At 63.2% G+C, this 49,010-nt stretch carries 42 protein-coding genes, 1 tRNA gene and 1 pseudogene (1 of these 44 only partly in view); 29 read left to right on the top strand and 15 right to left on the bottom strand.

What is annotated here, in order from left to right; all coding sequences use genetic code 11:
* The first annotated feature begins 435 nt into the window (after positions 1 to 435).
* Both RMO89_RS15175 and RMO89_RS15170 read left to right on the top strand, forming a co-directional pair.
* Positions 436 to 1,314: a hypothetical protein gene (locus RMO89_RS15175; protein ID WP_310534141.1), complete on the top strand. Its 879-nt coding sequence runs from the start codon at positions 436 to 438 to the stop codon at positions 1,312 to 1,314.
* Between the two features lie 66 nt (positions 1,315 to 1,380).
* The gene (locus RMO89_RS15170; protein ID WP_310534140.1) at positions 1,381 to 2,691 is read left to right on the top strand and encodes a homoserine dehydrogenase; all 1,311 of its coding nucleotides are present in this window, start codon (positions 1,381 to 1,383) and stop codon (positions 2,689 to 2,691) included.
* 7 nt (positions 2,692 to 2,698) lie between these two features.
* Here RMO89_RS15170 and RMO89_RS15165 read toward each other — a convergent pair whose 3' ends face one another.
* A complete protein-coding gene (locus RMO89_RS15165) occupies positions 2,699 to 3,160 on the bottom strand; it encodes a hypothetical protein (RefSeq protein WP_310534139.1) in 462 nt (153 codons plus the stop codon).
* 83 nt (positions 3,161 to 3,243) lie between these two features.
* Between RMO89_RS15165 and glpX the strand changes: the two genes are divergently transcribed.
* A complete protein-coding gene (gene glpX / locus RMO89_RS15160) occupies positions 3,244 to 4,221 on the top strand; it encodes a class II fructose-bisphosphatase (RefSeq protein ID WP_310534138.1) in 978 nt (325 codons plus the stop codon).
* 41 nt (positions 4,222 to 4,262) lie between these two features.
* Here the strand turns inward: glpX and RMO89_RS15155 are convergent, their stop codons facing one another.
* Positions 4,263 to 4,904, bottom strand: a complete 642-nt coding sequence (locus tag RMO89_RS15155; RefSeq protein ID WP_310534137.1) for a helix-turn-helix domain-containing protein — start codon at positions 4,902 to 4,904, stop codon at positions 4,263 to 4,265.
* A gap of 178 nt (positions 4,905 to 5,082) precedes the next feature.
* On the opposite strand from RMO89_RS15155, the gene RMO89_RS15150 reads away from it, so the two are divergent.
* On the top strand, positions 5,083 to 7,836 hold the full coding sequence (locus RMO89_RS15150; RefSeq protein ID WP_310534136.1) for a TonB-dependent receptor domain-containing protein: 2,754 nt from the start codon (positions 5,083 to 5,085) through the stop codon (positions 7,834 to 7,836).
* A gap of 69 nt (positions 7,837 to 7,905) precedes the next feature.
* Here RMO89_RS15150 and RMO89_RS15145 read toward each other — a convergent pair whose 3' ends face one another.
* Genes RMO89_RS15145 through ftsE form a run of 5 tightly spaced genes read right to left on the bottom strand, consistent with a single transcriptional unit; the run spans position 7,906 to position 12,071 of the window.
* A complete protein-coding gene (locus RMO89_RS15145) occupies positions 7,906 to 9,165 on the bottom strand; it encodes a divalent metal cation transporter (RefSeq protein WP_310534134.1) in 1,260 nt (419 codons plus the stop codon).
* 13 nt (positions 9,166 to 9,178) lie between these two features.
* On the bottom strand, positions 9,179 to 9,883 hold the full coding sequence (locus RMO89_RS15140) for a lysophospholipid acyltransferase family protein (RefSeq protein ID WP_310534133.1): 705 nt from the start codon (positions 9,881 to 9,883) through the stop codon (positions 9,179 to 9,181).
* Positions 9,880 to 10,416, bottom strand: coding sequence for a YdcF family protein (locus RMO89_RS15135; protein ID WP_310534132.1), 537 nt, complete (start codon positions 10,414 to 10,416; stop codon positions 9,880 to 9,882). Before RMO89_RS15135 ends, RMO89_RS15140 begins: the two co-directional genes overlap by 4 nt.
* 12 nt (positions 10,417 to 10,428) lie before the next feature.
* Positions 10,429 to 11,346 (bottom strand): cell division protein, encoded by a 918-nt coding sequence (locus RMO89_RS15130; RefSeq protein ID WP_310534130.1) that lies wholly within the window; start codon positions 11,344 to 11,346, stop codon positions 10,429 to 10,431.
* On the bottom strand, positions 11,343 to 12,071 hold the full coding sequence (ftsE, locus tag RMO89_RS15125) for a cell division ATP-binding protein FtsE (RefSeq protein ID WP_310534129.1): 729 nt from the start codon (positions 12,069 to 12,071) through the stop codon (positions 11,343 to 11,345). Before ftsE ends, RMO89_RS15130 begins: the two co-directional genes overlap by 4 nt.
* Positions 12,072 to 12,268: 197 nt before the next feature.
* Between ftsE and RMO89_RS15120 the strand changes: the two genes are divergently transcribed.
* Together RMO89_RS15120 and RMO89_RS15115 are read left to right on the top strand one after the other, a co-directional pair.
* The gene (locus RMO89_RS15120; RefSeq protein WP_310534128.1) at positions 12,269 to 13,132 is read left to right on the top strand and encodes an MJ0042-type zinc finger domain-containing protein; all 864 of its coding nucleotides are present in this window, start codon (positions 12,269 to 12,271) and stop codon (positions 13,130 to 13,132) included.
* 121 nt (positions 13,133 to 13,253) lie between these two features.
* A tRNA-Leu gene (locus RMO89_RS15115) sits at positions 13,254 to 13,340 on the top strand.
* A gap of 198 nt (positions 13,341 to 13,538) precedes the next feature.
* Here RMO89_RS15115 and RMO89_RS15110 read toward each other — a convergent pair.
* The gene (locus tag RMO89_RS15110) at positions 13,539 to 15,161 is read right to left on the bottom strand and encodes a recombinase family protein (protein WP_310534145.1); all 1,623 of its coding nucleotides are present in this window, start codon (positions 15,159 to 15,161) and stop codon (positions 13,539 to 13,541) included.
* On the opposite strand from RMO89_RS15110, the gene RMO89_RS15105 reads away from it, so the two are divergent.
* The 13 genes from RMO89_RS15105 (at position 15,090) to RMO89_RS15045 (ending at position 26,895) form a co-directional block, all read left to right on the top strand.
* Positions 15,090 to 15,347: a hypothetical protein gene (locus tag RMO89_RS15105; protein ID WP_310534127.1), complete on the top strand. Its 258-nt coding sequence runs from the start codon at positions 15,090 to 15,092 to the stop codon at positions 15,345 to 15,347. The genes RMO89_RS15110 and RMO89_RS15105 overlap by 72 nt on opposite strands.
* Positions 15,348 to 15,689: 342 nt before the next feature.
* A complete protein-coding gene (locus RMO89_RS15100) occupies positions 15,690 to 16,913 on the top strand; it encodes a CoA transferase (protein WP_310534126.1) in 1,224 nt (407 codons plus the stop codon).
* A 6-nt stretch (positions 16,914 to 16,919) separates the two neighbouring features.
* A complete protein-coding gene (locus RMO89_RS15095; RefSeq protein WP_310534125.1) occupies positions 16,920 to 17,318 on the top strand; it encodes a DUF6157 family protein in 399 nt (132 codons plus the stop codon).
* 24 nt (positions 17,319 to 17,342) lie between these two features.
* Positions 17,343 to 17,999 carry a GntR family transcriptional regulator gene (locus tag RMO89_RS15090; protein WP_310534124.1) on the top strand — a complete coding sequence of 219 codons (657 nt, stop codon included), beginning with the start codon at positions 17,343 to 17,345 and terminating at the stop codon, positions 17,997 to 17,999.
* Complete coding sequence (locus tag RMO89_RS15085) at positions 17,996 to 18,577, top strand: cysteine hydrolase (protein ID WP_310534123.1); 582 nt, start codon at positions 17,996 to 17,998, stop codon at positions 18,575 to 18,577. The genes RMO89_RS15090 and RMO89_RS15085 overlap by 4 nt, the downstream gene beginning before the upstream one ends.
* A gap of 11 nt (positions 18,578 to 18,588) precedes the next feature.
* Positions 18,589 to 18,921, top strand: a complete 333-nt coding sequence (locus tag RMO89_RS15080; RefSeq protein ID WP_310534121.1) for a TfoX/Sxy family protein — start codon at positions 18,589 to 18,591, stop codon at positions 18,919 to 18,921.
* A gap of 136 nt (positions 18,922 to 19,057) precedes the next feature.
* On the top strand, positions 19,058 to 20,260 hold the full coding sequence (locus RMO89_RS15075) for a MaoC family dehydratase N-terminal domain-containing protein (RefSeq protein ID WP_310534119.1): 1,203 nt from the start codon (positions 19,058 to 19,060) through the stop codon (positions 20,258 to 20,260).
* 20 nt (positions 20,261 to 20,280) lie between these two features.
* Positions 20,281 to 21,393 carry a CoA transferase gene (locus RMO89_RS15070; protein WP_310534118.1) on the top strand — a complete coding sequence of 371 codons (1,113 nt, stop codon included), beginning with the start codon at positions 20,281 to 20,283 and terminating at the stop codon, positions 21,391 to 21,393.
* Between the two features lie 118 nt (positions 21,394 to 21,511).
* Complete coding sequence (locus tag RMO89_RS15065) at positions 21,512 to 22,645, top strand: CoA transferase (protein WP_310534117.1); 1,134 nt, start codon at positions 21,512 to 21,514, stop codon at positions 22,643 to 22,645.
* 95 nt (positions 22,646 to 22,740) lie between these two features.
* A complete protein-coding gene (locus tag RMO89_RS15060; protein WP_310534115.1) occupies positions 22,741 to 23,619 on the top strand; it encodes an NAD(P)-dependent oxidoreductase in 879 nt (292 codons plus the stop codon).
* Positions 23,616 to 24,584: an SMP-30/gluconolactonase/LRE family protein gene (locus RMO89_RS15055; protein WP_310534113.1), complete on the top strand. Its 969-nt coding sequence runs from the start codon at positions 23,616 to 23,618 to the stop codon at positions 24,582 to 24,584. Before RMO89_RS15060 ends, RMO89_RS15055 begins: the two co-directional genes overlap by 4 nt.
* Entirely contained in the window at positions 24,581 to 25,423 is an 843-nt protein-coding gene (locus RMO89_RS15050) for a MaoC family dehydratase N-terminal domain-containing protein (protein WP_310534112.1), read from the top strand. The genes RMO89_RS15055 and RMO89_RS15050 overlap by 4 nt, the downstream gene beginning before the upstream one ends.
* Positions 25,420 to 26,895 (top strand): aldehyde dehydrogenase, encoded by a 1,476-nt coding sequence (locus RMO89_RS15045; protein WP_310534111.1) that lies wholly within the window; start codon positions 25,420 to 25,422, stop codon positions 26,893 to 26,895. Before RMO89_RS15050 ends, RMO89_RS15045 begins: the two co-directional genes overlap by 4 nt.
* 610 nt (positions 26,896 to 27,505) lie before the next feature.
* Here the strand turns inward: RMO89_RS15045 and RMO89_RS15040 are convergent.
* On the bottom strand, positions 27,506 to 28,315 hold the full coding sequence (locus RMO89_RS15040; RefSeq protein WP_310534110.1) for an IclR family transcriptional regulator: 810 nt from the start codon (positions 28,313 to 28,315) through the stop codon (positions 27,506 to 27,508).
* A gap of 114 nt (positions 28,316 to 28,429) precedes the next feature.
* Between RMO89_RS15040 and RMO89_RS15035 the strand changes: the two genes are divergently transcribed.
* Both RMO89_RS15035 and RMO89_RS15030 read left to right on the top strand, forming a co-directional pair.
* On the top strand, positions 28,430 to 28,744 hold the full coding sequence (locus RMO89_RS15035) for an L-rhamnose mutarotase (RefSeq protein WP_310534109.1): 315 nt from the start codon (positions 28,430 to 28,432) through the stop codon (positions 28,742 to 28,744).
* A 229-nt stretch (positions 28,745 to 28,973) separates the two neighbouring features.
* Positions 28,974 to 32,048, top strand: a complete 3,075-nt coding sequence (locus RMO89_RS15030; protein WP_310534108.1) for a TonB-dependent receptor — start codon at positions 28,974 to 28,976, stop codon at positions 32,046 to 32,048.
* A gap of 108 nt (positions 32,049 to 32,156) precedes the next feature.
* On the opposite strand, the gene RMO89_RS15025 is transcribed toward RMO89_RS15030, so the two are convergent.
* Genes RMO89_RS15025 through RMO89_RS15015 form a run of 3 tightly spaced genes read right to left on the bottom strand, consistent with a single transcriptional unit; the run spans position 32,157 to position 36,569 of the window.
* On the bottom strand, positions 32,157 to 34,061 hold the full coding sequence (locus tag RMO89_RS15025) for a hypothetical protein (protein WP_310534107.1): 1,905 nt from the start codon (positions 34,059 to 34,061) through the stop codon (positions 32,157 to 32,159).
* A 16-nt stretch (positions 34,062 to 34,077) separates the two neighbouring features.
* Entirely contained in the window at positions 34,078 to 35,514 is a 1,437-nt protein-coding gene (locus RMO89_RS15020; RefSeq protein ID WP_310534106.1) for a glycosyl hydrolase family 28 protein, read from the bottom strand.
* Positions 35,511 to 36,569 carry a PKD domain-containing protein gene (locus RMO89_RS15015; protein WP_310534105.1) on the bottom strand — a complete coding sequence of 353 codons (1,059 nt, stop codon included), beginning with the start codon at positions 36,567 to 36,569 and terminating at the stop codon, positions 35,511 to 35,513. The genes RMO89_RS15020 and RMO89_RS15015 overlap by 4 nt, the downstream gene beginning before the upstream one ends.
* Positions 36,570 to 36,758: 189 nt before the next feature.
* Between RMO89_RS15015 and RMO89_RS15010 the strand changes: the two genes are divergently transcribed.
* From RMO89_RS15010 to RMO89_RS14985, 6 genes are read left to right on the top strand one after another with little or no spacing between them, the layout of a single operon-like run.
* Positions 36,759 to 38,120 carry an oligogalacturonate lyase family protein gene (locus RMO89_RS15010; protein WP_310534104.1) on the top strand — a complete coding sequence of 454 codons (1,362 nt, stop codon included), beginning with the start codon at positions 36,759 to 36,761 and terminating at the stop codon, positions 38,118 to 38,120.
* A 1-nt stretch (position 38,121) separates the two neighbouring features.
* Positions 38,122 to 40,803, top strand: coding sequence for a Tat pathway signal sequence domain protein (locus RMO89_RS15005; RefSeq protein WP_310534103.1), 2,682 nt, complete (start codon positions 38,122 to 38,124; stop codon positions 40,801 to 40,803).
* Between the two features lie 56 nt (positions 40,804 to 40,859).
* A complete protein-coding gene (locus tag RMO89_RS15000) occupies positions 40,860 to 41,939 on the top strand; it encodes a glycoside hydrolase family 88 protein (RefSeq protein ID WP_310534143.1) in 1,080 nt (359 codons plus the stop codon).
* 11 nt (positions 41,940 to 41,950) lie between these two features.
* Entirely contained in the window at positions 41,951 to 43,444 is a 1,494-nt protein-coding gene (locus RMO89_RS14995) for an MFS transporter (protein ID WP_310534101.1), read from the top strand.
* Positions 43,445 to 44,242 carry a rhamnogalacturonan acetylesterase gene (locus tag RMO89_RS14990; protein WP_310534098.1) on the top strand — a complete coding sequence of 266 codons (798 nt, stop codon included), beginning with the start codon at positions 43,445 to 43,447 and terminating at the stop codon, positions 44,240 to 44,242.
* Entirely contained in the window at positions 44,233 to 45,207 is a 975-nt protein-coding gene (locus tag RMO89_RS14985) for an alpha/beta hydrolase (RefSeq protein WP_310534096.1), read from the top strand. The genes RMO89_RS14990 and RMO89_RS14985 overlap by 10 nt, the downstream gene beginning before the upstream one ends.
* 33 nt (positions 45,208 to 45,240) lie before the next feature.
* Here RMO89_RS14985 and RMO89_RS14980 read toward each other — a convergent pair whose 3' ends face one another.
* From RMO89_RS14980 to RMO89_RS14970, 3 genes are all read right to left on the bottom strand, one after another.
* On the bottom strand, positions 45,241 to 46,422 hold the full coding sequence (locus RMO89_RS14980; RefSeq protein WP_310534095.1) for a sulfatase: 1,182 nt from the start codon (positions 46,420 to 46,422) through the stop codon (positions 45,241 to 45,243).
* On the bottom strand, positions 46,423 to 46,653 hold the full coding sequence (locus tag RMO89_RS14975) for a hypothetical protein (protein ID WP_310534093.1): 231 nt from the start codon (positions 46,651 to 46,653) through the stop codon (positions 46,423 to 46,425).
* A gap of 1,028 nt (positions 46,654 to 47,681) precedes the next feature.
* A complete protein-coding gene (locus RMO89_RS14970) occupies positions 47,682 to 47,846 on the bottom strand; it encodes a hypothetical protein (RefSeq protein ID WP_310534090.1) in 165 nt (54 codons plus the stop codon).
* Positions 47,847 to 47,918: 72 nt separating this feature from the next.
* On the opposite strand from RMO89_RS14970, the pseudogene RMO89_RS14965 reads away from it, so the two are divergent.
* Positions 47,919 to 48,215 (top strand): annotated as a pseudogene (locus RMO89_RS14965) (trigger factor); the annotation flags it as partial.
* 193 nt (positions 48,216 to 48,408) lie between these two features.
* A protein-coding gene (locus RMO89_RS14960) for a nucleoside hydrolase-like domain-containing protein (RefSeq protein WP_310534088.1) crosses the window boundary here: on the top strand, positions 48,409 to 49,010 show its start. It continues 853 nt past the right edge of the window; 602 of the gene's 1,455 nt are visible here — the first part of the coding sequence; the start codon lies at positions 48,409 to 48,411; the stop codon falls past the right edge of the window.

The raw sequence follows: 49,010 nt of genomic DNA, 5'->3' as shown, positions 1-49,010 counted from the left end.
GAGGACATGCAGAAGGGCGACAACGATGAAAGCGGTGATCCGATTACCGGATACCTGTTGGTCAGCGTAAGCCATTCAGACGCATCACTCCAAAATTACTGTCCCAGGACATCTGAAGCCAGACACCCCTCTCCTCCCCAGCAGGCCCGCAAAGAGCGGACACACCGGGGCCGAATCGTTAATTTCCGCCCTGCCGGTCATTACGGTACCCCAGTCGGGTCCCGAAGCCCCGACGGGCGAACCTTGTGGCCTTGTTGTTTTCTTAGGCCAACGTTTCCGCGAGCTTTAACGCCGAGTCCAAGGGTGCGCAACGCCTTAATCCATCCTGTTTATGTGTTAACCCATGATTCACGGAAGTTAAGGGCAAAACTAATGGGCCGGTGCCGCAAACCGCCGGAATCGCGTAGGTCCGTCGAATCGGCTGGAGGTATTACAATGATGACGAAGCACGGAACGCGTACCGGGTTGGCCCTCGCCGGCGCTTTTTGCCTGGGATTTTGCACAGCCTTTCCTGCCGAATCCCGCGCCGCCGAATCACCGCAGCCCATCGCGTCCACGGCTGGTCTTTCTGCGCCGAGCTATGCCGACATCGCCGACCTGGCCGATCACGCCCAGCTGGTACTGCGTGCGAAAGTGAAGAAGGTGGCCGTGCTCAAGCCCGAGCAGGGCGCCGCATCCCGTCCGGGCATGGCGCGCATCTATGTCGAGGCGGTGACCGAGAACCTGCTCACCGGTCCAGCGGCAGTGGGGGAAGCGTTGCGGTATCTCGCGGACGTCAGGCTTGATGCCAAGGGCAAGGTGCCCAAACTGGCGAAGCAATCGGTGCTGCTGTTCGCGGGCCATGTGAAGGACCGGCCGGGCGAGATTCGCCTCGTCGCGCCTGATGCTCAGATCCTGTGGGACCCCGCGACTGACGCAACATTGCGGCAGGTCCTGCGCGAGCTTTACGGTCCTGATGCCCCGCGCCGCGTGACCGGCGTGCAGGAAGCGATCCACGTCCCTGGCACTCTGGCTGGCGAGGGTGAGACGCAGATCTTCCTCAAGACCGATGATGGCGAGCCTGCTTCGATAACCGTGCTGCACCATGCCGGCGCGCCGACGCACTGGGGCGTCTCGTTTTCCGAGATCGTCGCGACGACCGGGCTGCCGCCCAAGCGCGACACGCTGGTATGGTATCGCCTTGCCTGCTTCCTGCCGCGCAGCCTGCCGCCGGGTGCCAACCTTTCGGCCACGGACACTGACAAGACGGCGGCAGTAAGTGACTACGTCAAGGTGTTATCTGACCTCGGATCCTGCCCCCGCATTCGCAGGTAATATAGCGGGGCTAGAAATCGCGTCCGCTCTGCCCTAGGGCGCGGGCCGAAAAGGCAGGGATTACTCATGGCAGAGCCGCTTCGCATCGCATTGGCAGGACTTGGCACGGTTGGCGCGGGCGTCATTCGTCTGGTTGAGGCCAATGCCGCCCTGATTGCCCGCCGCGCCGGACGGCCGATCCAGATCGTCGCCATTTCCGCCCGTGACCGGTCAAAGCGGCGCAGCGTCGATATCACGCCCTATACCTGGGAAGACGACATGGTCATCCTCGGCGAGCGTGCCGATGTCGACGTGGTGGTCGAACTGGTGGGCGGGTCCGACGGCTCGGCCCTCGCCTGCGCACGCACGACGATCGAAGCCGGCAAGGCGCTGGTCACCGCCAACAAGGCAATGATCGCCCACCACGGCCTCGAACTCGCCAGCAAGGCCGAGGCGGCCAAGGTGCCGCTCAAGTTCGAAGCAGCGGTCGCCGGCGGCATCCCGGTGATCAAGGGCCTGCGCGAAGGCGCGGCAGCGAACGAATTTGAGCGGGTCTACGGCATCCTCAACGGCACCTGCAATTACATCCTCTCAACCATGGAAGATACCGGCCGCGATTTCGCCGATGTCCTCGCCGAGGCTCAAGCCAAGGGCTACGCCGAGGCCGATCCCGCCTTTGACATCGAGGGCACCGACGCGGCGCACAAGCTGTCGATCCTCGCCGCCATCGCCTTTGGCACGGCGGTGGACTTCCGCTCGGTCGAGACCACCGGCATCACCCGCATACTTGCCGCCGACATCGCGCAGGCCCGGACGCTGGGCTATGTTATCCGCCTGATCGGCATGTCCGAGACCGATACCAACGGAGACGGCGTCGAGCGCCTGTTCCAGCGCGTCCAGCCGCACCTCGTGCCGTTTGATCATCCGCTGGCCCATGTTGACGGCGCGACCAATGCGGTTGTCGCCGAGGGCAACTTCTCTGGCCGGCTGCTGTTCCAGGGCGCCGGCGCTGGCGATGGGCCGACGGCCAGCGCGGTCGTGGCCGACCTTATTGATATTGCCCGCGGTGAGGCTGGACCGGCCTTCTCGGTCCCGGTCGAGGAACTGCTGAAGATGGAGGCGGCCCACACCGGCCACCGCCGCAGCCGCTCCTACGTGCGCTTCCTCGTCGCCGACCGTCCCGGCGTGCTGGCCGAGATCACCGCCGCCATGCGCGATGCCGGGGTGTCGATCGAAAGCCTGATCCAGACCGGCCGCGCCGACAGCGGCGGCGAAGTTCTGGTGTCGCTGGTCACCCACGAAGGGCCGGAAAGCGCAGTCAGCGAAGCGCTGCGTTTGCTCGAAGGATCAGCCAGCCTGACCCAGCCGCCGCTCGTGATGCACCTGCTGGGTTCTTAGCCGAGCCTCAGCGGTCGCGGATTTCACCCTTGGCGACCTTTTCCGCATCCGAACCCTTGGGCGGCAGCGGGATCGCCTTGACGTCGATATAATAGATCGGCGGCGGCGCCGAACCAAAACCAATGCAGCCCTTGTTGCCGGTCTTCTTGCATGAAGGCGGGCCGACATCGGGCGCGCGCGGCAAGCCATCGTCGGTGCGCTCTTCCTCGTCCGGCACGCGCACGTCCGAGCCATCGTCCTTGCCGCAGACCTGAATTTCGCCGTTCGGGCCGAGTCCCGAGCAGGCGCGCCTTTTGCGCGTGGCGGTGACCGAAAGGTTCATCGGCCCGGTGGGTTCGGCGTTAGCATCGGCACTGCTCTCAGCCGCCTGATCCTGAGGCGCATCGGCCTGCTGCGCCAGTGCCGGCTGAGTCCAGAGGGACAGCGCGAAAGCGAGGAGTGCCAGCCGCCAGTTCAACATTCTCGACAAACGATCTTCCCCGCTTTAAGCGCCGCGCCCAACACTTTCGTACAAAACCGCATTCCCCTTCATCATTTGAACACGGACTGAACATGACCGCAACTCCCGCAAGCACCGTTCTCGACCGCGTCCTCGTCCTCGAAATGGTGCGCGTCACCGAAGCCGCCGCGATTGCCGCCAGCAAGCTCATTGGCCGCGGTGACGAGAAGGCGGCCGATCATGCCGCTGTCGAAGCCATGCGACTGGCCTTTGACGACCTCGCCATCGACGGAACGGTGGTGATCGGCGAAGGCGAGCGCGACGAAGCGCCGATGCTGTTCATCGGCGAAAAGGTTGGCGGCGCGCAGGGCACCGGTCCGAAGATCGACATCGCGCTCGATCCGCTGGAAGGTACGACCATCACTGCCAAAGCCGGCCCGAACGCACTCGCTGTTCTCGCCTGCGCCGAAGAGGGCAACCTGCTGAACGCGCCGGACGTCTACATGGACAAGCTGGCGGTCGGACCGGGCTATCCCGAAGGCATCATCAGCCTCGCCAAGAGCCCGACCGAGAACGTCAAGGCCGTGGCCGCCGCCAAGGGCGTAGAGCCGAGCGAAATCATCGTCTGCGTGCTTGACCGTCCGCGCCACACCGACCTGATCGCCGAGCTGCGCGGCCTCGGCTGCGGCGTCGTGCTGATCGGCGATGGCGACGTTGCCGGCGTGATCGCGGTGACCAACGAAGACACCACGATCGACCTCTACATGGGTTCGGGCGGCGCGCCGGAAGGCGTGCTGGCCGCAGCCGCGCTGCGCTGCGTTGGCGGGCAGTTCAACGGCCGCCTGCTGTTCCGCAACGAGGATGAGCGCGCCCGCGCCCGCAAGTGGGGCATCGACGATCTGAACAAGATCTACACCCGCGACGAACTGGCCAAGGGCGACTGCATCTTTGCCGCTACGGGCGTGACCGACGGTTCGCTGCTCGACGGGGTGAAGCGCCGCAAGGACGGCACCATGACGACGCACACGGTCGTGATGCGCGCCAGCACCGGCACTGTGCGCTGGGTGAAGGCCGAACACCGCAAGGTGTAATGGCCGCAAAGTGTAATAGCCGGCACCTCAGCGCCCAGGCATCACCATTCGCTGCGCCCGCGGAACAGGACCGCGACGACTTGCCGGGCCAGCTTTTCGTGCTGCTCGGGATTGCCGTAGTCTTCAGCGTACTGGTCGATCATGCTGCCCAGCATAGCGATGAAGAACCGGGCGATGGCCTGCGGGTCCTTCGCCGTGAAGCCTTCGATGTGGCCGTATTCGGCGATCTCGCCGGTGACTTCCTCGATCATCGGTTCGCGCATGAACCGGTCCAGTTCGCGGGCAATCCGGCCAGCTTCACCTGTGGTGCCGTGGATCAATCGTGACGTGGCGAGAATGTCGGGATGGTTTCCCACCGCCAGAATCTTGCAGGCAAGACTGACAAGTCGCTCTTCAAGGGTGTCTCCGACCGTCCAGCCGTCGCGGGTATTCTCGATCGCCCAGGTGCTCATCCGGTCGTTCACCGTGGCGCGGAGCAGGGCCGACTTGTCATTGTGCCGCAGATAGAGCGTCGTCTTGGTGATGCCGGCGCGCTCAGCAATCTGTTCCATCGTCGCCGATTCATAGCCAGATTCAAGAAAGACGTCCCACGCCGCATCAATCACGCGCCGGTCGATCTGCGCGGCATCGGCCTTGCTGGGACGCCCACGACGCAGGCGGACAATAGTATCGACATCTGACATGGCGCCGATCTGCATGAGACGTGCTGGTTCCGCAATGCGATAATGACGCTCTGGCGATGCAGTCATAATAAATAGACGAATGCGTCGACTTATCTTGACTGGCATGACCAGTCGTAGCATCCATGAGTCTGTCAGGACGGCGCAAGATCGCTCTGGCAACCAAAATGGGAGGGACCTCATGAAGGCAATAACGACATTTCGCGCTGGAGTTGCTCGCGCCAGCCTCGCACTGGCGCTCACGCTTCCGGTGGCTGCACAGGCGCAGAACGCCAATGAAGACGACAAGTCGGGTGATCCCGAAATTGTTGTCACCGGCACCAACATCCGCGGGCAGGCCCCGGTCGGATCGAATTCGATCTCGCTTGGCGAGAGCAAGCTTGAGGAAATCGGGGCACAGTCTTCGAACGAACTCCTCGCCTCGATCCCGCAGGTGACCAACTACTTCAATCGCGTTCCGATCGCCGACCTTGGCATCGCGGTGAACCAGATCCAGATTTCGCGGCCGAACATCCGCAACCTGTCATCGCCGAATGCTGCCAGTTCGCCGACGCTGATCCTCGTCGATGGTCACCGCGTTGCCTCGGCAGGCGTCAACCAGGCCTCGGTCGATCCCGACCTGATCCCGACCGGAGCTATCGCCCGGGTGGATGTGGTCACTGAAGGCGGTTCGGCCATCTATGGCGCCGATGCGGTCGCCGGCGTGATCAACTTCGTCACGCACAAGCGCTATGACGGCATCAAGGTTGGCGGTCACTATGGCTTTGCCGACAATTACCAGCAGTGGGACGGCTCGATCACCGCGGGCAAGACCTGGGACGCCGGTTCGGCGTGGATCGCCTATTCCTATACCAAGAGCGATCCCCTTTACGGACGCGACCGCGACTATATCCGCAATGTCGACTGGAGCGTCGCCAGCCTGCCGGGCCGTGACTTGAACTGCGCCCAGCCCAACCTGGCGGTGAACACGGTGATCAACGCCACCGGCGGCGTGTTCTCTTCAAACTCTTACGCATTCCCGGGCCTTGTCGCCGGCACCGCAAACCGCTGCGACCTGAGCGAAGATGCGACCATCGTGCCTCAGGCCGAACGCCACGGGGTGACCGGCGGGCTGACCTGGGACTTCGGCGATCGCACCTCGATCGACGTGCGTGCCTACTGGAGCCAGCGCAAGACGCATGCCTCCTCGATCCTGAATGCCTCGGTAAACATCAACGGCAACAACCCGACCGTAGCAAGCTCGCTACCGGCTGGCGTGGCGCTTGGACCGGGCATCCTGTTCGGCTTCCTGCCGGTGACGACTGTTGCGGCGGTGAACTTCAGCTTCGAGCCGCTGCTCGGCAAGGACAGCCAGCGTTCCGACACGCTGATCCGCCAATGGGGCGGCAATGCCGAACTGAAGCATGACCTGACCGACGACTGGCAGCTGCGCGGCCTGCTCAACTGGAGCCAGAGCGACAGCCGTTTTGAATTGACCGGCGTCAGCAGCGCCCGCCTGAATGCGGCCGGCGCGCCTGCTGCAGCGGCGACTGCGGCCAATAGCTTCAACCCGTTCAACCTCGCTTCGAACAGCCCTGCACTGATCAAGGACATCACGGACAGCATGCTGGCCGGGCAGGCAATCGATCGCCTGCTCAACGCGCGCCTTATCGCTGAAGGCAAGCTGCTCGAACTGCCCGGCGGCGACGTGCGCGTGGCCATGGGCTACGAGTTCATGAACGACAAGCTGCAGAAGCGGTTCGGCAATGACATCCGCATTGGCACACTCGGCAGCCTTGCCTACACGCCTTACAGCCGCGACGTGCATTCGCTGTTCGGGGAAATGGTGCTGCCGCTGATCAGCGACGGCAACGGCGGTTCGATGCTGACCCTGTCGGCACAGGGCCGTTACGACCACTACAGCGACTTCGGATCGACCTTCAATCCGAAGATCGGCGCCACGTTCAAGCCGGCGAGCTGGCTGACGATCCGTGGCAACTGGGGCACGTCGTTCACCGCGCCAACTCCGCTTGACCAGCTGGGCTCGCTGTCCGGATCGATCAGCTTCTTCCCATTCGTTCCCTTCGTGAAGCCGGGAACCTCGACGCTGGCGGGCACCAACAACACGATCGCCTTCCAGGGATCACAACCGAACCTGAAGCCGCAGGAAGCCGATACCTGGTCAATCGGTGTCGATATCGAACCGATGGACGGCCTGCGCGTCAGCGCCAACTACTACAACGTGAAGTTCACCAACATCCTCGGCACGCCGACGCCGGGCACCGATATCTTCATCAACTTCCCGAGCAGCGTTGCCTATGATGTCAACGGACTGACCAACAGCCAGATCAGCAGCTTCTTCGGAACGCTGGCCCCTGCCCTGCAGTCGCAGCTCACCGCCGCAATCGCCTCTGCCGGCGGTGGCCGTATCGTCGAACTGGTGGACTTCCGCGTCGGCAACTTCGGCGTGCTGAAGGTCGAAGGCATCGACTTTGCGCTGAACTATCAGCACAAGACGGATTGGGGCGGCTTTGACATGGGCATGAACTTCAATGCCCCGCTCAAGCGCACGCAGCAGGCCAGCCCGATTGCACCCGAAGCAAATCAGTTGGTGCGCGATACCTCCAAGCTGCAGTTCCAGCTGACGACCGGCCTCGACATCGGCAAGTTCCGCGCCCAGGCTACCTGGAACCACAGCGCGGGTTATCCGATCGCGCTGACCACCGCGCTCACGCCGCAGTCGGAAGTGGACTCGTTCAACACGCTCAACCTGTTCTTCAAATATGACGTCCCCGGTGACGGCATGTTCAAGGACCTGAGCTTCACGCTGAACATCAACAACGTGACCGATGCCGAACCGCCTGTCCTGCGCCGCAATGGCCAGGCCGAAAACGGCTTCGCGAATGGCTTCACGCTGGGCCGCATGTTCATCCTCGGCGCTTCGAAGAAGTTCTGATCCCGCTTCCGCGTCAGCGGATACATTCGGCCCGGACCGCGCCTCCCAAGCGGTCCGGGCCGAACTGTGTCAGCTCAGCAGGAAGATCGCCGCCACGCCGCCCATCACGGCGGTCGATAGCCAGCCGCCAAAGGCCAGCTTGCGGGATATGACCAGCTCGCCCATGACTTTCGGATTGCGGGCGATCAGCATGGTGACCACCATCAGCGGCGGGGCCAGCAAGCCATTCACCACCGCTGCCCAGTAGAGCGCCTTCATCGGATCGATGCCGGTCAGGTTGAGCGCGACCCCGCCCAGCGTGGCCAGCGTGATGACCCCGTAAAAGGCCTTGGCCTCGCGCGGGCGGCGGTCGAGCCCCTCGGTCCAGCCGAAGGTCTCGCTGACCGCATAGGCGGCGCTGCCGGCAAGGATCGGCACGGCAAGCAGGCCGGTGCCGATGATGCCGATGGCGAAGAGGGCAAAGGCGAGATTGCCGGCGATCGGCCGCAGCGCCTCGGCCGCCTGCGCCGCGCTGGCCACGTCGCGCACACCGTGGGCGTGGAGCGTTGCCGCCGTGGCGACGACGATGAAAATGGCGACGAGGTGCGAGAATCCCATGCCGACCAGCGTATCGGTGCGGATGCGGTTGATTTCGGGTCCGGCCTCTGTCGGGCTGACCATCAGCGGCTTCACGTGGCGGCGGTGCTGCTCCTCGACCTCCTGCCCGGCCTGCCAGAAAAACAGGTAGGGGCTGATCGTCGTGCCGAAGATCGCCACCAGCGCCATCGAATGTTCGCGGTCAAAGGTGAAGCTTGGCACCAGCATGCCCTTCAGCGCCTCGCCCACTGGCACGCCCGAGACGAAGACCACCCCGACATAGGCGAACAACGACAGGGTCGCCCATTTGAGGGCACGGGCATAAACGGTGTAGCTCAGGAATATCTCGAGCAGGACGCAGACAACGCCGAAGACCACAACATAGGCCATGATCGGCCCCGGTAGCAGCAATGCCAGCGCCGCAGCCATGGCGCCAAGGTCCGCACCAAGGTTGATGACATTGGCGACCAGCAGCATCAGGACCACGGCCTGCAGCAGCGTGCGTGGGTAATGTTCGCGCAGGTTCTGGGCAATGCCCATGCCGGTCGTCGCGCCGATGCGCGCGCAGATCGCCTGGATCGAGGCGAGCAGCGGGAAGCCAAAAACCAGTGTCCAGCCCATCGAATAGCCGAACTGCGCGCCGACCTGACTATAAGTGCCGACGCCCGAGGGATCGTCATCCGCTGCCCCGGTAACAAGCCCCGGACCAAGCGCCGCGAGCAGGTCTGGCTTTTGGCTAGCGGGGTCTGTCATTGGTGTGGCCTTGTCACGTGCGGGGACTGGAATTCAGGACATTGATGGCCACGCGCACGCGCTCCTCAATCCCGTCACGCGGCAGGCCGGGCGGGATTTCCGGTCCGAATTGCACCCTGATGGTGCCTCTGCGCTTAATCCAGCGGTGATAGACGTGGCCGCTCTGCACCGCCATCGGAATGACCGGCAGGCCGACCAGCTTGTAGACCCCGGCAAAGCCCGAACGCAGCGGCGGACATTCGCCCGGTGCCACGCGGGTGCCTTCGGGAAATATTACCAAGGGCCGGCCTTCTTTGCCAAAGGCCCGCGCCTGTTGCAGCATGGCGCGCAAAGCCTTGGCGCCCTGATCGCGCTCGACCCGGACCATACCGTAAGCTGCGCCTACCTTGCCCCACAAGGGGATGTCGAGCAGTTCGGACTTGGCGAAGGGAACCGGCCGGTGCAGCAGGTTGGGCAGGTCGATCGCCTCGAAAAAGCTCTCGTGCTTGCCGGCGACGATCACCTTGCCGCTGGGCACAGTGCCCTCGATCACGATCTTCACGCCGATCAGATAACGCGTGCACCAGCGGTGCCACTTGGCCCATGCCGCGCCCAGCCCGGCCATGTGCCGCCGCGCCATGAAACTGGCGGGGATCGATGCAAGGGCCAGCAGGAAGGAACCGAGATAGAAGGCGAGGTAGAAGGCGATGCTGCGCACCACCGCAATCAGCAGTTTCATTTTCCAACCACGCTCAATGCCATCCGCGCCAGCAGCTTGTGATATTCAAGCAGCATGGTTTCAAAGCTCGGCTGCGAGGGCACAGCATCGCGCACGATTTCAAGGTCATTGGGCGCCACCCGCGCCAGTTCCAGCGCCGCGCGCCGCATGTGCCAGTCCGACGTGACCAGCCGCACCGAACGGATACGGTTGGCAGCGATCCAGAATGCCGCCTCGCTGGCATTGCTGACCGTATCGACCGACTTGAAATCGAGCACCACGCAGCAGGCCATGGTGCCGCCACTGACCTTGTATTCCGCGGCGAATTCGCGCGGCTTCACGCTCTTGTCGACGCCGGCAACGAATAACCGTTTGGACGTGCCCTTGCCCAACATGTCGAGCGCGCGGGGAATACGCCCCTCACCGCCAGTCAGGACGACGATGGCGTCGGTACGGGCATTGCCGGCCGGCCCCGGCGGCATGAATGCGAACCAGAGAAATCCGAGGACATAGGCAAGCAGGACGCTCGCAGAGAGGCGGCTGAGACGATTCATCGATGGTTGCGGTTATAGCATCCTTGCCAGCGAACGCAGCACGGTAAGCCTTGCCGTGATCGTGGCAAGGGCAACGCCGGCCACGGGGACCAGTGCGAGGAGCAACCATTCGAGCCAGCCGAGCGAGCCGCCGCTGATCATTCCGGCCCCCAGATTGGCGAACTGCTGCCCCAGCAGCATCACCACAATGACCGCCGCAGCAAAGCCCGCGACCCCGCCCTCGGTCGCGGCAACGGCGGTGGAGCGCTGGTATATCCGCGCGATCTGGCTGTCGGTTCCGCCGAGCAGGTGGACAATCTCGATTGTCTCGCGGTTCGATCCCAGCGCCGAGCGGGTCGCCAGCAGCACCGCCGATGTCGTGGCGAGGCCGAGCAACAGGACCAGCGCCAGCGCCAGCAATTGCAGCGATGAGAGCGCGCCGAACACCGGTTTCAGCCAGGTCGACTGGGCATCGACCCGGGCAGAGGGAACCTTGCCGCGCAACGCAGCGCGCAGGTCTTCGAGCCGGTTGCGCGTCACCGGGCCGGACAGCCGGGCATCGATCAGCGCGGGAACGGGGATATCCGCCTCGGCGGTTTCCTCGCCCAGCCACGGTTCGACCAGCGCATCGACTTCCTGCTGCGGCACGGCGGCAACTTTCGTGACACCGGGCAGCGCGGAAAGCAGCGCTACCGCCTGCTTCACCTGGCCGTCGCGCACTTCGGGCCGGCCTTCGACGATCTGGATCGTCACGCCGCCGGACAATTCATTTTCCGCCACCGAGGCCAGCTTGCGCAGCGCGAGGCCGCCCGCAGCGGCGATCACCGTAAGCATGACCATGATTGCGATGACCCATGGAATCGGCCCGGAAAGCCGCGACTGTGGCACCAGATCCCCGGTGCCGCCCGCCTTGCGGCTGCCAATCGGCAAAAGTTTCAGCGGACGCTTCATGCCGGCATCGCCGGGCGGCGCGGCGGGTACTTGAGCGCGCCGGTCGGGTCGGACAGCCGCCCCTTGTCCAGCCGCATGATCAGGCTTTCTGGCACTTTGCGCAGCAGGTGGACATCGTGCGTTGCCACCACCACGGTCGTCCCCAGCCGGTTGAGCGCTTCGAACAGGCGCAGCAGTTTCACCGCCATGTCGGGATCGACGTTGCCGGTCGGTTCGTCAGCAACGAGCAATTGCGGCCGGCCGATCACCGCCCGGGCGATAGCAACGCGTTGCTGCTCCCCGACCGAAAGCGTGGCGGGGCGGGCCTGCATCCTGTCGGCCAGGCCAACCCATTCGAGCATGTCGGCCACCGGCCGCGTCAGATCGCTCTCGCTGAAACCGGCGACACGCAAGGGCAGGGCGACATTGTCGAACGCTGACAAGTGCGGCACCAGCCGGAAGTCCTGAAACACCACGCCCAGTCGCCGCCGCAGAGCCGGCAGCTTCTCACGCGGCAGGGTGATCGCATCGGTGCCGAAGATGCGGATTCCTCCGCGCGACGGGCGCTGCGAGAGGTACAGCAGCTTGAGCAAGGAGGTCTTGCCCGCGCCGCTCGCGCCGGTGAGGAAGTAGAACGATCCCGGGTACAGCGTGAACGAAATGTCGGTCAGCACCTCGCGCTCGGTGCCATAGCGCAGCCCGACATTGTCGAACTGGACAATTTCGCCGCTGCCAGCCTGATTCATCGAACTGCCTGGTTCATCGATCTGCGGTCCTGGTCACGCTGGCCTGAATATCCCGATTGGAGGTTGCACAGCGGTCCATAGCCGCGATCCCATGTGGAAAAAAGGGCGTCCGTCCATGTCTTTGCCCCATAAAGCCGTGGACAGGGCCTTGTCTGGCCCCTTGTCTGGCGCGCCCACCGCGCTTAACCGTTGGATTCATGATCATCGCCTGCCCTGCCTGTACCACCCGCTACGTCGTTCCCGACGCAGCGATCGGCGTCGAAGGCCGGACCGTGCGCTGCGCCAAGTGCCGCCATTCATGGTTCCAGGATGGCCCGCAGGTTTCCGCGCCGCCCGCCGCGCCTGCTCCGATACCTGCGCCGGCACCGGCATTCGCACCAGCACCGGCACAGGCCCCCGTTCCTGCACCGCCTGTCTCTGAGCCGGAAGCGCCTGCCCAGCCCGCCGTAGCATCGCCAGTAACGGCAGTTGCGCCGCTGGCCGAGCCCGAGCCGGCCCCGCCGGTTCAGGACGAGCCTGAGGACGCCGGCGAACCGCCGATCCCCGAAACACAGTCGACCTATTACGACGATACCGCAGGCACCTATCAGCAGGACTATTCCAGCTTCGAGCATGAGCCGCCGTTCCGCCCGCGCCGCAACCCGCTCAAGATGTACACCATGGCTGCCGCCGTCTTCGCTACTGTTGCCACCGCCGCGATCGGCGCGGTCTACTGGTTCGGCCTGCCGGACTGGGTGCCCTTCGGCAACCAGACCTTCGCCGAGGGCCAGGCCGACCTGCAGCTCGATTTCCCGCCGAACCGCCTCGACCGCCGCACGCTGCCCAACGGCGTCGAATATTTCGGCGCCAGCGGCAAGGTGACCAATATCGGCAAGCAGCGTCGCACAGTGCCGCCGGTGCTGATCGTCCTGCGCGATTCGCGCGAACGTATCGTCTATTCCTGGGTCGTCATCGCGCCCAAACGCCAGCTCAATCCCGGCGAAAGCGTGACGATCAACGAAGCCGTCACCGGCGTCCCGCGCTCAGCCAAATACGCCGATGTCGGCTGGAAACCGGGCTGATCGCGATCGGGCCCGGCTACATCAAGATCACCGCTTGCCCCCCGCCCCCCCTTTTGCTAGTGGCGCGCTCCTACCCCCCCGGGGCGCCCGAATCCCAGCGATACGGCACTTCGATGATTTAGCGGTCATGGCGGAATTGGTAGACGCGCAACGTTGAGGTCGTTGTGGGCGAAAGCCCGTGGAAGTTCGAGTCTTCTTGACCGCACCAATCAGTCCTAAATATCTTCCCCTGAAGGGGCTCCCAGCGAATCTGTCCTTAGAATGGCGCAGTTCTGCGGCAATGAGACTATCCGCTAATGTCAGGTGCAGTCAGAGACTCCCGCATTCGCCCCAACAAATCGCCGCAGAATGCCCCGCGTCTCTGGCGCCAAAATCCTGACTGCAGTCGAGATTGGGGAGATTGGCCTCAGGCGAACCCGAGGAGCGCGCGCTGGTCAGCCCAGGCGAGCGGCAGGTCGATGTCCTGCAGGGTGCGAGCAGTCAACGAGGTCGGCTGCCGCCCCTCCACGATGGCCGTGACGATATCAGGTGCAAGGCAGCCGAGCGCAGCGAGCTTTCCAAGCCGGGTCCGACACCGCCCGTGCCGGGATGCGATGGCCGCGATGGATTGATCAGAGCTGGCAAGGAGGAGCTGCCTGGCCTGATGCGCTTCGGCCACCAGCGCGACCAGCTTGGAGTCCCGCGTGGCCTCGGCGATCGAGATGACCTGCGGTCCCGGGATGACCAGGCGTAGCTGGTGGCCTCGACGAACCTTTGTCGCCGGCAAGGTCAGCATGATGGATCGGGTTGTCATCTCGGTCGTCGGTTCAATTTTCAGAGCTGCAAAGAGGCCCATTTTATCGACGGTAAGATCAACTCCGGCCTCGTGGAGATTGATGCGGCTGATCATTTCGGCGAGTAGCTCAGCGCGGGCGTGCGCTGGTCCGCTACGCAAGGAGGCAGCGGAAAGATCTGCCTCGGCCAGCGCTCGTTGGATGATCTCGGCTGGGCTGCCGTCGGCAAGATCGCAGATGAGCTGCTTATCCAACAGCAGGTCGGACAGTCGTTCGCAGACCAGCCGCTCGAGATCATGCGCCGACACTCGCCATGCCGGCGCATCGTCAAGTTGATCGCTGCGGGTGACATAGTAGCGATACCGCCTGCCCACCTTGGTCGAATGGCTCGGAGTCATCGCCCTGCCCTCCCCATCGAACACCAGACCAACCAGCAGGCTCGGCTGCTGGCTCTTGAGGCGGCGGGATGTTCCGCAGGCCTTGTCCCTGAGCTTGGCCTGTACAGAATTCCACAGTTCGGTATCGATAATGGCAGGATGCTCGCCCGCGAAGTATTCACCCTTGTGAACCATCTGCCCAAGGTAGATGCGGTTCGACAGCAGGTGATAGAGCGTGCCCCGCCGGAAAATGCAGCCGCCGCGGTTGCCGGTGCTGGTCCGGTGCTGGATCTTGGTGCGATGACCCTGCCGGTTGATATCATCGGCCAGTTCAACCACTGAGCCCAGTTCAAGATAGCGCTGGTAAATATGGCGGACGAGATCGGCCTCCTTGCTGTTCACCACCAGCTTGCGGGCATCAACATCGTAACCAAGCGGAACTGGCCCGCCCATCCAAATGCCTTTGCGTTTTGAGGCCGCAATCTTGTCACGGATGCGCTCACCAGTGACCTCGCGCTCGAACTGGGCGAACGAGAGGAGCATGTTGAGGGTAAGCCTGCCCATGCTGGTCGTGGTGTTGAAAGACTGGGTGATCGACACAAAGCTCGCCCCTGCCTTGTCGAGCACTTCGACAATCTTGGCGAAGTCGGCGAGGCTGCGGGTCAATCGGTCGATCTTGTAAACGAGGATGATGTCGACCTTGCCCGCAGCAACATCGTCCATCAGGCGTTTCATGCCAGGACGCTGCATGTTGCCTCCTGAGAACCCGCCATCGTCGTACCGCTCAGGCACAACCATCCAGCCTTCATGGCGCTGGCTAAGGGCGTATGCAGCACAGGCCTCGTACTGGGCATCGAGACTGTTGAACTCCTGCTCCAGTCCATCCTCGTCAGTGTCGGATATGGTCCCACCATCCCTGGTGGTCGCTTAACGAGCATGACTTTTGGCCCGGTCAATGCCGAAGGTGGCGAACGACGTCTGAACGTCCTTTTTACCCGCGCGCGAATTCGTTGCGAAATATTCGCCTCGTTCGACCCCGTTGACATCGATGTTAGGGATCGCTGACAAAGCGGTTGTTCGACCGCCCAGCGCTGCTCACTGAAACCCGCATTTCGTTAACCCCAGGTCGCTTTGGACGAGGCGACTTGCGTTGGGACTTTCCTGCCGTTAGGCGTCGCTTCTTGAAACGTCAGGTTACGCCGAGACCAGACATCCGTGGAGCCACCTTACCTCTCTTCCTGATGTCGGGGACGCCGGACTTTTGCGATTGCCCGGACTCAATGTGCCCATCGTTGTAAGCGGGCATTGAAATTGATGTCAGCCGTGCGGCACCGCGAGATGCTTTTCGAGAACAGCGGGTCATAAGAATGCTTGAGCAGATAATGCATTATCTCTAAGATCCGATCCATGACTTACAAGCCTCTAAGCGGAAAACGTGTCATTGAGCTTGGCACCATGATTGCGGCGCCGTTTGCCACGCACATCCTCAGCCAGCTTGGCGCCAAAGTGATCAAGGTCGAGCCACCCAGCGGGGATACCACGCGGGCGCTGGTGCGCGGCGGGCCGAGCGGGACGATCGTCGCCTACAGCCATTCCAAGCAGGCGATCTGCCTCGACCTGACAACCGACGGCGGCAAGGACATTTTCCGCAAGCTGGTCGCCAGTGCCGATGTCGTGATTCACAACCTCGCGCCGTCCGCCGCGCGCAAGCTGGCGGTCACGGCGGACGATTGCATGGCGGTGAACCCCGGCATCGTCCACGTCCATATCAAGGGCTATACCTACGGCCCGCAGGCGGATGACCTGATGACAAACCCCATCGCCGAAGCCGCGACCGGGGCGATGGACGATCACCGTGTCGATGGCCGTCCGATGCGCTTCGGGCCAAGCTATCATGACCAGTTCGCCGGCACCTATGCGGTGATCCGCGTGCTCGCCGCCATGCTTGACCCCAATGCCAGCGAGGAAGTCCGACGGATCGAGATCGGGCTTTACGAAACCGGCCTCCACCTTGCCGCTCGCGATCTTGCGGGGATGCAGCTCAAAACACAGCTGCTCGGCCGGCTTGAAAAGGAAGGCGGCGGCGAATTTTCGATGCCGGGCTATGGCTCCTACCTGACGAGCGACGGGCGCTGGCTCTATCTGCTGGTGCTCACCGACGCGCATTGGGCCAAGCTGACCAAGGCGCTCGCCATGCCCGAGGACGGCGCCCCCGAATTCGCCAGGCTGCGCGACCGCAAGAAGGCGCGCGACGTGGTTGAGGAAGCGGTGCGCGATGCGGTGTCCAGGCTGACCTTTGCCGAGGCCGAGGCAAGGCTCAAGGCCGCCGGACTCGGCCATAACGAGGTGATGCCGCTCGAACGCGTGCTCGAAATTCCGCAGGCCCGCGAACCCGGCAAATTGCGCGATGTCGACTTTCGCGGCCTGCACTTCGAAGTCCCGGAATTCGCCGGAACTCCCGGTGCGGCCACGCCCGCATCACCTCCGCCGGAACTGGGCGAACATACCGAAGCTCTGCTCGCCGAACTCGGCTATTCCGCTGCGGAAGCCGAAGCCCTGCTTGCCTCGGGCGCGGCGCGCGGCCATCACGAAGGCGACTTCGCCTGGGCGCCGGTGCGCGACAAGAATTGAGGGACGATGACGACCGACTATTTCTCGACCTTCATCACCGCCTCTCCTGACTCAACGGCCGCACAAGGTGTGCCGCCGGCAAAACCCCATACGATCGCGGGGCAGCAATATGCCCTGCTGTCAAAGCACCCCTATGCTCGCACGAGCGACGAGTTGCTGTTCGACGTTCATTGCCAGCGCAGCGGGATCGATGGCGCTGAAAAGGGCGCGGCACGGGAGCCCTTTCTGGCCAAGTCCAAGGCCTGCCTGCGAGCGTCGCCGCTGGTCAAGCAGCATGGCTGGGGACTCCATTTTGACAAGGATGGCAAAGTGGCGCTCTACGGCGTGGAAAGCCCGGAATACTGTGCTTTGGCGCAGAGCGACGACGTCAAGGTCATCCCCGGAATGCGCAGCAGCCGGACCTGACGGCGCGCAAGGAGCAAGTACGCGATGCAGTTCAAGACCAAGGAAGAACAGGTCGCCGATTTCCTGCGCGAAGGGATCATTTCGGGCCGTTTTGCGCGCGGTGCTCGGCTCAAGCAGCAGGAGATTGCCACGCTGCTCAACACCTCGATCACCCCGGTGCGCGAGGCGCTGAAGCTGCTTGAGGCCGAAGGCTACGTCGCCGGGGACAGCTTCAAGGGCGCGGTCGTCGCGCCCTTCGATATCGAGGCGTCGAGCGAGGTCCTGAGCCTTCGCATCCTGCTCGAAACGCAGCTGGTGAAGGGCGCGGTTGAACGCGCCAAGGGCGCCGACATTGCCGAGCTCAAGGTCATGGCCGAGGAGTTCGCCGCCGCCTTTGACGCAGGCGACAACGAGACTGCGCGCGCCGCCAATTACCGCTTTCACCACCGCCTGTTTGAAGTGGCCGCCATGCCGCAGACGCTGCATTTCGTGCAGATCCTGTGGGCGCGCTATCCCTTTGACCTGATCAACCGCCTGTCGGGCCGGGTCAGCCGCGCCGCGCAGGAACACGACGACATGCTCGCCGCGATTATTGCCGGCGATACCGCCGCCGCCATGCTTGCCACACGCCAGCATATCGAGGCGGGGTTTGTCGAACTCAGGGATTCGCTCAAAGCCGACGTGTCAAAGGTGGGAAAATGAAAAAGACCCTGTTCCTCGTCATGGACATGATGAACGATCTTGTCGCCGAAGACGGCTTCAGCAAGGCGACTTACGGCGTGCAGGTGAAGCAGCGCGGCGTGCTGGAAAACACCGCCGCCGCCATCGCCGCCGCGCGGGCTGCTGGGGCACAAGTGGGCTTCGTTCGCGTCGGGTTTTCCGCCGATTACCGCGAATGTCCGCCCGCTTCGCCGATCTTTTCGGGCGCCCGAACCAACGGCATTTTCCAGCTCGGCACCTGGGGGACGGAGGTCCATCCGGCACTTGCCCCGCAGCCTCAGGACTTCGACGTGGTCAAGCACCGCGTCAGCCCGTTCTACGCCACCTCGCTCGAAGCCATCCTGCGCACCAATGGCATCGAACGACTGGTTCTCTGCGGCGTTTCGACCAATGGCGTCGTTCACTCCGGTGCGCGCGAGGCGCATGACCGGGACTACGAGGTGGTGATCCTCGAGGACTGCTGCGCCGGGGTGACGGCGGACGAGCACAGCCATGCGATTGCCTGCCTCGGGCGCTACGCTGGCATCGTGAACAGCCGCGAATTCCTCTGGTCCAGCTGACAGGAAAACACATGTCTTCACAGGCAAGCACGGTCGCATTTATCGTTGAGCAGATGGCCGCTGCCGGGTCGATTTCCGCTCGGCCCATGTTCGGCGAATATGGCGTCTATTGCGATGGCAAGATCGTCGCTCTGATCTGTGATGACCAGTTGTTCGTCAAGCCAACCAAGGCGGGACGGGCTTTCATTGGCACGCCCGAGGAAGCGCCTCCGTACCCGGGCGCGAAGCCCAGCTTCATGATTTCGGTGGATGGTCTGGAAGATGCCGACTGGCTGGCGGAACTGATCCGCCTGTCGGCAGATGAGTTGCCGATGCCGAAACCCAAGAAGCCCAAGGCGAAATAGCGCCCCCATTTGCAACGCCACTGCAACGCAGACGCAAGGCGGCCGCAACGTTTGCGCGGACCGCCATCGCCCACGCGGCTTGACCCGTGTCAGAATAATGCATTATCCATTATTCAACAGAACAAGGAACCATGACATGAGCACCAGTGACAACGACGTCGGCGGCGCGCCGGCAGAGGGCAAGATCACCCCGGAGGCGATCAAGGCGGCCGAAAACATGATCGGCATGCAGCTACGCCCCGAAGGGCCCTATCTGCAGGACGCCACGGCGGACACGATGCGCAACTGGTGCAACGGCATCGGCGATCTCAATCCGCTCTACCGCGATGAAGAGCATGGCCGCCTGTCGCGCTATGGCTCGATCGTCGCCCACCCGAACTTTCCGATGGCATTCGGCTGGATCGGTCGCACCCGCTGGGGCCTGCCGGGCGTTCACGGCTTCTATGCCGGCAATGACTGGGAATTCTTCCGTCACGTCCGCCCGGGCGACCGCATCACCGCGATCGAGCGTGTGGTCGGCATCGACGTCAAGGAATCGAAGTTCTCTGGCACGCTGGTCATGCAGTATGTCGAAGCGACTTTCGCCAACCAGTTCGGCGATGTCGTTGCCCGCGCGCTTGGCACCTGCACCCGCCACGAGCGCAAGGCGGCGCGCGATGCCGGCAAGTATGACGACATCAAGACCCACGAATATTCGGCCGAGGATTTCGCCAGGATCGACAACGCGATCCTGATGGAAGAAAAGAACATGCGCGGCACCAACGTCCGCTATTGGGACGAAGTGCAGGAAGGCGAGGAACTGCCCGAAATCGTGCGCGGTCCGCTCAGCCTGATGGACACCATGGGCTTCCTCGTCGCATCGGGACGGGGCCACACTCACGGGGTGATCTTCAAGAACGCGGTCAAACACCCCGGCCACTTCTTCCGCAATCCGGAAGCGGGCGGCGGCATCGAATATACCGGCATCGGCCACCACCGCGAATCGACCGCTAAGGAAGTGGGCGTTCCCGGGGTCTACGATTACGGCCCGCAGCGTTCGTCGTGGATGGCCAGCCTGGTCACCAACTGGATGGGCGATGCCGGCTTCCTCAAGCGCGTCCGTACCCAGATGCGCGGTTTCAACATCATGGGCGATTGCACCTGGGCGCGCGGGAAGGTGACACGCAAGTACATCAAGGACGGCAATGCGCTGGTCGATATCGAGATCCGCGGCGAAAACCAGCGCGGCGAACTGACCACGCCGGGCCTGGCCACGGTCCTGCTGCCCAGCCTCAATCCGCAGCACAACGTGTTCTTCGATGGCCGCAACTGCGACCTTGAACTGCCGGTGGTGCGCTGAGCCGAAACGGAGCCGAAGGCATGTCCCTCGCTCCTCTTGCCGGCATCAAGGTCGTCGTCCACGCCTCCGGCGTGGCGGCGGCCTATGCCGCGCGGCAGCTGGCGACCCTTGGTGCTGCCTGCGTGCTGGTCGAGGGGGCGCTGGGCTCGCCCTTGCGGCGTGAAGCGCCGTTCCTGCCAGGCACGCAGACCTCGGCAGCCTTCGCTTCGCTTTGCGCCGGGATTAGCGCCGAGACGCACGACCTCACCTCGGCAGAGGGCCGCGCGAAATTTGGCGCGTTGCTCGCGCGAAGCGACATCTTCATCGATGACACGCCGATGGCAAACCGCGCCGCCTTGGGCCTCGACGAGGAAACGATCGCCAACCAGCACCCGGACCTGATCCACGTGTCAGTCCTGCCCTTCGGAGCCTTCGGCGCAAAGTCCGGCTGGAAGGGCGAGGAGATCAACGTCCTCCACGCCTCGGGCGAAGGCTATCTCCTGCCCAATGGCCTCACCACAGAGCTGTTTCCCGGCCGCCCGCCGGTCAAGATCCACGGCCACTTTACCGAGATGCAGGGGGGCACGGCGGCGGCGCTGGGCGCGCTCTCGGCGCTATGGGCGCAGCCGGAGCTGGGCGGGCAATATGTCGATATTTCGTGTCAGGACGCGGGACTTGCGGTGGGCGCATTCGCCATACAGCGGCTGGGCGACGGGCAGGTTGAGGACCGTTATGAACGCAGCTTCCGCTTCGGCGGGGTGATCGAATGCGCCGATGGCTTCGTCGAACTGCTGACGCTCGAGCAGCGCCAGTGGACGGGGCTGGTCGAACTGCTCGGCAAGCCCGAATGGGCGCAGGACCCGGACCTGGCGGACAGCGTGGCGCGCAGCCGCCGGGGGCCGGAAATCAACCGCCATATCCGGGCCTGGTTCCGCGAGCGCTGGGTCGATGATGTCGTCGCGGCGGGGCAGAAACTGTCGGTGCCATTGGCACGCTATTACACTCCCGCTGAAGTGCTGGCCGATCCGCACGAGGCCCATCGCGGGCTGTTCCAGACCGTGGCCGTGCCGGGTGCGGGCGATCTGCCGGTGATCGTTGCGCCGTATCACTTTGACGGCACGCCGCTGGTGCTGGCCGGGGGGCCGCCGGCGTGAGAACAACCGCATCTCGTCGTCCCGGACTTGATCCGGGACCGCTGGAGACTGGCCGCAAGCCCACGTGCATCCGGCCAGCGCTCCCGGGTCAAGCCCGGGACGACGGAAAGGGCTCGGCATGAAGCCCCTCGCTGGAATCCGCATTGCCGACTTCACCGTGCACAACGCCGGACCCTTCGCCACGCACCTGCTCAGCCAGCTTGGCGCGGAGATCATCAAGATCGAGAGCGCCATGCGCCCCGATGCCTTCCGCAAGCCGCACCCGGTCTATGGCCGGGAAGGGCCGGCGACTTTCGATCAGGTCTCGGCGACCAAGCTGTCGGTGCGGATCAACCTCAAGAAGCCGGAAGGCGTGGCGCTGGCCAAGCGGATCGTAGCGGTATCGGACGTTGCGGCGGAGAGCTTTCGCGCCGGCGTGCTGGCGCGGCTGGGGCTGGGGTATCAGGCGCTGAAAGCAGTGAAGTCCGATATCGTGCTGCTCTCGGTATCCTCCTGCGGGCAGGACGGGCCGGATTCGCACTTTGCCGGCTATGCCCCGCTGTTCGGCGCATGGGGTGGACTTTCGGACCTCACCGGGTTCGCGGACGGCCCGCCGGTCGAGATGCGGCACGTGATGGACCACACCTCGGGAATGCACGCCGCCGTCGCGCTGATGGCCGCGCTCCACCGCCGCCGCGCGACGGGCGAGGGCGGCCATGTCGACGTTGCCGCGCGCGAGGTTGCCTCGATGCTCTGCGGCGAGGCGCTGCTGCTCAGTGCCGCTGGCGAAGAGCCCCGGCGCATGGGCAACGAGGCCGAAGGGTTGAAGCCGCACGGGGTGTTCGCCTGCAAGGGCGAGGAGCGCTGGCTCTCGATCGCCGTGCGCAGCGATGCCGAGCGGACGGCGCTTGCAGGCATCGTCGGCGGCCTGTCGGATGAAGCGATCACCGCCTGGACCTCCACCCGCGATGCCAACGAAGCGGCGGCGCTGTTGCAGGCCGCCGGCATCGCTGCCCATGCCAGCTGGACCACGCCGGAAATTGCCGCCGATCCGCACCTGCGCGCGCGGCGGGCGATTGTCGATGTCACCGAACCGGGCGGCAGCACCCGCGCCGCGGTCGGCGTGCCGATGCGCTTGTCGAAGGGGGCCGAAGTGGGCATCCATCGCGGTACGCCGCAGCTGGGGCAGGACGAGGACTATGTCTTCGGCGAGCTGCTCGGGATCGGGCGGGATGAACGAACGGCCCTCGAAGAGGCCGAAGTGATTTATTAGCGTCGTCCCGGACGTGATCCGGGACCGGTGGAGAGGTTGCGCTGGTTCGGCCAGCGGTCCCGGGTCAAGCCCGGGACGACGGAGAGATGAGGCATATGAACAGCAAGTCCCCCATCGCCTTCATCGGCCTGGGTGCCATGGGATCGGGCATGTGCGCCAATGTGGTCCGCAAGCACGGCGGGCGCGTGGCGGTGTTCGACCTCAATCCCGAGGCCGTCGCGGCGCAGGTTGCGCATGGCGCATCGGCCGCCGGTTCGGTTGGCGCGGCGGTGCACGAGGCGGAGGTGACCTTTCTATCACTCCCCGGCGGGCGGCAGGTGGCGGCGGTCTGCGAGGAGATCGCGGTGAACGCCCAGCCCGGTGCGGTGGTCATCGACCTCTCCACGACAGCGGTTGCCGATGCCCGCGCCGTCGCTGCGCGGCTAACCCAGAGTGATATCGCCTTTGCCGACGCCCCCGTGGCCCGTGCGCGGCAGGCGGCGATCGACGGTACGCTGTCGATCATGGTCGGCGCGGACGAAGCTCTGTTCGCCCGCATCCAGCCGCTGCTCGCTTATATGGCCAGCGATGTGACCCATTGCGGCGATGTCGGCTGCGGGCAGGTGGTCAAGCTGATCAACAACACCTTGCTGTTCGAACAGGTCGCCGCGCTCGCCGAAATGATGGTCGTGGCCGAGCGGGCCGGCGTGACGAACGAAAAACTGATCGAGGCGGTGGGCCTCGGCTCGGGCAATTCCTTTGCGCTGCAGAACCACGGACGCAAGGCGATGGCCCCGCGCATGTTCCCGGAAAAGGCCTTCCCGATGGACTATGTGCTCAAGGACATGGGCTATACCATCGAACTTGCCGGCGAGATGGGCGTCGAACCGCGCATGGCGAACCGGGCGGCCGAATACTACAAGGCGGCGATCGATGCCGGGATCGGCCCGAAGTACTTTCCCGCTATCATCGAGCTGGTGGAGGGGAAGGCGTGAAGCACCTGACGCTCAACTACCGCGTCGTCACCGATGGGCTGATTTTCCCCGAAGGCCCGATCGCTATGGCGGACGGATCGGTGCTGGTGGTAGAGATCAAGGGCGGGCGGCTGATCCGCGTCCAGCCCGATGGCAGCAAGGAGGTTGTCGCCGAACTCGGCGGCGGGCCGAACGGCGCGGCGATCGGCCCGGACGGGGCCTGCTACGTCTGCCAGAACGGTGGCTTCCATTGGCTGAAGGAAGACATCTTCGGCGTAAAGGGCTACGACCGCCCACACGGCCGCGCGCACGATTACATCGGCGGTTCGATCCAGCGGGTCGATCTGGCGACGGGCGAAGTCACCACGCTTTACACCCACTGCGATGGCAAGCCGATCAACGGCCCCAACGACATCGTCTTCGATGCCCAGGGCGACATGTGGTTCACCGATCACGGCAAGACCTATGACGGGGTGATGGATCAGGGCGTGATCTATCACGCGGCCATCGATGGCTCGCGCATCCGGCAGGCCGTGTTCCCGATGCTCACGCCCAACGGCGTCGGCCTCTCGGCGGACGAGCGCACGCTCTATGTCTCCGAGACCGAGACCGGGCGGCTGTGGCAATGGCCGGTCACCGGGCGGGGTGAGGTCGGCAAGCTGGCTTGGCCATCGCCCAATGGCGGCACGATGATCGGGCAGGCAAGCGGCTACCAGCGGTTCGATTCGATGGCAGTCGAGGAATGCGGCAACATTTGCGTCGGCACGCTCGTCACCGGCGGGATCACCGTGTTCTCGCCCGAGGGTGAAAAGCTCGAATACTGGCAGGGGCCAGAGCCTTATTGCACCAACATCGCCTTTGGCGGGCCCGACATGCGCACCGCCTATATTACCGTTTCCGGCCACGGCCTGCTGATCGCGGTGGACTGGCCGCGCCCGGGCCTGCCCCTGCTCCATCAACGCACATCCAAGGAACCAGCACAGTGAGCGCATTCAACGATTGGGTCGGCCGCAGCCAAACCGTCACCGACGTGCTGGAACCGGCGCGCAGCAATGCCCTGCGCGTGGCGCTGGGCGGCAAGGGCGACCTGCAGGCGGGCGATGCCCTGCCGCTGCTGCACCACTGGCTGTACTTCTGGAACGTGAAGCCCCAAGCGGAACTCGGCAGCGATGGCCACCCGGCCAAGGGCGGGTTCCTTCCCCCGGTGCCGCTGCCGCGCCGGATGTGGGCGGGCGGACGGCTGAAATTCCTAGTTCCGCTCCGCCTTGGCGACATGGTCACCAAGACCTCCACCATTACCTCGGTCACCGAAAAGACCGGGCGCAGCGGCACGCTCGTCTTCGTTACTGTGCGCCATGACCTCAGCACCGATGCTGGGCTGTCGGTCAGCGAGGAACAGGACCTTGTCTATCGCGATCCCGCATCGGCCATGCTGCCTCTGCCCGTCGCCGCACCCGCGCCCGCTGCGGCATGGGCCGAGACGATCGAGCCCGATCCGGTGCTGCTGTTCCGCTATTCGGCGCTGACCATGAACGGGCACCGCATCCATTACGACCGCCCCTATGCGATGGGCGAGGAGTGCTATCCCGCGCTCGTCGTTCACGGACCTTTGCAGGCGACCCTGCTGATCGACATTGCCAGCCGGAACCTCTCCGCGCCGGTCACCAGCTTTGCCTTTCGCGGACAGGTCCCCGCCTTCTCGGGCGCGCCGTTGCACGTTTGCGGCAATCCTGGCGAGGAGGGCGCGGAGGTCTGGACGCAGCAGGGCGGTGAAAAGAACATGGTGGCAAGCGTCGGCACTGCGGCGCTGGATGGTGCGGCATGACGCAGACCTACCAGCTTTTTATCGACGGCAAGTGGCGCGCCGGCGCGAGCGGCGAGACCATGCCTGCAGTCAATCCCTACAACCAGGAGGTTCACGCCCGGATTAGCGTTGCGGCTCCCGGTGACGTAGCCGATGCCGTCGAAGCGGCACGGCGGGCGGCACCTGCATGGGGCCGGTCGCTTCCCGGCGCGCGGGCAAAGCTGCTGAACCGGCTCGCCGACCTGATCGAGGGCGATGCCGAGCGGCTCGCGCTGCTGGAAACGACCGACAACGGCAAGGTCATCCGCGAGACGTCGAACCAGATGGGCTATGCCGCCCGCCTGTTCCGCTATTACGCCAGCTGGGCTGACAAGGTCACCGGCGATGTCGTGCCGCTGGATGTTGCCGATACGGCGGGGCTTGTCTTGCACGAACCGTTCGGCGTGGTGGCCTGCATCACGGCGTGGAATTCGCCGGTCGCGATCCTGTGCAACACGATGCCCGCCGCGTTGGCGGCAGGCAATTGCGTGATCGCCAAGCCGAGCGAACATGCCTCGGTCACCACGCTGGAAATCGCGCGGCTGGCCGAGAAGGCGGGTTTCCCCGCCGGGGTATTTCAGGTGGTCACCGGTGCGGGCGATACCGGCGCGGCGCTGACTTCGGACCCGCGCATCGACAAGATCAGCTTCACCGGCAGCCCCGGCATTGGCCGCGCCATCGCGGCGGCAGGCGCGGCGAACCTCAAGCCGGTCTGCCTTGAGCTGGGCGGCAAATCGCCTAACATCGTGTTCGAAGATTGCGATTTTGACCGCGCGCTGATCGGCGCCCTGGCTGGGATTTTCGGCGCGACCGGGCAGACCTGCATCGCCGGTTCGCGCCTGCTGGTCCAGCGCGGCATCTATGACCGCATGGTCGAAGGGCTGGCTACGCGCGCTGCGCAGATTGTCATGGGCGATCCGCGGCTGGCCGCGACCGAGATGGGGACGGCGGCCAACGAACCGCAGTTCAACAAGATCCTGTCCTTCATCGATGCGGCCAGAAGCGACGGCGCGCGTCTGGTTGCCGGCGGCGCGCGGGCCGATGGTCCAGGGCTGGAAAAGGGCTTCTTCGTCCAGCCGACGATCTTTGCCGACGTGCGCAACGACATGATGGTCGCGCGTGAGGAAGTGTTCGGTCCGGTCCTGTCGATCATCCCCTTCGATGACGAGGACGAGGCGGTGAGCATCGCCAACGACACCGCCTATGGCCTCGCCTCGGGCGTGTGGTCGCAGAACATCGATCGCTGCATGCGGTTGATGCGCGCGGTGAAATCGGGCGTCGTCTGGGTCAACACCTACCGGCAGGCGGCACCGCAGGTCCCCTTCGGCGGCATGAAAGATTCGGGCTATGGCCGGGTGCGAGGGGCTGCCGGCATCATGGAATGGCTGCAGACCAAGACCGTTTTCATCGACTATTCCGGCGACCGGCGCGACCCGTTCTCGATGAAGTTCTGATGGAGCACTGTGAAAGCAAACGAACTGGCTGGAGCCACAAGCCTCCAGAAAGCCAATGTCGCTTTTAGGTCACAATCCCGAGCTTCACTACTTGGTCTGTCTAGGCAGCTGGTAACTCAGTTTCGACAAGGCAAGTGCGATTGCTGATGGTTTGATCCCTCAATAAGAGATTGACTGAATAGCCCCATAATCTCTTCGTGGAGTGAGAGAGGTGGTTGGTTCGTGGGAGACGAGAGATGCGTGAACCTGAAGAGGCGATGACAGCACGGTGGTAACACTTTCCAATAATGGACGGCGGGTTTCAGCAGGCCATCTTACAACAGGTAAGGACTGCTTTGTCAGCGTCCGCTACCAAGAGGTTCGGGCACATACCTAACCCCAGGACGAGACCAAGACTCCGCCAATCTCCGCCCCGGCCTGCGCCAAATGTTCTGACGGCGGACAGCCAGCGCGTCCGTTGAGAGGCCCGATGCACTTTAGATCACGCCAACATTGGCACCTGAGGAGGCCAACGCGCCTATGAGAGCCTTCGACTTGTTGCACGTTGACCTTGTGTGTGTAGCGCTTGCAACAGACCCCGATCTCGGCGGGGAAATGCCCTCCTTCGCCTTCAGGCAACGTATCCGGTAAGGGCGCTTATGCTTCGGGCAGACTTCGATACTTCAGCGCACAGCTTGGCTACGTCAGTCTCAGCATAATATTGCGCCGCGCCAGCGATCGAAATGGCCATGACGATCTTGCCCTTCGCATTTCGTACGGGGGCAGCGATCGAGTGAACGCCGTCACCCAGTTCGCTGTCGTGGTCGACCAGTTGACGCGCCTTGGCATCGCGCATCTTTTCGATCCAGCGCTGCATTTCTGCTTCAGTGACACGTCCATTGCGAGACGCGGCATAGAGGCGTCGCAAAGTCTCTTCACCTTCATCAAGCAGCAACGCCTTGCCAAGGCCCGTCTCGGCGATGGGGCGAACGTCACCGGGGATGGTCGCGACGCGCAGGCGCTGACGGCCATTGACCCGGTCAAGGTGCCTCGACCAGTCACCTTCACGCTGACCAGCAAAGGAACAGAACCCGGTTTCTGACGAGAGACTTTCAAGGACCGGCCGGGCAAGGCGGACAAAATCGGTCTGGGATTCGGCATGCGCACCGAGCTGGAGCAACTTGGGCCCAAGGGCAAAACCGTCGGGGGTGATCGACAGATATTCACGCGATTTGAGCGCATGGGCCAGGCGATGGGCAGTCGTCTTGCTCATGCCCAGCTTGCGGGCGATATCGACTGCCTTGATCGGGCCGGCAATCACCTCGTCAAGGATATCAAGCGCGCGCATTAGGGTTTGCGCACCTTTGACGCCGACACGGGCATCCGGCTCGAGCGTTTCAAAGGGGTCGGTAATGTTTTCCATGATGGCCATATCGAACATCTGTTTCCTTGAGTCACGCCCGGAAACGAACCGCGCGCTACTGGTCTTTCGCTCTGTAATCGTCCCTTTATATGAAACAACCGAACATATCACGGACCTGAAGGGGAATTGCCAATGTCTGTCCATGCCTTTCGGATGCAGCTCAAGCCAGGCGTAATTGCCGAATATCGCCGCCGGCATGATGAGATCTGGCCGGAGTTGATCCGGCTGCTGAAGGAAGCCGGAATCAGCGATTATCGCATTTTCGTCGATCGCGGATCAGACGCGCTGTTTGCCGTACTTACGCTGGCAGAACCCAACAACCGGGATTCCCTGCCTCTCCACCCCGTCATGCAGCGCTGGTGGGACCATATGGCGGAACTGATGATCGTCGATGAAACCAACCGCCCGGCTGAGTGGCCGCTGGAGCAAGTCTTCCACCTGCCCTGAGTTATTGGAAGTCCGATTTGGTCATCCTGTTTCACAGCGTGGGACAGGAAGCAAAATGGATCGAATAAAGTCCCATATATTGGGATGTGGCTTCACATTTTCCTTTACAGTGAGCGAATCACGGTTCAGATAGATTGCGCAATCGGTGGCCAAGTCATCGATGCGGGGGATTGGATGACTGGTTTCGTTGGCGTCCACTCTCTGCTTTGCACTTTTGAGGGAGGATTTAATGAAGGGCTCGGGGGTTTCCGTTTCGCGCACGCAGTTCGGTCAGGTTTCGACCGCAACGCTTGCCATCGCACTTGCACTTGGCGCGCTTGTTCCCAGCGCTGCATTCGCTCAGTCGGCAGGCAGTGATGCTGCTGCGTCGACCGAAGGCGAAGCAACCGAAGACGCCATTGTCGTCACCGGCTACCGTGCTTCTCTCGAGAGCGCGATCGGGGCAAAGCGAGAGTCCACCAACATCGTCGATGTCATCAAGGCCGACGATATCGCCAGCTTTCCTGACGCCAATCTGGCGGAATCCATCCAGCGCATTCCCGGCGTCTCGATCCAGCGGGATGCTGGCGAAGGCCGCAACGTATCGGTGCGTGGTCTGGGCGGCGATTTCGTCCGCACCCTGCTGAACGGTGTCGAGGCGTTCTCTGCCACAACCGGATCCACGCTCGGCGTCGTCGCCGGGATCAACCGCACCCGCGGATTCGACTATTCGACCTTCGCCTCCGAACTGTTCAATTCGATCACCGTATCGAAATCGCAGTCGGCCGAAATGGACGAAGGCTCACTGGCCGCGACGATCGACTTGCAGACCGCCAAGCCGTTCGACAAATCGGGCTTCCGCGCGGGCCTTTCCGCCAACGCCGCCTATTACGACAACAACAAGTCCTGGGCACCGCGCGTGGCCGGCCTGATCAGCAATACCTGGGGTGACTTCGGTGTCCTGGTTTCCGCCGCCTATTCAAAGCGCAAGGCGCAGGAAGACGGCTATTCTGATACGTCGCAGTCTGACTATTCCGACGCACTCAACGGCTTCTGCGGTGTTGCCACCGATATCGCCGACCAGGCCGGCAGCCAGGTCGTCAACACGGCAATTCCTTTCGTCAACGCGCTGTCAGGCGCGGGCAACCGCCCGGCTGGGCAGTGCTTCTCGGGCAAGACTTCGGACCCGGTCGCCTATGCGGCGATCAACAAGCCGAACGTGTTCCTGCCGCGCAATCCCGGCCTTGGCCGCTTTGAGCTGGACCAGGAGCGCCTCGGCCTGACTGCCGCGATCCAGTGGCAGCCTTCCGATGACACGCACCTCACGATCGACGGCGTCTATTCGCGCTTCGTGCAGGACCGTACCGACTATGCCTTGTCGCTGGCTTCCAACAACCGCAACGTCAACGGCGCGTCGGCGGCCTTCCCGCTGTTCGCCGGCCGCGTCGACAGCCAGATCATGGACGTCCACGTCACGCCTTCGGGCCAGGTCGACTACATGAAGCTCAACAATGTCGACATCAAGCATATCCAGCAGAAGACGCACACCATCACCAAGACCTATTCGGCGTCGATGCATCTGGAGCACAAGTTCTCCGACACGCTGGAGCTTGACCTGCGCGGCGGGATCGCCGGATCGGACTATGACCAGCCGCTCGACGTGTTCGTTTCCTATGACGCGTTCAACCGCGACGGTTATGTCTGGGATGCGCGCAATGACGTGCGCCGCCCCTTCATCAACTATGGCTATGACGTCACCAATCCGGCCAATGTCACCTTCACCAACGCCGGAACCGGCCTGACGCCTGATATCCGCGTTACCAAGCAGACCGTGAAGAACCAGCTCAAGACCGGCGCCGGCATGTTGAAGTTCACGGCCAGCGATGCCCTGACCTTCAAGGCCGGCATGATGTACAAGGACTTCACGTTCAAGACGACGCAGGTCCAGCGCCTGTTCGCCAACAACGCTGCGCCTTGCACGGTCAGCTCGACCAGCACGGCCGCCGTTGCGGGAAGTCCGCCGGCCGCTTGCACTGGCTATACGACCTTCAACTTCGGCCAGTTTGCGACCGATTTCCCGAACCTGACTGGCCTCAGCACCAACATCACCAACTGGGGCGGACAGCTTGGCCTGCCAGCCGGTTCGGTCACCAGCTGGGTGGTTCCTGATGTCAACGCCTTCATCAGCAAGCTGGGGGTCGATTGCAATTGCGCCAACAAGTACGGCGATTTCACGCTCGCCATCAACTCGGCACTCGGCAACAACCGCGAAGTTTCGGAAAAGGATCTCGCCTTCTTCGGACAGGCCGATTTCAATGTCGATCTGGGCGGCCATGCGCTGAGGGGCAACATCGGCCTGCGCTATGTCCGCACCAAGGTTGCGGCGACGGGCTATACCTCGCTCACTTCCCAAATCACTGTGCCGAACAGCTACAATGACTGGCTGCCGTCGGTTAACCTGAACTACGAGCTCGGCACCAACCTCATGGCCCGTGCCGCCTTTGCCAAGGTCATGGCGCGTCCGGGCTTTTCGGCGCTCACCCCAGGCGGCTCGCTGAACACCAATTTCGGTGCGCAGACGGCGACGATCGGCAACCCGCTGCTCCAGCCCTATCGTGCCAAGAACTACGATCTCAGCCTTGAATGGTATCCGCAGAAGGGCGCGTTCTATGGCATTGCGCTGTTCTACAAGGACGTCGGCAGCACGATCCAGAACCTCGCTTCGCAGGAAGCCTTCGGCAATACCGGCCTGCCGCTCAGCCTGCTGCCTTCGGGTCAGGACGCGACCACGCTCTACACCGTGACCCGCTTCCGCAATACCTCGGGCGGTTCGATCAAGGGTCTGGAAATCAACGTCCAGCAGCCGTTCTCGTTCCTGCCGGGCGTGTTCAGCCACTTCGGCATCGCGGCGAACTATACCTATGTGAAGTCGCGCGTGTTCTACTACCTCTCGGCCGGCACTGCGACGACCCCGCCCAGTTCAACCTACGACGAGTTCGTCAACGTCTCGCCGCACTCGGTCAACGGCACGTTCTTCTATGACGACAGCAAGTTCTCGGCCCGTGTCTCGGTGGCATACCGCGGCGCTTACCTGACCGCGCTGCCGTTCAAGGCGGAAGTGCCTGACGGCAACTACTCCTACGCCACCACGAACGTCGATGCTTCGGTGTCGTACAAGTTCAGCAACAACCTGAAGGTCACGATCGACGCCCTGAACCTGACCAACCAGGCCGGTGACCAGTACTCGGGTGCCCTGCGCCAGTCGCAGCGCGTGTTCTCGAAGACCGGACGCCAGTTCTTCTTCGGGGCGAGCTACACCTTCTGATCTGAATACCCTCCCTGAACTGAAGGCCCGCCGGAGCGATCCGGCGGGCCTCTTTTTTTGCCAATTTGCGGGCCGGAGGAAGCCTCCGGCCAAGGGCCAAGCCTCAGCTCAGGGATTGGGAATGGTAAACATGCGGTCGTAATCGCGCCAATGGGCGTTCATCGTCCTGATCTTCTGGCGCATCGCCGCGCGCAGGTCGGGGCCAAGCCGCATGGTATATTCATCGGCGGGCGCCACCGCCAGATCGAGCAGAGGGCCTGACGTGCCGGCCAACAGCCTTTCCAGCGCCACGGTATTGTCGATTTCGGCGCGGGCAAGGTTGACCATGTCCTGCCGCGGCCAGTCCGCCTGCACGCCCAGCACCGGATTGGCCTCGGGCTTGGCGGCGATGCCGTTCACCCGGTCAAGCTGGGCCTGAAACAGCACCATGTTGTTGGCCGACCGCAGCAGGTAGATCAGCGCCTGCACGCGCCGGGCGGTGAGGTCCCAATAGGCGCGGGCTTCAGGGTCGGTGCGGCTGGCGGCAATATCCACCATCAACTTGTGAGCCTTCTCGGCCTCAGGCAGCGCGGTTTCGATGGTCTGCTGGAATAGCAACCGCGCGCCCCAGCCCTCGTACATGCGCATGGCCTGGATGTCCGCAAGATTGCTCGCCTGCTCCTCACCCCGCGCCTGAAACAGGTAGGGCTTCCAGGCGACGACTTCCTCGTCCTTCAACTCCTGCGGATAGGGCACCATCGGGCGGGCGATCCAGCGGTTCAGCACGTGGCCGAAGCGCAGCATTCCGCCGAAATCGAGCGGCTGCATGAGCAGGGCGACGCGGTCGAGCGATTGCCACGCCTCGATCAGGTTGCTCGCCTGATCCTCGCCCACTTCGCTGACAGCGAAGCCTCTCAACGCGGCGAGGCGTTGTAACCGGTCGCCCATCGGCTGGCCGGCGGTCGCCTTGAACAGGCGGTAATTGAACTGCACCGTGTCTGGCTGGCCAAGTTCATAAGCGCGGCGCGGACTGGTATTGGCCTTCACCGGCGCAAAACCGGGAACCACCAGTCCGACGACCGGATAGAACGGGCTTGCCGCAGGGCGGGCAATGGACGTTTCGAACGCCTTGCCGTCCGGGCCTTCCTTGCCGTTCACGGCGAGGCCTGCTGGCAGCTTGCGGACGATATTCTCTTCCACGTCGGGCCCGAACGTCGGGATCATCCAGCGCCGCGGTTCGATCTGGTTGATGTTGATCCGCACCTGCTTGCCCGCCGCTGCGGCGGCCTGCTGGATGTTGATCATGAAGCCCGAAACCCGGTCGGCCAGTGGACGCGCCGCGCCATCGCTATTGCCGTTCGCCCCGGGATAGAGCCCCGGATTCCACGCAAAGCCCGAACCCGCGTCCGTCGTCACCCAGATGAAGGTGTCGATGCTGGGGCACAGCCTGAGCAACTGGGTCACCGATTCGCGGTACATGGCCAGCACGTCAGGGTGATCGACGTTGGGCGCGAAATATATCTTGCGCGCGCGGAGCATGTGATCGATCCGCGCGCCGCGATATTCGGGATAGGCGACGTAGAAGTCTTCTGGCAGGACCGACGGTTCGTTCGCCGTCCAGACAGCGGTCATGCCGTTGGCGGAGATCGCCTGACAGCGGGCAGCGACCAGTCGCTGCAAGCGCCGGGAATGGTCCATGTCCATGTAAGGCTGCAGGACAGCAGGCGGAAAGACCTTGAACAGCGCGATGTGGTGCGCGAACCAGGCGGGATAGGGATCATCGCGGTCCAGTTCGAACCGCGCAATCGGCAGATTCTTGGTGACGTTCATCTGGGCCGAGCCCAGGTCCTTCATCAGCGCGGCTTCGTGGCTAAAGCGCTCGATATCCAGGCGATCGGCGGCGGCATCGGCGGCGGCATTCGCTTTCGCATCCATCATGTTGGCCGGAGCCGGCGGCCGTTCGGCCATGGCGGGTGCTGCCATGGCTGTGAGGAGCACGGCCGATGTGCCGAGCATGAGGGCCTTGATGGACATAATCTCTCCGTTCGGTTCAGTTGCGGATCAGGCGTTCGGCCACGCGCCCTTGATGGGCCGAAGTGCCCGAAAGACCTGCGTGATCAAGCGAAGGCGCGTCTTCCGCCTGCAGCAGGTGCGTGTAGTATTCAGGCGGATCGGATGCCCAGCGCATCGCGCAGTTGCGGAACGAAACGCGGTTGGCATGGCGGATGCTGACGGCCGGGGTTCCGCGCGGTTCGATCGGTTCCACCACCTTGGTCGGGCGATTATCGAACACGCCGCCGGGGTAGCGGGTGCTACGCTTGAACACGACGTTCACGCCGTCGAACGATATGTCGCTGATGCGTCCGCCGCCAAGCCCTTCGACCCGGATCGAATTTTCCGCCGTTCCCCGCACGTTTGAGACACGGACGTTGCGGATCGTCCCGACCTTGGTCGCGGCATCGCGGGGGATGGCGGTGAAGGAAATCGCCTCACCCCGCCCCCACCACGGCGCGGAGTGATACCGCGAGACAAAGGTGATATCGCGGAACGTGATGTTGCTGACCGTGCCCTTGTCGCGCAACTGGATGCACAGGCCCCGGCAGCCGCTGACGATGCGGCAACGTTCGAACACCACGTCATGAATGTCCTGATGCGTTTCGGTGCCGATCTTGAGTCCGCTGTCCTGCGTTTCGAGCACGCAGTCCGAGACCCGGATCCCGCGCGAGGGGCCGTACTGGTCATGACCGGCGGTGCACTTGATCACGATGGCATCGTCACCGCAGGTGATCCGGCAATTGCGGATGATGACGTCCTGGCAGTGATCCGGATCGATGCCGTCGCAATTGGGCACATCGGGCCGGTTGGTTATGGTGACGTGTTCTACCAGCACCTTGCGGCAGCCGAGCAGGTGGACCGTCCAGCTCGGGGCATCGTGGAAGGTCACATTGGTGATGGTCAGATTGGCGCAGTTCTCCAGCACCAGCAAACGGGGCCGGAAGCCCTTGGGGATCCACCATTCATCCGCCTTGTCATAGCGCTCCATGAACTCGAGCGAACGGCCGTCGATCGTGCCAGTGCCGCTGATCGTCAGGTCATCGGCGGCAAAGGCATGGAGCAACGCGCCCGGGCCGGAAATCCCTTCTGCCTTGAGCCCCGAAGGTGCTTCGCCGGCATTATAGTCCATCGGGTCGGCGCTGACGACCAATCGCGCGTTACCCGCCAGATGGAAGTCGATCCCGCCTTTCAACGTCAGTGCACCGGCGAGGTAAGACCGCCCAGACGCCAGCCGCACCCGCGCGCCTCCCCCCACCCGTGCGGCCGCATCGATCGCGCGCTGGATCGCCGCAGTGTCGTTGGTCTTGCCGTCACCTCGCGCACCAAACCGCTCGACCGGAAACACGCGCCTGCGCGGCTTGGCACCGAGTGCCTGCGAAGCCATCATGCCAAGTGCCGCCACCGAGGCGGCGATCATCCTGCGTCTGATCATTTCGGCGGATCTCCCGTGAACGAAACGTCCCACACCTTTTCCAGCCGCGACTTTCCGGCGGGACCGTCGACTTCCAGTGCGACAACGAACTTACCCGGTGCGGCATAGGAGTGGACCGGCGCGGCCTCGCGCGATTCCGTGCCATCGCCAAAGGTCCAGCGGCGGGACACGACCGCACCGGCAGTGTCATCGCGAAAGGCGACAGTGCGGGTCACCCGGTCAGTGATCGTGTAGGACCATTGCACCTTGAGCGGCGATGCCTGCAAAGGCATCAGGCGGAACGCACATAGGTCTGACGCTTGCCCGTACATCGTGTGCCGGGGAGAAAGATTCCAGAACGCATTCGCCTTCCCATCCGCCCCGTCGCGGTCGATCAAAGCCCAGGCCATGCCCAGGCTGCTTCCTTCTACCAGATTGGTCTCAATGGATTTTTCCGGCCCATCCGGATCGGCATGATCGAATGGCGTAATCCAGAATTCCATCACCAGCTTGCCGCGCCCACCGGGCTTCAGCCTGTGCGTGAAGGCAAAGTTGGACCAGGGCAACTGCTTGATCCAGCTCGCCTGCGGGCCCCAGGCCATGGCCTGGTCCTTGCTCCCTGGAGGCGTGAAAATGTGATAATTCTGCGCGTGGATGTTCTGGAAACGGAACCACGCATCGCTGTCGCTGAGCCCCTTGCCCAGCTCCGGATGGAACCGGGCAATCAGCGGCCCGCCCGATGCGTCGCCATCCACGACCAGTTCGAAGATGTCGTTGCGCAGGCCGGAATGCCCGAAATCCCAGTAATCGTCGCTGACTTCGTAGAGGAAGTAGAGCCGGTTCAATCCCTTGACCCAGCCAACCTTCACCGATCCTGAAATACTGGCCGGGTCGGGCTTGCGACCAGAGCCATCGTCTGCCGCAAGGCGGTTCACACCAATGGTCGCATCGGGACCGACCCTTGCCCAGTCGGAGGTATCGCCATCGATGCGCGGAATCGCGTCGGAGGCAAACTGGTGAACTGCAAAAGGCCCACAAGGCAACTGCGCCACAGCTGCACCGGGCGATGCCAGCAAAAGCAGACACGCCGCCCAAGTCGGCCTGACATTTTGAAACCTCTCCATCGTCGAACCTGCATTTAGGGGGTTCACATTGTGGTGCTGAGTGTTACAAATTGGAAATTAGAAGTCAAACGCGATTCCGCGAAATCGATACTCGCGGCGTTTCGATCAATGCAGCAACGACTGCGAAGGCGGGGGATGTCCATGCTGAAGGCTCGTAATATTATGGCGCTTGCCTGCCTGCTTCTGCTGGCACCGGCACAGGCAGCATTGTCGGCACCCCCGGCAGTGCCCGGCGTGCCGGCGATGGCAAGCTGGATTGATGCCAAAACAGGCCACCGCATCATGCGGCTCAGCGATGAGCCCGGGGCGAGCGCGCTCTACTTTAACGAGAACGCCTACACACCGCAGGGTGACAAAATGGTCTACCGCACCGACCGGGGAATCTGGTCGGTCGACCTTCCCGGCTGGAAACAACGCCTGCTGGTCCCTGGCAAGGACCTGCAACTGCTATTCACCGGCCGCAAAAATCGCACCGTCTACTATGCTGTACGCGGTGCGCCGGAAGCCGGCGGTCCTTCGGGCAAGGACGGCGATACCCGGCCGATGCAGGTCTGGCTGGCCGATCTCGACAGCGGAAAGACGCGCAAGATCGCCGATCTGCGCGGCGCGACCGTTTCGGCGCTCAATGCCGATGAAACGCTGCTCGCCGGCGTCTCCGCCGAACGGGCGATGCAGCTTCAGCCTGGCGCCGCTCCGCGTGAAGCCGCTTTCGGGCAAGCCGCCTATGCCGCCAATGGACCCGACGGCAAGCCGCTGACCTTTGCCGAGGCCAAGGAAGTACGGCTCAATGACCGGCTCGAAGCGAAGATTCCGATGGAAATTTTCACTATCGACGTGCGCACCGGGGAACGGCGGACGGTGACCAAGTCGACCGACTGGCTCAACCACCTGCTGTTCTCGCCCACCGACCCCAACCTGCTTATGTATTGCCACGAAGGCCCATGGCACAAAGTCGACCGCATCTGGACTGTCGACCTGCGCGGCGGAAAGCCCACCAAGATTCACACCCGCACGATCAACATGGAAATCGCCGGGCACGAATTCTGGGCACCCGACGGCAAGACCATATGGTACGACCTGCAGACCCCACGCGGCGAGGTGTTCTGGCTGGCAAGCTATGATCTCGCCACCGCCAAGCGCCGCTGGTACGCGGTCGACCGCAACGAATGGTCGGTACACTTCAACATTTCGCCCGACCAGAAGGTGTTCATCGGGGACGGCGGCGACAACGAAATGGTCGCCCATGCGCCCGACGGCAAGTGGCTCTACCTTTTCAGCCCACGCGAGATTCCCGATGTCGCGGGCATCCATGCGCCGGGCGCCGAGAGCCTGATAACTCCGGGCACGCTCGATTCCGAAAAGCTCGTCGACATGAGCAAGCACGACTACCGCCTCGAACCCAATGCGCGCTTCACGCCCGACATGAAGTGGCTGGTGTTCCGATCGAACCTGGAAGGCCGACCCGGCGTCTATGCCGTGGAAGTGGCGAAGACGGGCAACTGAGGTGAAGGACCACTTCATCCTCGATCGCCGCAGGTTTCTGGAAGGCTCGGCCTTGGCCGGTGCGGCACTGTCTGCGGCGCCCGCTGCGGCGGCGCCCGAAAGGACAGGCGCCAGTGAGGCTGGCAGCGTCCACTGGCTCGATGGCAAGGCCCCGGTCCGCGACGAAGGCCAAGTCTGGGGCCAGCCATGGCCGCGCGGTACGAAGATGGCAAAGGCCTGGAACCTCTCCGGCGCTGCTGTGCAGACCTGGCCGCTCGCCTGGTGGCCCGACGGGACCGTCAAATGGACCGGCCATGCCCTGCCGGCCGGCGCGCTCAAAGCTCGCGACGGACAGGTCAAGCCGGGGGCCGGAGCAGTTTCTGCGATCCTGTCCCTGCGCGAGACAGGGGACGAGATCGTCGTAGCCTGTGCCGGGGTCGAATGGCACATTGCCCGCTCTGGGACTTCGCTGATCCGCTCGGCAAGCGCCGAAGGGTGCGAAGTCCTGAGCGAGGTCGCGCTGGTCGCCAGGGCCCAGGACCAGCCCGACGACGAGGGGGAAACGCCGTCCAGCCGCCAGCGCCTTTCCGGGACGGTGACAAAGGCGACCGTCGAACAGTCAGGGCCGGTCCGCGCCGTCGTCCGCCTTGAAGGCACGCATGGCGATGGCGTGCTGCCGTTCTCGCTGCGGCTGTGCTTCCACGCCGGGTCGCAATCGGTGCGGATTGTCCATTCGCTGATTTTCGATTTCGACCCCGAAAAGCTGTTTCTGCGCGGGTTGGGTCTGACCGGCGCCGTGCCGATGCGCGATGCCATGCACGATCGTCATCTGCGCTTCGGCGGTCCCGATGGCGGACTTTGGGGCGAGGCCGTGCGCCCGCTTACCGGCCTGCGCCGCAATGCCGGTGAACCCTTTCGCCAGGCACAGATCGAAGGACGCGCCGTCCCCTCGCTCGACACCATGGCCAAGCCTCTGCGTGACAGGCTGGGCTATATTCCGGCTTGGGGCGATTTCACCCTGTCACAGCCGAACAGTGACGGCTTCACCATCACCAAGCGGACCAAGGCGGGCCACGGCTGGATCGACGTCGATACGGCAGGCCGCGCACCGGGCCTTGGCTATGTCGGCGGGGCGAGCGGCGGGGTCGCCTTCGCCATGCAGGAATTCTGGCAGCGCCCGCCGGTGCGGCTCGATATCCGCGATGCCGCCAGCGACACGGCACGCTTCGCCTTGTGGCACCACGCCCCCGATGCCCCGGCGATGGACCTGCGCTTTTACCACGACGGCATGGGGCAGGATGACTGGTTCCGCCAGAATCAGGGGCTCGATGCGACTTACGAGGATTACGAGCCGGGCTGGGGCACGGCCCAGGGCATTGCCCGCACCTTCGAATTCCGCCTCTGGGCCCTGCCCGCCACACCGTCGCGAGACGATCTTGCCGCGATGGCGCGGGGCGTTGCCACTCCGGCGCGGCTGATGGCCACTTCGGCAGCCGTGAAGCAAGCGGGCATGTTCGGCGTCTGGAACAAGCCGCAGGGCGGCGATCCGCTTGAGGCACGGGCAAAGCGCGAGCTTGATTTCTACCTCGACCAGGTCGAGCAGCGCCGCTGGTACGGATTCTGGAACTACGGCGATGTCATGCATTCGTATGACAACGACCGGCACGTCTGGCGTTATGACATTGGCGGCTTCGCATGGGACAACAGCGAACTCTCCACTGACTTGTGGCTCTGGTATTCGTACCTGCGCACCGGGCGCGCCGACCTGTTCCGCATGGCCGAGGCAATGTGTCGCCATACCGGAGAGGTCGACGTCTATCATGCCGGCCGCTTCAAGGGCCACGGCACCCGCCACGGCGTGCAGCACTGGGGCGACAGCTCAAAACAGCCGCGCATCGCCAATGCCGCCTATCGCCGTATCCACTATTTCCTCACCGCCGATGAGCGTTCGGGCGACCTGATGCGCGAAGGGTTGGGGGCGGAAATGCTGCTCCCCGCCATCGATATCGAGCGCAAGACCGGCTCGGTCGATGCGCCGGGGGAACCTCGGACCGGATGGCCTGAAGGTAAGGTTGAAATGGCCTTTGGCACGGTCTGGGGATCGCTGCTCGCTGGCTGGCTCGCCGAATGGGAGCGCACTGGCAATCGCAAGTGGCGCGACCGCATAGTCGCCGGCATGGAATCAATCGCCGCGCTGCCGAAACAGTGGTTCGCGGGCTATGCGCTCTATGACCTGAAGACTAGCCGCTTCTCCAGTGGCGACAAGGTGCGGATCAGCCACCTCAACGGCGCTTTTGGCGTGTTCGAGATAAACGCCGAACTGCTCGAACTGGTCGACCTTCCCGCCTATCGCGAGGCATGGCTGGACTACTGCGAATTCTACAACGCCCCCGCAGCAGAATTCACGGCAAAGACCGGCGCTCCCTGGGCTTCGCGGGGGCTGCGGCAAGGCCACGCCCGCTTCACGGCTTATGCCGCCGCCGCGCGCCGCAAGCCGGAACTCGCCGCCCGCGCCCGCGATGAGCTGGCCTCGCAAGGCGACCGGCCGGACCGCGTTGCGGCATCGCAGGTGCGCAGGATTGCCGGCCCTGCCGTTCTCAAACCGGTCGACGAGATCGTCGGCATTTCAACCAACGACGCTGCCCAATGGGGGCTTGCCTTCATGCAGGTCAGCGCGCTTCTATCTCAAGACAAGGAATTGTGATCTTGGCTCAATCAGCCGTCAATGCCGCCGCTTCGCCGGAACCCAGCCTCGCCAAGGTGACCGATACGATCGGCCGCCTGATCGACAACCTCGTCAACATCACCGACGAGACCGGCGAGTTCCTGCTGCATCTTGAAGACGGGCGCGTTATCGACACCAAGGGCTGGGCCGGCTGGGAATGGACCCACGGCGTCGGCCTGTTCGGCATGTGGCGCTATTACGAGCAGAGCCGCGATGAAAAGGCGCTGTCCGTCATCCGCCAGTGGTTTGCCGACCGCTTTGCCGAGGGCGAGACGACCAAGAACATCAACACGGTCTCGCCGTTCCTGACGCTGGCCTACCTTCACGAGATGGCACCCGATGCCAGCAATCTGCCGCGCTTTGACGAGTGGATGGAATGGCTGATGGCCCCTGTGGGTGGCCTGCCCAAGACCGAGGACGGCGGCTTCCAGCACATCGTCTACAACGACGAAAACCCCGGCGAGATGTGGGACGACACGCTGATGATGAGCGTGCTGCCGTTGGCCAAGATCGGCCTGCTGCTGAACCGCCCGGCTTATGTCGAGGAGGCCAAGCGCCAGTTCCTCGTCCACATCAAGTACCTGTTCGACCGCAAGACCGGGCTTTGGTACCACGGCTGGACCTTCGAAGGACGCCACAATTTCGCCGAGGCCCTGTGGGCGCGCGGGAATTGCTGGGTAACAATCGCCATTCCCGAGATCCTCGAGATGCTCGACCTGCCGGAGGATGACGCCTTCCGCATTTTCCTGATCGATACGCTTGCCGCACAGGTCCGCACACTGGCCGCAACGCAGCACGAAAACGGGCTGTGGCATACGCTGGTGGTCGATCCGACCAGCTATCTCGAAGCCTCGGCCACCGCCGGGTTCGCTTATGGCATCCTGAAGGCGGTGCGCCTTGGCTACCTGCCGGCAAACTATGAAGCCGTGGGCCGCCGCGCCGTGCTGGGCGTGCTGGCGAATATCGACGATGCCGGCGAATTGCAGCAAGTCAGCTTCGGCACCGCAATGGGTGACACACTGCAATTCTACAAGGATATTGCGCTGACCTCGATGCCTTATGGCCAGAGCCTCGCGATCTGCGCACTGGCTGAATACATGCGGCGGCTGGGTTAGGGAGAGCAGGAATGGTGCAAGCCGCAAATGCCGGGGCAGAACGCCCGGTCCGCCTCGTCAACTTCCTTGCCTATGGCGGCAACGACGTGCTCGGCGCGGGCTCGATGGCAGTCATCTCCGCCTGGGTGCTGGTGTTCTACACCCAGTTCTGCGGGCTGACGGCAGGCGAAGCGGCACTGATCTTTGCCACCGCGCGCATCCTTGATGCCTTTGCCTCGCCAACCATCGGCCACGTCTCGGACAAGTTCGGCGCCACGCGGCTGGGTAAGCGGTTTGGACGACGGCGCTTCTTCATCCTCGCCGCCATCCCGCTGCTGCCAAGCTTTGCGCTGATGTGGCTGCCGGGCATGACCTTCTGGTACTATCTCGTCAGCTATGTGCTGTTCGAACTGGTCTACGCGATGGAGATCATCCCGTATGAAACGCTCGCCGCGGAAATGTCGAAGGATTATGCGGCCAAGGCAAAGTTCGCCGGCTTCCGCATCGCCTTTGCCCAGGCTTCGGCCGTACTGGCAGGCTTTCTGCCGTTGTGGCTGATCGAATGGCTGGGCCGCGATAGTGCTGACACGTTCCTCTACATGGGCACTATTTTCGCCGTGCTGTTCATGGCGGCGGCGGGCCTGCTCTATGCGTTCTCGTGGGAGCGACAGGCAACTGGTGAGGAACCCCCGGCAAGAAGTGGATCACCGATTGCCGGACTTTATCGCAACCTTGGCTCGACCTTGAAGATCCGCGCGTTCCGGCTGCATCTCGGGCTCTATCTTGGCGGCTATATCAGCCAGGACGTGTTCAATGCGGCGTTCACGTTCTTCGTGATCTTCGCGCTGGCCGGATCAACCGCCATTGCCTCAGGCCTGCTGGGCACGATGTACATCGTCCAGTTCCTGGCCGTGCTGCTGGCGATCCAGGTGGCGCTGAAGGCCAATCCTGCCATCGCCTACCGCATTGCCGCCGCCTGCTTCGCGCTTGGCGTGATAACCCTGATCGGCCAATGGTCGCTGGGGATCACGGCGACCTCGCCGCTGATCTGGATCGGCATCGGCCTGGCTGGACTTGGCCGGGGCGCGCTCAACTACATTCCCTGGGCGACCTACAATTACATGGCCGACATCGACGAGATCGTCACCGGCCAACGCCGCGAGGGATCGTTCGCCGGCGTCATGACCTTTGTGCGCAAGGCAACCCAGGCCGCCGCCGTAGCCGGTGTCGGCCTGCTGATGGACGCGGGCGGGTTCGTTTCCAAGGCACCGGTGCAAAGCGATGGCGCGATCCATACGCTGGTGCTGTTGCTGGGCGTCGGCACGGTCGTGGTCCTGCTGCTCGGCGTGCTCGCCTCACTGCGCTTCAAGCTCAGCCCACAGACGCACGCCGTCCTGATGGCAGAGATCGAACACCTGCGCGCCGGCAACCGCGCACCCACCAGCGAGGCCAGCCGCGCCGTGGTCGAAGACCTGTCTGGTTGGCGCTATGACCAGCTTTGGGGCAACAATCAGATCGGACGATAGATGAAGCGAATGTCCTTGTTCCTTGCCTCACTGGCCGTTTCCACCGTTGCTGCGGCGGAACCGGCCAGTCAGGGTCGCATCCTGATCGCCGGGGACTCGACGGCACAAGGCTATGGACAGGATCGCTACCCGCAGGCCGGCTGGGGGCAATTCCTTGCCTGCGGCCTCATCTCGGGGACACAGGTTCTCAACCGCGCCAAGGCGGCGCGCAGCACGCGCACCTTTATCGGCGAACGCCGCTGGGACGACCTCATGGCCGAGACCCGCCCCGGCGACACCGTGCTCATCCAGTTCGGTCACAACGATGCCGCCTATGAAAAGCCCGAACGCTTTGCCGACGCGACCACGACCTTCCGCGACAACCTGCTGCGCATGGTCTGGGAGACGCGCGGACGGCAAGCCGTGCCGGTTCTGGTAACACCGGTGGCGCGCCGATCTTTCTGGGACAATGGCCAGACCCGCGCCGATTTTGCCGAATACAGCGCCGTCATCCGCAGTGTCGCCGCCGCCACGGGAACGCCGCTGATCGAGCTTGAAGCGCAGTCGCGGCAGTTGATCGCCGGCATGGGCGCCGAAAAATCGCGTGATCTTTACCTGCACTACCCGCCGGGCCGCTGGCCAGCCTATCCCAAGGGCATCGACGACGACACCCATTTCAGCGAGCTCGGCGCGCGCCGGATCGCCGAGCTGGTGGCGGGTGCCTTGTCCGCCCTGCCGGCACCGGCGGCGGGACTGGTCGCCAAGGAACGGCCGGACCTGACCCGCGGAACACCGGTCGGAAGCGGCGCATGCCATTGAGACTGCCGCGCCGCTCACTGCTCGCCGGGATGGCTGGCTCGGCCCTTCTCGGTTCGGGCGCGGTATCGGCAAAGATCAGGAGCGCCAAACCGGCTCCAGCCCTGATCTCCGTGCTGCCAGTGTGGAACGATGCGCCGCCCGGAGGTGTGCCGGGGGGGCTGGTTGAACAGGAAATTCCCCGATCTCCGACCGGCCCGGCTGACGACACCGCCTTCCTCCACGTCACCCGGCCGACGCTGCTGCATTGCCGCCCCGCAAAGCCGAACGGCGCTGCGGTGTTGCTGGTTCCGGGAGGCGGTTATGCGCGAGTGGCGATCGGCCGGGGAGGAGCAGAGCTTTTGCGCGCCTTTGCGGCGCAAGGCTATCACGCCTACCTGCTAAAGTACCGACTACCCGGCGATCCCTGGCAGGCAGGCCCCGATGCCCCGCTGCAGGACGCTCAGCGCGCCTTGCGGGTGATCCGTTCAATGGCACGGGCCGAAGGCTACGACGCAAGCCGGATCGCCCTGTGGGGAGGGTCCGCCGGCGGACACCTTGCCGCCCGGCTCGCCAATTCTGCGTCTGCGGCATATGCGGCGACAGACGCGATCGATGGCCTGGCGCTGGGCGTGAAAGCCGCAATCCTGCTTTACCCGGTCAATCACATGACCGGTCCCCACGCGCACGCGCAGTCGCGACAGCAACTGCTCGGGAGCCGCAGTGATGAAGAAGCGGCAGCCTATGCGGCTCAGGCAGGTGTCTCCACGATCTCCCCACCCACCTTCCTTGGCCATGCCCTCGACGATCAGGTGGTGCCGGTCGAAAACAGTTTGTCCTATTTCGCGGCTTTGCGCGCCGGGGGAGTTCCCGCAGAACTGCACGTACAGGAAAGCGGCGGCCACGGCTTCGGCTGGAACCGAGCAAACGGCGTTGCTTGGGATTGGCCCGTCCTGGCCCTGTCATTCCTTCGAACGCACGGCGCCTAGGGTCAGAACCTTCCGGCATCAGCCGGCAGCAATTCAGTAAGCCTTAACTGCGGTAGAGTTCACGGCGTTAGGGTCGTCGGTACGTACGCCTTTGGGAACCAAAATTGGGCCACGGAGCAACGGATCATCTGTTTCACGCATCCAGTCTCCAAGGCGCTGCCGCATGGACTGCATTTCCGCTTTCATATCCGCCCGGCTGGCGATGTTGTTTCGTTCTGCGGGATCAAACATCAAGTCGTAAAGTTCCTCACCATGCTTGTCGGCGCAAAGAGGAAGGGTTTGCCAGCCATTTCTGACCCATAACCTCTTGGTCAGGCCATCGTCGCAGTTGGTAACTACTGGATATTTTCGCTTATCGAACCGCCGGATATACTTATATCTTGCAGTGCGCACGGCCCGTACCGGCTCATATGCCGAATGAAAATTGAGCTCACTGAAAACTGCATCCCGGATACCTGGGCTACCTTTGGAAATAACCGGCAACATGGATTTGCCTTCAAGCCATGTCGGCTTGTTGACGCGGATGTAATCACACAGCGTCGGAAACAGATCTATTTGCGACAAGAGCGCGTCAATCGCTTGTGGGGACGAGAAAACTCCCGGCCCTCGCATGATCATCCCGACACCGGTACCGCCGTCATAGAGCCCGGCTTTCATGGTTGGAAACGCGATTCCATGATCTGTGGTGACAATGACCAGCGTATTCTCGGCAAGACCCGCCTGGTCCAGCGCGCGAAGCAGCTGTCCGACGCCATCGTCGAACAAGCGGACACTGGCGTGATAGCCGGCCATATCCTGGCGCGTTTCCGGCGTATCTGGAAGTGGGTAGGGTGGCTGAATAAAGGCAGGATCGTCGGTTGGCTTCGGGAATTCCCGGTGGGTTTCGAAAAAGCCAACGTCGAGAAAGAACGGCTTGTCCTGACTTGCCGCTCGAAAGAGGAAAGCTACCGCATTCGGACAGACATCCGGTACGTGATCGCTGGTATGCGGCAGAACTTCATCGTAGCCGATTGTACGAGCGTCGATGGCAACATGCTGCAAGCCCGCAAGGGCGGTACGGTAGCCATTCGCGCGCAGGGTATGGACGATGTGCCGCTCTGGATGCGAAAATTTCCATCCGCGATGCGCCAGACCAAGCATACCACTGCTATGCGACGATTGACCGGTCAACATTGCTGCCCGACTCGATGAACAGGAAGGCGACGTGCAATGCATTTACCGGAACGTGACACCTTCGCGGGCCATCGCTCCTATGTGCGGCGTTGGAACATCAACGCCGTAAGGCGACCAGAAACGCCCTGAATCGTGCGAGTGCACATACAGAATGTTGGTTCTGGTGGAAGGTATGACCTGCGCCGCCACTGAAGCATCAAAAAGGCTGGCGGCGACCGCCGAACTGCTGACCGCTCCAATGAATCCACGGCGTGAAAGCGTGCCCTTCTGCATTTGTCTTTATCCCTATTGTGACCTCATTGACGGTCAGTCAGGCAGCCATTCAGACGCACGGTGGAGCATCGGCGTAATAGCACGTCCATGACCGTGATCGCCCCTCACCTCTGAAAAACAGATTCCCATTATATGGATATATTTCTCACATATCGGATTTTGATTTTGATTCGCAAGCCACCAGTGGCCGATGAGCCAATGTCTGGCGGATGCCTCGATTCGACAGAACCGCCTGGGAACCCGTCACGACCTTACCTTGACCGGGCGCCTGCCTGGAGCAACGGAGCTTGCTAGCGATCGAGGCTGTAGCAGTGCGAAACATGAGTGCCGAACCGCATGAAAATCGGTGAACACGATTCCCGCAACATCAAGCAACGCGTCGATCTCGACCAGGGCAAAACCGGGCGTGCCCTGCCCCCAGCATGCGTACCTTCCCATCACTGCAGGTCCCACGCTCATCCCATGCAAGCTGTAACCCGTCCCACGATTGCGCAGCCCATCCTGCGATAGGCCGCCCGTGTTTTACCGCGGGCTCTCCAGATCCAACAATCACCTCCGTCGATCCCACGCAACGGGAGGTTTTGGGCAAATCGGGAGAATTGAATTCCCAGTTATGCGCCCAGATCGGAGGTGGAATTCCTTGTTCAGTTGAAAAAATTCCCTGTTACGTCACGCAGGGAATTTACAGCGAAAACCTGAGGAGTTCTGAGGCCTTGCGAGTGCCATAACGCGCTAAAAACAACCGAATTTGCATTTTTCCCTGTAAATTCCCATAAAACAGGGAAAACGCCACTTGAGACTGACTCGCTCCGGACTGCGTCGCGCACCAATCAGTCCTGAATAACTACCCCTGAAGGGGCACCCTGCAGATCAGGCGGCCGGAATGGCGCAGTTCTGCGGCAATTAGCCTATCCGCTAATGTCGAGTGCAGTCAGAGACTCCCGCATTCGCCCCAACATATCGTCGCAGAATGCCCCGCGTCTCTGGCGCCAAAATCCTGACTGCAGTGGAGAATGGGAAGGTTGGCCTCAGGCGAACCCGAGGAGCGCGCGCTGGTCAGCCCAGGCGAGCGGCAGGTCGATGTCGTGCAGGGTGCGAGCAGTCAACGAGGTCGGCTGCCGGCCCTCCACGATGGCGGTGATGATGTCAGCTGAGCCGCCTTCGGTATGATCGCAGATGACTTGCGTACCCATCAGCAGGTCGGACAGCCGTTCGCAGCTCAGCCGCTCAAGATCATGCGCCGACACACGCCATGCCGGCGCATCGTCGAAGTCTCCGCGCAGGAAATGAACATGCTGGTCCAGCAGGCAGCGCAGCAGTACCGCCCCGAAGATCGCCAGCGCTTCGCCGAATACCTCCAGAACGAACCGCTCGCCGCCGCCCAGCTGCGCGCGCCGCTCTATGAGGACAAGGTCGTCGACTTCCTGTTCGACAAGGCCGAAGTCACCGAACGCACCGTGACCAAGGACGAGCTGCAGGTGGCAATCGAAGCCGAAGACGCCGCTCCGGCCCCGGCCAAGGGCGCCAAGAAGGCTCCGGCCAAGAAGGCTGCTGCGAAGAAGTAATTCGCGCGGCGCTTTTTGAGCGACAGACAAAGGGGGGCGGGCAAGCGATTGCCCGCCGCTTTTGCATTGGTGGGGCCGGTTACCAATTGTGGAACCGGCAGCGAACTTTCCGGGTACGACAATAAATCCTTCGTATGGGAGCCGCCGCGCCAATCTGCTAAGCGGCCATTTCCTTACCGCGAGAGAACCCATGTACCGCCGCTTTGCAAGCCTCGCCTTCGCTCTGGCTTGTGCCAGTGCCATGCCCGTCATGGCAGCTCCTGCGGAGCAAGCCCGCTCACGTCTGATCGTGCTGACCGACATCGGCAATGAACCCGACGATTCCGAGTCTATGGTCCGCCTGCTGCTTTATACCAACGAGATCGACATCGAAGGTCTGATTGCCACGACCTCGCGGCATCATCCTAACAATCCGATGCGCAATCTGATCGACGAGCGTGTCGCGGCTTACGGCCAAGTGCTCGGCAACCTGCGCCAACATGATCAGCGCTACCCTGAAGTCGAGACTGTGCGACGGGTGGTGCTGAGTGGCAGCCCGGTCTACGGCATGACCGGGGTCGGAAAGAACAAGGACACCGCCGCCTCGCGGCTGATCATCGCAGCAGTGGACAGGCACGACCCCCGGCCTGTCTGGGTGGCGGTTTGGGGCGGTGCGGCCGATCTTGCTCAGGCATTATGGACCGTGCGGGCGACCCGTACGCCAGCTGAGCTCGATCGCTTCGTCGCTAAGCTCAGGGTCTACTCGATCTCGGACCAAGACGACGCGGGGCCGTGGGCGAGGGCCTACTTCCC

The organism is Novosphingobium sp. (assembly GCF_031424035.1).
Classification (GTDB): domain Bacteria; phylum Pseudomonadota; class Alphaproteobacteria; order Sphingomonadales; family Sphingomonadaceae; genus Novosphingobium.
The sequence above is the reverse complement of the archived record's forward strand: the minus strand, read 5'-3'. Positions and strand labels throughout refer to the sequence as shown.

Coding starts and splice junctions, on each gene's coding strand:
- RMO89_RS15175 (WP_310534141.1), top strand. CDS start 436: ATGATGACGAAGCACGGAACGCGTACCGGGTTGGCCCTCGCCGGCGCT.
- RMO89_RS15170 (WP_310534140.1), top strand. CDS start 1,381: ATGGCAGAGCCGCTTCGCATCGCATTGGCAGGACTTGGCACGGTTGGC.
- glpX (WP_310534138.1), top strand. CDS start 3,244: ATGACCGCAACTCCCGCAAGCACCGTTCTCGACCGCGTCCTCGTCCTC.
- RMO89_RS15155 (WP_310534137.1), bottom strand. CDS start 4,904: ATGTCAGATGTCGATACTATTGTCCGCCTGCGTCGTGGGCGTCCCAGC.
- RMO89_RS15150 (WP_310534136.1), top strand. CDS start 5,083: ATGAAGGCAATAACGACATTTCGCGCTGGAGTTGCTCGCGCCAGCCTC.
- RMO89_RS15145 (WP_310534134.1), bottom strand. CDS start 9,165: ATGACAGACCCCGCTAGCCAAAAGCCAGACCTGCTCGCGGCGCTTGGT.
- RMO89_RS15140 (WP_310534133.1), bottom strand. CDS start 9,883: ATGAAACTGCTGATTGCGGTGGTGCGCAGCATCGCCTTCTACCTCGCC.
- RMO89_RS15135 (WP_310534132.1), bottom strand. CDS start 10,416: ATGAATCGTCTCAGCCGCCTCTCTGCGAGCGTCCTGCTTGCCTATGTC.
- RMO89_RS15130 (WP_310534130.1), bottom strand. CDS start 11,346: ATGAAGCGTCCGCTGAAACTTTTGCCGATTGGCAGCCGCAAGGCGGGC.
- ftsE (WP_310534129.1), bottom strand. CDS start 12,071: ATGAATCAGGCTGGCAGCGGCGAAATTGTCCAGTTCGACAATGTCGGG.
- RMO89_RS15120 (WP_310534128.1), top strand. CDS start 12,269: ATGATCATCGCCTGCCCTGCCTGTACCACCCGCTACGTCGTTCCCGAC.
- RMO89_RS15105 (WP_310534127.1), top strand. CDS start 15,090: ATGGCGCTGGCTAAGGGCGTATGCAGCACAGGCCTCGTACTGGGCATC.
- RMO89_RS15100 (WP_310534126.1), top strand. CDS start 15,690: ATGACTTACAAGCCTCTAAGCGGAAAACGTGTCATTGAGCTTGGCACC.
- RMO89_RS15095 (WP_310534125.1), top strand. CDS start 16,920: ATGACGACCGACTATTTCTCGACCTTCATCACCGCCTCTCCTGACTCA.
- RMO89_RS15090 (WP_310534124.1), top strand. CDS start 17,343: ATGCAGTTCAAGACCAAGGAAGAACAGGTCGCCGATTTCCTGCGCGAA.
- RMO89_RS15085 (WP_310534123.1), top strand. CDS start 17,996: ATGAAAAAGACCCTGTTCCTCGTCATGGACATGATGAACGATCTTGTC.
- RMO89_RS15080 (WP_310534121.1), top strand. CDS start 18,589: ATGTCTTCACAGGCAAGCACGGTCGCATTTATCGTTGAGCAGATGGCC.
- RMO89_RS15075 (WP_310534119.1), top strand. CDS start 19,058: ATGAGCACCAGTGACAACGACGTCGGCGGCGCGCCGGCAGAGGGCAAG.
- RMO89_RS15070 (WP_310534118.1), top strand. CDS start 20,281: ATGTCCCTCGCTCCTCTTGCCGGCATCAAGGTCGTCGTCCACGCCTCC.
- RMO89_RS15065 (WP_310534117.1), top strand. CDS start 21,512: ATGAAGCCCCTCGCTGGAATCCGCATTGCCGACTTCACCGTGCACAAC.
- RMO89_RS15060 (WP_310534115.1), top strand. CDS start 22,741: ATGAACAGCAAGTCCCCCATCGCCTTCATCGGCCTGGGTGCCATGGGA.
- RMO89_RS15045 (WP_310534111.1), top strand. CDS start 25,420: ATGACGCAGACCTACCAGCTTTTTATCGACGGCAAGTGGCGCGCCGGC.
- RMO89_RS15040 (WP_310534110.1), bottom strand. CDS start 28,315: ATGTTCGATATGGCCATCATGGAAAACATTACCGACCCCTTTGAAACG.
- RMO89_RS15035 (WP_310534109.1), top strand. CDS start 28,430: ATGTCTGTCCATGCCTTTCGGATGCAGCTCAAGCCAGGCGTAATTGCC.
- RMO89_RS15030 (WP_310534108.1), top strand. CDS start 28,974: ATGAAGGGCTCGGGGGTTTCCGTTTCGCGCACGCAGTTCGGTCAGGTT.
- RMO89_RS15025 (WP_310534107.1), bottom strand. CDS start 34,061: ATGTCCATCAAGGCCCTCATGCTCGGCACATCGGCCGTGCTCCTCACA.
- RMO89_RS15020 (WP_310534106.1), bottom strand. CDS start 35,514: ATGATCAGACGCAGGATGATCGCCGCCTCGGTGGCGGCACTTGGCATG.
- RMO89_RS15010 (WP_310534104.1), top strand. CDS start 36,759: ATGCTGAAGGCTCGTAATATTATGGCGCTTGCCTGCCTGCTTCTGCTG.
- RMO89_RS14995 (WP_310534101.1), top strand. CDS start 41,951: ATGGTGCAAGCCGCAAATGCCGGGGCAGAACGCCCGGTCCGCCTCGTC.
- RMO89_RS14990 (WP_310534098.1), top strand. CDS start 43,445: ATGAAGCGAATGTCCTTGTTCCTTGCCTCACTGGCCGTTTCCACCGTT.
- RMO89_RS14985 (WP_310534096.1), top strand. CDS start 44,233: ATGCCATTGAGACTGCCGCGCCGCTCACTGCTCGCCGGGATGGCTGGC.
- RMO89_RS14980 (WP_310534095.1), bottom strand. CDS start 46,422: ATGCATTGCACGTCGCCTTCCTGTTCATCGAGTCGGGCAGCAATGTTG.
- RMO89_RS14975 (WP_310534093.1), bottom strand. CDS start 46,653: ATGCAGAAGGGCACGCTTTCACGCCGTGGATTCATTGGAGCGGTCAGC.
- RMO89_RS14970 (WP_310534090.1), bottom strand. CDS start 47,846: ATGGGTACGCAAGTCATCTGCGATCATACCGAAGGCGGCTCAGCTGAC.